Genomic DNA, 57,671 nt, shown 5'->3' on the forward strand with positions numbered 1-57,671 from the left:
CACATGGCTGCCGTTTGCGGCGGGCAAATGAAGATCAGGTCGCCAGCGGCGACCGGTCTGTCGAGCTTGACGATACGCCAGAGACCGAGAGGTTCGCTCGGCGTGAGATTGACCCGGTAGCCGCCGAACCAGGCGACCGAGATCGCTCCCAGCAACGCCATTGTGATGGTGGCGAAGCCGAGCAGAAGCGCTTTCTTGCGTCGCCTCCTCAGCGCCGTTCCAATGAGAGGAATAGTCATTTCAGCGACAGGCCCTGGCTCTTCGTCTGCCGCAGCGTCTCGGCTTGTTTCAGGGCCTCGGTCGTTCGCTCATGGGCACCGAGCTTCTGCACTGCGCCCATCAGGCTCCAGGCTGACTGCACCTCCGCTTTCTGACCTGGGCTCATGCCGGCGGTGATCGTCTTGAAGGTCTCTCCGTTCGTGTCCCTGGCGGCCAAGGGCAGGAAGGTCCGTTCGCCGAAACGCTCGGCGACAGCTTTGGCAAAGCCCTCCAGTTCCGCCTTCACCATTTTGTCGGCAAGCGCGAATTCGAGTGCTGAGGGAAGGTCATTGCGGTCGATGGCGTCGCGCAGGCGCTCGAGCGTCTGGCGCGCATTCGGAGACAGAGCCGGAATGTCGATCGACATCTTGCGGCGGACCGCCACTTCCTCCGCCTGATAGCGCTGTTCGGCCTGGCTGCGCTGGCGCATGTAGTCGCCGAGACTTTGAGCAAGAGCGGGAACGTTGCGTTCCGCCCGCTCGCGATCCCGCTTGTCGGCGCGACTTGCGAAGACGCCGGATTTCCCCTTGAGCTGACCAAAACTTTCCGGCTGGCTGGTGAGCTTCGCAAGCGTCGATTTGGCGACCGTCTCATCCTTCAGCATTGCGTCGACATTGACCGTCTTGAATGCCGCTTCCGGGTGCGCGTAGACGAGATGGAAGCGGGACGACACGTCCTCCCATTGCTTCTTCAAACCGGGGTCCGCTTCGATCTTATCGGCAACTGCTTGCTCGACAGTTCTCGGGAATGTCGCGATGCCGGCAACCATCGGGCTGGCCTCCTTGCTGCTTTGGGAATGGGTCGGTTTGGTGCCGGCACTGAGGCCGAGCTTGGCGCCAATGGCGAGGAGCCGGTGGGCAAGATCGGCCAATTTCTGTTTCTGGCGGATCGTCCATTCGAGCCGGTCGCGGGCAACTGTTCGGGCGACGTTGACGATATGCACGCCGCGGGCTTCCGCGAAGCGCAACGCTTGGCGATAGAAGGTCGCCTTCTCGTAATCGAGCGTGGTTTCCTTGGCGTTCGTTCGCGACAGGATCTTGATCAGGCCGCCAGCGAAAGCGAAGGATCGGGTGCCGTAATAGACGCGGAGATCCTCGCGATGACGGGTCATCGCCACATAAGTCAGATGTCGATCGAGGGAGAGGGACGCGAGCACCTTCACCCTATCGACGGTGGCGCCCTGGCTCTTATGGATCGTGGTGGCATAGCCATGGTCAACGTTGTTGTAGAACCGTTGCTCGACGGCGACCTGCCGGCGGTGCGCGCCTTCGCCGATCTCCGCAACGATGCGGTTTTGCGCGGCTTCGACGACCTTGCCGAGCATGCCGTTCTTCACGCCAAGCGAGCCTTCGTTCTTCAGGAAAACGATCTGATCGCCGGGCGCAAAAGTGCGATGTCCGTCTTCTGTCCGGAAAGCAAAACCTTCGCCAAGGATGCCACGCTCGACCAGCTCGGCGCGTGCCATGTCGTTGAGCATTCGCACGTCGCGCCGGAGATGGGCGAGGATCAATGTCGTCTTGGTCGGATCGTAATCACGGCTCCAATCGGCGATGAGGGTATCGACAGCCTCGTCCTTCAGACGCAAACCGATCATTCGACCCTGAGCGGTATAGGCATCGACCGCCTTGCCGACGTTGCCGCGAGCGAGATCGAGCGAAGCACCGCGCATCCATTGCTCGCGCTGGCGATAGATGGTTTCGAGCTCGGCATAGCCGATGCGATCGGCAATTGCGCGGAACGCGGCGCCGGCTTCGATCGGCTGGAGCTGTTCCGGATCTCCGACCAGGACGAGCTTGGCGCCGGCCTTGGTCACCGTCTCGACCAGGTGCGCCATCTGCCGTGACGACACCATGCCGGCCTCGTCGAGAACGAAGACAGTCTTCGCGTCGAGCTGGTTTCGGCCTTCGTGCCACCGAAGTTCCCATGACGAAAGCGTGCGCGAGGCGATCCCTGCTTCCTTCTCCAGACCTTCTGCGGCCTTGCCGGCCAGAGCACCACCGACAACGCGATAGCCGGCCGCTTCCCACGCCTCGCGCGCGGCTTTCATCATCGTCGTCTTGCCAGCGCCGGCGCGGCCGATGACGGCTGCGATCCGCTCGGGTCCAGCAACGTGCTCGATCGCGGTCTTCTGCTCCTCCGACAAGCGCGAGTGGCGCGCGAACGTCGCCTCGAGCACGGCTTCCCGAACGCCATGCGAAGATCGCCCCGAAAGCCAGATCGCGCGGTTGGCCATCTCGGCTTCCAGCCGGATCAGCTCGCGCGTCGTGTACTTGGCAGGCACCCGTGTGCCGGTCGCAAACGAGATCCGCTCGCGCTCGAGACGGAGCGCTTCGGGGCTCTGCAGAACGCGGACCATCAGGCTCTGGAACAGGGCGGCGTCATCGATATAGCGATGCAGGACCTTTGCCACATCGCGCTCATCGAAGACGCTCTTCTCGCGGGTGATCAGGTCGAGGACGATCTCCGGACGGCGCTCAATCCGACGTGCGTTCTCGCTTCGCCGTGCCTCCTGCAGCTCGATCCGTTCGAGCTTTGGTGACCCTGCCGATGACTGTTTTTCCGCATGCTCCGCCTTGCGGTCGATGGCCGTTGCACCGACACCAATATGGATGGTCGGCTCCACTTCGATGCCTTGCTTTTCGAAGGATCGGCCATCGATGCGAATGTCGAGTCCGGCCATTGCCAGGTGCCGGTTCTGGCAGGCAAACCAGCCGTCGCGAAAGGCGTTGAAGTCCTCGAGGCTCCCCGCCCAAAGCTCGTAGACGATCTTGCCGGCGTCGTTGCGGATAGGATTGCCGTCCGGTCCAAGAACCGCGACCTTCTTGGCGCCGAACCCGTCCTCGGTGAGCGGCCTCAGTGTCGTCATCAGATGCACGTGCGGATTACCCGGCGCATCGTGATAGACCCAATCGGCCACCATGCCCTTGGCGGTGATGTGCCGTGCGACGAAATCCCGGACGAGTGCGATATTCTGCTCGGCCGTCAATTCGATCGGCAACGCGATCGTCACGTCTTTGGCGAGTTGCGCATCGGAGCGCTTCTCGAAATCCTCGACCTTGTTCCAGAAGGTTTCGGAAGCACCGGAGACCGAGCGATCGGCAATCATCGCCCGCAACCACTCAGGCGCGTCTGCCGGGATGACGAACTCTTCATGCAGGAGGCCCCGCTTGCGGGTGTAGTCGATCGTCCGCGCTTCCCGCTCGTATTCCATCTTGGCGCAGTGGCGATAGGCCGCCGACAGCACAGCGCTGCGGCCGGAGCCGCGGGCGACGACACTGACGGAGAAATGAGGAACGGCCACGGCGGTCTGAGCTCCCGATCGCGAACAGATTCAACAGGTTCGTCGGGAGCGGCAGCCCAGCCGGGGTCAAAAGCAGAGCGTCGCGTCAGCGACGTATAATTGCGCCCTTGGAAGCCGCTCCTTCGGAACGGCCGGGATCATTCACCAAAGCATCGCCGTTGGCGATTGTAGGATTCACAGTAGTGCGTGCCGCACTCTGTTCGGAAAAACTGGCTTCGAAAGACAAGCTTTCTCAGCCAAGGAGCCGGACGGAATGAAAAAACCAACCTCGAAAATCCGCAACGAAATCGCCAAGCTGCAGGAACAGCTCAAGGCGGCGGAAACCCGCGACGCCGAGCGCATCGGCCGGATTGCCCTCAAGGCTGGCCTTGGAGACATCAAGATCGAGGAAGCCGAGCTTCAGGCCGCCTTCGAGAGCCTGGCGAAACGCTTTCGCGGGGATCAGGGAAATACGACCGGAGGAAAGAAGGGTGCCGGCGACGGCATCGGATCGACGTCGGCCTCGGTCCCATCTGGCGCGGCTCAGGGCAGCCGTGACGAGGCTTGAGCGAATGGCAAGGACGACGACATCTGACGCCCGCAAGAAAGATGCACGGGAGAAGATCGAACTCGGCGGCCTGATCGTCAAGGCGGGCTTGCGGTATGAGAAGCGCGCGCTGCTGCTCGGGGCGTTGGTCGAACTCAGTCAGCGGCTGAAGTCGGACGACGGCGAGCGGGCGCGGTTGATCGCAATCGGGGCGGAGGCCTTCGGCGATGTCGGTGAATAGGGTCACACTCGCCGTCGCCCCTGTCGTGCTGATGGTTTTGGTCGTTATCGGCATGACCGGGATCGAGCAATGGCTGTCGACCTTCGGCAAGACCGATGCTGCAAGGTTGACGCTGGGCCGGGTCGGGATCGCCTTGCCCTATGTCACCGCCGCGGCGATCGGCGTGATCTACCTGTTCGCGAACGCCGGCTCGACGAGCGTCAAAGTGGCCGGCTGGGGCACTCTGGCGGGAAGCGCGACAACGATGTTGGTCGCGACGGCGCGCGAGGCTGCTCGTCTCGCCGCATTCGCCGGGCAAGTGCCGGACGGCAAGTCCATTACCTCGTACCTTGATCATGCAACGATGGTCGGTGCGGCGGCGGCGTTGATGGCGGGGTGTTTTGCGCTACGCGTCGCACTGATCGGCAATGCCGCCTTCGCACGCGCCGAGCCGAAACGCATCCGCGGACAACGGGCGCTGCACGGCGAGGCCGACTGGATGAAGATGCAGGACGCGGCAAAGCTCTTTGCCGATACCGGCGGCATCGTCATTGGCGAGCGCTACCGGGTCGACAAGGACAGCACGGCGGCGCGCTCGTTTCGAACGGACGACCCGAAGACCTGGGGCGCCGGCGGCAAGTCGCCGCTGCTGTGCTTCGACGGTTCGTTCGGATCCTCGCACGGGATCGTGTTCGCCGGTTCCGGCGGCTTCAAGACGACGTCGGTGACAATCCCGACGGCCCTCAAATGGGGCGGCGGCCTTGTCGTCCTCGATCCGTCGAATGAGGTGGCGCCGATGGTGCTTGAACAGCGCAAGCATGCTGCGCACTTCATTCGTATTCTCGATCCGAAGGAGCCAGAGACAGGATTCAACGCGCTCGACTGGATCGGCCGGTTCGGCGGAACCAAGGAGGAAGATATCGCCTCGGTCGCATCTTGGATCATGAGCGACAGCGGCGGCGCGCGCGGCGTGCGCGACGACTTCTTTCGCGCATCGGCGCTGCAGCTGTTGACCGCGCTGATCGCCGATGTCTGCCTGTCCGGTCATACCGACCAGGAGCACCAGACCTTGCGTCAGGTGCGCTCCAATCTGGCCGAACCCGAGCCGAAACTGCGCGAGCGGCTGCAGGAGATTTACGACAATTCGAACTCGGACTTCGTGAAGGAAAACGTCGCCGCCTTCGTCAACATGACGCCGGAAACCTTCTCCGGCGTCTACGCCAATGCGGTCAAGGAAACCCACTGGCTGTCTTACACCAACTATGCCGCACTCGTATCCGGTTCGACCTTTTCGACCGACGCGCTTGCGGACGGCAAGACCGACGTGTTCATCAACATCGACCTGAAGACGCTGGAGACACATTCCGGCCTTGCGCGCGTGATTATCGGCTCGTTTCTCAACGCGATCTACAATCGTGACGGCGCGGTGAAAGGCAGGGCGCTCTTCCTCCTCGATGAGGTTGCCCGCCTCGGCTACATGCGCATCCTTGAGACCGCGCGCGACGCCGGCCGCAAGTACGGCATCACGCTCACGATGATCTATCAGTCAATCGGCCAGATGCGCGAGACCTATGGCGGCCGCGACGCGGCGAGCAAATGGTTCGAGAGCGCGAGCTGGATTTCGTTTGCAGCGATCAACGATCCGGAGACGGCCGACTACATCTCGAAGCGTTGCGGCATGACCACGGTCGAGATCGACCAGGTCAGCCGCAGTTCCCAATCCAGGGGATCGTCGCGAACGCGGTCGAAGCAATTGGCGGCGCGACCGCTGATCCAGCCACACGAAGTTCTGCGTATGCGCGCCGATGAGCAGATCGTGTTTACGGCCGGGAATGCGCCGCTCCGATGCGGCCGAGCGATCTGGTTCCGGCGCGAAGACATGAAGGCTTGCGTCGGCGCGAACCGATTTCACAAGATCGGAAAGATGTCTGAAGCCCGCCTGATCCAGCCGGCGCGCAGTGCAACGAGCAAGGCGGATCCAGGAGAATGAAGAGTATCGGAGAAATCAGCGTGAGCGACGCCCAACGGGCGGGATTTCGGGAATTCTCATCGTGCGAGAGCGGGAAACAGCGCAGCCGCAGGAGCCTCAACATAGTGGCCCGAAGGGGAGGCGGGACCGACTGCGCCCCGGACCTCGCACACTGCTCTATCGGCCATAGCAGGTTGTCGGTAAACCCGAACGAAACCATGGCCGTCGTACCGTTTGGCGAAATGCATGGAGACTAAATTGGCGCAAAACAACGTGACGCCATTCCGGAGACCCCGGAAGGCCGGCGGGGGCCGCCGGCAAGAAATACGTGCCAAGCGGAAGCGACCTCGTGTCGCTTATCCTCTTCGTCGCGGAAGACCAATCGCGATCGTGGGGCTCGCGATCATTGCCGTCGCTGGATTCCTCTCAGCTTACGGCACAAGCAACCTCACGAGCCTCCTGGCTTTCGCCAACCCCTCGACAGCGGATTCGCTGTCAGCTGCGTTTTCGATCTGCGGCGATAGCCGTCACATCAACTGTGTCGTCGATGGCGATACGTTCTGGTTCGAAGGCGAGAAAATCCGCATTGCCGATATCGACACACCTGAGTTGAGCCCGCCGCGATGCGAGGCAGAACGGCTGAAAGGGGAGGCGGCGAAGGCACGCCTCCTGGCCCTGCTCAACGCGGGGACGTTCTCGCTTTCTACCGGCGTCCGAGACGAGGACAAGTATGGGCGCAAGCTCCGTACGGTGACCCGCGCGGGACGCTCGCTCGGCAGCACACTCATCCATGAAGGCCTTGCACGGTCCTGGGACGGTGAGAGACACGGATGGTGTGATTGAGGTTCGCGAGAGGATCGTCATCCGACTGGGCGGAGACCGCGTGCGGGCTCCCGTGAGCAAGGCGAATAGAGCCGTGCGCCGAAGGCGTCTCGCCCAAGCCCTTCACGACTCCAGCATCATCAACGATATGAATCGATCCACGCCTATCGATTCATAAGTGTCGTTGGACGCAACCACCGGGATCAGCGATTCTGGTCTCATGATCTCTCAACCCTACCATCTCTATGTCGAACGCTCCGATGCCTCGAGAAACATGGCTCGCTACTATGCTATGTCGATCGAACCAAACCTCTTCGGGGATGTCTGCCTGCTTCGTAAGTGGGGCCGCATTGGAACCAGAGGACAGATGATGGTCCATCATTTCGGCCACGAAGAGGAAGCGGTCCGGCTGTTTCTCGATCTGCTGCGACAGAAAAGAAGACGCGGTTATCGTCCGCGTTCGTCCATGCCGAGATGAAAAGGCCCGCCGAAGCGGGCCTCGATAAACTTCATCGGCGCCGGTTCCAGTCGGTCTCGAAGAACACCTCGATTTCGACGAAAAACGGGACCTTGATGGCGAGCTTCAGGCCAAGCTTTCCCTTGCGGAAGAAGTGAGCGATCACTTTGCCAAGGACGAGGAGCCGGCGGCCGGTGGTGGCCAGGAATTGAGCGAGCTGTTGCATGATGGATCTCCTTTCGAATTGCGGTCATCGCGGGGATAGGCGGCTGACCGGAAAGGAAGGACGCACCGGAACGGCCGCAGCAGAGCGAAGGACCTGGCGACGCCTGAATTTTGTCCCGCGAGGAGCCGCAGCGCGGCGGGGAAAATTCCGGCGGAGGCAGGTTGCGTCGCGACGACCGGGCGGCAACATCCCCGATGCAAATGACGGCAGAGTCGAAAGGAGAGGCGCCATTGATCGCTATCGCTGCGCTCAGCGCCAGACGTCGTTATCGCACCTAAACGACCGCGGTCCGTCAGAACGGAGGCTCGGCGCTTACGCGGCCGTCTTGCTCGGCCCAGATCACCTCGCGTTCGGCCTGGGCGAGTACAAGTTCGCCCTCGATCTGCCGACGCTCGTCCATGTCGACGGCGCTCCGGAGCTCGGCACGCAGTTCTTCGATGTGCTGTTCTATGGTCATCGTCGTCATCTCCTGATGTTTGAGAAAGATGACGCCCGCGGACGTGAGGAGAGGGCAGGGTCAAGGTGCGCGGCACGCGACCGCACCGCGGCGGGTGGGGGAGCCGAAATGCGCGAGCATTTTGGGGGAACCGCTCGTCCTTGAGGCTGCCCTCTCACCACGGCAAGATGGCTCGATCTGAGCAGACCCCTACCTCTCGCTTGGCAGCAGAAAGCCGGAAACCGGCTCGATGCCTGTTTCCAGCTTCGAAGACGAGGAGTTGGCCCCGCCTTGGCGGGGCCGGTGGCTCCTCAGTCCCGGTTCGGGCGGGACCAGATGAGCTGGAAGCCGTCTTCGCCTTCGACTTCCGTCAGGGTCGCGTAGATCGGAGCCGGGAAGCTCGGATCGTCGAGCTTGACCGAGAGGTAGTCGCGGTCCGTCTGGTCGGAGCGCTTCTGCCAGGCGGCGCCCAGCTCGACGGCACCGGCGTAGATGCGAAAGTGCGGGCCCTTGTCGGAGGGATTTTCGATGCGGGCGATGCGAGCCTTGACGTTGAGGGCGAGGGTGCGGATCGAGCCGGTGAAGCCGTTTTCGGTAGCGGTGAAGGTGCCGATGGTAGCCATTGTCATGTTCCTTTCGTTGTTCGGGCCGCGCCCTTCGCGGCCTCGATGGCTGTCGCAAAGACCGGGGACGATCGGACCGCACCTCTCGAGGCCGGAATGAAATGGAGGGCGGCCGGGAGGAACTTTGTTGTTCCGCGAGGAATGGCGGCGGGAGCCGCCAGGGGAAGAAAGTTCCAGAGGGCCGTTGCGGGAAGACGATCGAGGCGAAGCTGCTCTCCGGTCAGACATGCCTCATCGAGCCCGCAGAGGGGAGCGCCGGCAACAATGAGGGGAAGGAGAATGGCGATGGATACCCGGACCCCATTCGATCGCAGTTCAAACGGCTCACAGGTGAGGCCGCTCCGGGTGCGGATTGATTGCCGCGGCCACCTCGATATCGAATTCCCCAGACGCCAGTTGCTTTGATCAATACGCGGAATATCGTTGCAGCGCGATTCGTTGCCCCAAGAGGATCCATGCGTAAACAGACAAAGCCGTTCACAATCGAAATCAAGCCGTCGCGCAAGCCGAAACCGGGTCCACAGAAAGTGTCGATCTGGGGCAAGTTGGACCTGAGAACGGATGAAGACCTGCAGGTGAAGACCGAAACGGTGGTGGAGCCGGCCACCGTTGGCGGCGGCCAGTCCTGATTATCTGTGCGCGGGAGCGGCACTCGATTTTTTTAAGCCGCCTGCCGGTCTTGGCTCTCCATCGGCTGAAGATCGTGAAGATAGGCGACGGCACGCTGGGCAAGCGCCGCGGCGTGGAAGATCGCTCGCTTGTCGCCGGATAGAACGGTGAGCCAGGATTGAAGGTAAGACGCGTGATCCGGCCTCGGCTCGAGCTCCGGGGCAATGCCGAGATCGGCGCAGAGGAAGCAGCTGCCAAGCTCGGCAATGAGTTCCTCGCGGGCACGTTCGCTTCTATCCTTGGAATAGCGGGAAAGATCGCGGCCGACACGGCTGGCCGGCGCCGTCCAGTGCGTTGCCTCATGACTGAGCGTCGCATAATAGCTCGCCGCGTCCTTAAAACTCTCGAACGGTGGCATCTGAATCAGGTCGGGACCTGGCGCGAAGAAGGCCTGGTTTCCGCCATGGCGGATTAGCGCGCCGGTGTTGCGGAAGAAGCGGTCGGCATGCTCGACCCGTTCGACCGGATCGAGAACGGGATCCGGGCGGCGGTGAAAATGGTCGGGAAGTCCGTCAATCTGCTCGACGTTGAACACGGTATACGCCTTGAGGAACGGGATTTCCCATTCGATCTCGCCGCCGTTGCCGTCCGTCTCGGCCTTGGTGAAGCGGCTTGCGAAGACGACTGTCGCGCCGGTTTCGCCCTTGCGTACCGCCGCCCCCAATTCGAGCGCCTGCTTGAATGTCATCCACATCGGTGAGGAATAGCCGCGGGCCATGCCCTCCGACCAAAGCAACAGAACATTCATGCCGGAATATGGCTGGCCGTTGTGGCGCAGTGGCCGGCTGATACGGCCGTTCGTGTTCGCCGCATTCCACGGCTTCATCCAGGGCCGAACGCCATTCGTCAGATCCTCGATGATCTTATCGGTAATCCTTGCGTAGATATCGGCGCGCTGGCCTTCGTCCTTCCTGCTCATGTTCAATCCTCCGGTTCCAGGAGGTCGCGCCAATCGCGACCCCGTCACCGCGGTCCAAAGGGCGGAGCGGAAAGGGGTGAGGGCACCGGTCGGCCGGAACGGACGTGGAGGACGGCGAAGCCGTTGCCCGAACACCATGCTCCGCCAGGACCAAAGCCGGACGGGGTGGCGGTGGCCGATCTTCCAAGGCCGTCGGCACGCTTGCCTCTCGTCATGGAATAAGGCGGGGCCGAAGCCCCGCCGCGAGAGCGCTCAGTCGAAGGCGGACATCTGGGCTTCGGCCGCCTTGCGATCGAGGGAGGGACCCGGGTTTTCGACGGGCCGATCGAAGGGTTTCCAGGTCTCGCCGACGATTTGCTTGTATGCTGCAACGGCACCCTCCGCGGCCATCCGAAGCGCATGAGCCTGCACGCCCATGTCGGCGGCGAACTCGCGCTTGCGCTGGGCAGCACTGTCGTAGCCGACAGGGCCGTCGAGGTCCTCGTCACGGCTGTCGTTGGCGGCTTTGGCGGTGGCGTCGCGCGCCTCGGTGACGGCGCGGCTGTAGAACTGGCCTGCACCGTGGGCGGAACCGACGAAGGCGCCGACGATCCGCTGAAGATGGATTTGCATAGCCTTTTCGCCGAGGCCGTCGCTCAGAGCATCGGCCGTCTCGGAGATGAGCCGCTCATGCAGGTCGCGAATGCCGTCGCTGTCGACAATCGCGGTTCCGAAGCTCTCGGCGATCTTCAGCGCCTGGGCGCTGTCCGGGCATGTGAGCCGGACCATTTCGAGGGTTGCGCCTTTGCGCAGGGCCACGACTCGGGCGGATTGACGAGAGGAGGTTGCGGGCTTTGCCATGTTTTCTTCCTTTCCAGCCTCGAAGCGGCTCCGGCCCCGTGCCGGCTTGCCCTTCGGTGCGGTCGCCCCGAACCGGCGGAAGACGGGCGGTTCAAGGTCCGAAGACGACAGGCAGAGCGGAGCCGGTTTGCGGGCAAGCAGGGCATTCTGCCCTTGCGAAGCCCCGCGAGCCTGCTCCGTGAATGGCGGCGGCTTCCGGCCGCCCCGCGGCGCGAAACGCGGCCTTGAAGCGAACGGCCGCTGGTTCAGACCGCAGCAAAACCGAAGGGCAAACCGGGACGGGTCCGGTCCAACCAGGTGTTGAAAGGAAGATGGCTGTCGGGGACGCTACGCGTCGTTACTTCCCGTACTCGCCTCAGGCTCAGCTGGCGCGGTTACCGTGTCGACTGAAGGTTTCGGCTTGCCCAGACGATATGAGTGCAGCCAGCTCGGACCGTGCGTGTTCCGAAGACCGCGGAGGATGCCGCCATCGTCATAGGGTGCGCCGCCCATCCAGGCATTATTCAGGATGCTCTTCCAGCGACGCCCGTGTCTGTCGGCATAGGCCTTGAGCGCGGCTTCCTGTTCAGCGGTCAAAGGAGGAACGCGTTCGCGTTTCGGAAAACAGCGGCGCTTGCTAAGGGAACCGTCAGCCAGCCCCCCGCTCGCTGCGATCATTCGTCTGAGTTCCGCCACGCCAGCATCGAGGCATGCCTGTCCATCAAGGTGATGGAACTGCCGCCAGAACGCGGTGCGCTCCTCAGGCGACGGCCCAATGCCGGCTTTCCGTTCAAGGTCTCCGATCGTTCCCACGGCGCTAGACCTCCGCTTGTGGCTTAGCTGCGTCGCGAACGGGTTGGAATCGTTTGCGAAAGGCAGCTATCGCCGCATCCAGCCGGGCCAACTTTCGTGTCAGTGCATCAACCTCGGGCTGACGCTCGGCCAGCAGGGCGGCGAGATTGTTGCGATAGCGTTCGAGGAAGGAACCGGTATCCGGCGCCTTCCCCCGCCGATATCGAGTTTGCCGTCGCGCGAGCTGCGGCAGGATCGATGTTATCCGGCGCGAGATCTGGCGATCGATCAGTTCCAACTGGCGCTGCGTCTGCCGCCGCGCTTCTTCCATACGCGATAGTTGCGCATGGTGGATTGTCCTGGCAGCCATCACGCAACCCTCCCTTGCCGACCCACAAAACTGGACGGGCCGTCATAGGGAATGTGACGGTCAGGATCGACAACGAAACCGAAACGGCCACGCGCGGCGCGGGGCACGAGAAAGCGCATTTCCTCGGCCCGCCCATCGCGCCGGCCGCCGCGTGTGGCTACCACCTCCGTCATTTCGGCATCGTAGCTCGAATGGATCGCGGAGATCACGATCCAGTCGCAGGCATGCTTGCGCTCGAAGGCTTCCCGGTCCTTTGTCCAGGATTGGCCGGGCGCGAGTTCGCGGCCATGGATCGCCTCCCAGGCTGATGGCCAGCTGTTGCGGATCGTCTCGTCGGCACATTTGCGCTCGCAGGCCGTGAACAGGTCCGGGAAGGTGAGGGCGACAATCGCCCATTCCGCGTCTTCCTCATACCACGGCGCGGACTTTCGCAGGGTTGGAGGGACGCAGGCATTCCGCTCGGCGGACAGATGAAACCGGCCGTGACCGGCCGTCATGTGGGAGATGATCCCGTCGGCATAGATGGTCGCGAGCTGCGACGGGCCCCACGGCGTACTCGCCGCCATACGGGTCTGGATCCGCCCGAGCGCGGATAGTTCACGCTTGTGTTGCGCAGTTTCGAACACACGCGCGCGAAACGCTGCCTCATCATCGAGGCGACCTTCGTGACCGTGGAAGTCGGTGCGCGTCAGCTCTGACAGCGGACGGGCGAGGCGCCAGGCGCTTGCGAGGAAGCTTGCTCCATCGCGCGCCGGCACCATAGCCAGAGGGGTATCCGCGATCCTGGCGACCGGAAAGCCATCAGCGCTGACGCCGAATTCGACCGTCGAGTCAATCGAAACCAGTTCGTGCTGAAGATCGGACGTCCTCATGCCGCGTCCCTCCCTTCGACGTGAGCAGCCGCAACCTCGTCGGCGGTCACCTCTTCGAGGACAGCGTTCGGATAGCCATGGTCTTGCAGCCAGGCCGCCGCCGCCTCGCGATTATCGGCGAGATGGACGAGTTCCGCGTTCGGACCGCCTCGATCGAAGACGCGGACCGTGCCAAGTGCTGGGCGATCGAGAACCTTGAAGCTCAAGTTGGAATCGAGACCGAAGGTTCGGTGAATGCGCATGACGACGGTATTCTTGCCGCCGAAATCCGCCTCATGCAGCTTGAAATATCCCGGCGAGGCGTGATTGCCGGATTGGCGCGGGCCTTCCTTGCGGATCAGGCGGCCGCTGCTGTTGCGGGTCTGCCAGGCCGCGAGCTTCTTCTTGAAACGCTCTGGCGGGCGGGGCGAGCCGTCGGACCAGGCGACGATAGCGCCGATCGGGGCGAGTTCGTAGATGAGGGACGCAGACATAAGACATCTCCTTGGATTCTGCGGTTCATGGAAACAAAGCCGCCGCCGGTGATGGCCGGCGGCGGTGTGTCGATCGGATGAGAAGGGAGGGCGGCTATTCGGCCGCAATGCCGTAGGCGGTTTCGTCCTCGCCGGGCGCGCCGTCATCGGCTTCCGGATCGTTGACGTCGAGATCGGCCGTATCGCCGGCAGCGCTGCCGTCGGCGAGCTCGCCTTCCAGGCCATCCGTGGATTTTCCGGAGGTGACAACGTTCTCCTCTTCGAGGATCTCGCTCTGCTTGATCAGTTCGGCAAGATCCTTCGGATCGGGCGCGAACAGGGCTGCCGGATAGACGAAATGCCCCTCCCTGAAGTGCTCGACCAGGGCGGCGCGGGTCTCGCGGACCTTGGGGCGCGGGAGAACCGAGGTGCCCTTGCACGATGCCTCAAGCGCCTGCCGCGACAGGCAAAGCAGGAAGTCTTCCGTGCCCATGTTCGGGAGGTATCCATCCGCTCCGATAGCATCGCCAGCGATGCGCGATACGATCCCGCTGTTCGACATGCCGCGGCGGCAAGAGAGTACCTCGACCAGCATCGAGCGGGCGGCCACCCGCAGCGTGTCGAGGCCGAAGGAGAGCTTGCCGTCGCCGTCGATCAGCCGAACCGCATGGCGAGCAAACCGCTTCGTCCCGAAAACGGTGTCGTTTGCCCCGGAGTCGACCCGGACGTTCATGCCGGCGAAGGCAAGAACGAGGAGTGCCAGCAGCGTGTCGTCCTCGATCGGCGCGCGGGCGAGCGCCTCGTGCAGAGCATCGGTCCGGAAGTCGCCGATCATGTCGTGGCCCTTTTGCGTGACGTCCGGGCGCGGCTTCGGCGCGTCGATCAAATCCTCGCCAGCGGGGGCACCACCTTCAACGACCGCTCCCTTGCCCCCGGTCTTCCTTTCCTCCGGCATGCGGTAGTGGACGGTCTGAACCTTGCCGTTCCGATCCAGATACATTGCGGTGTGGTCGCCCTTGCTTGGCTTGCCGTAGACGCGACTTGCCTTCTGCGGCAGCTTCACGTCGCCCCATTGTGTGACTTCCGCAATCATGCCCTTCTTGGGCAGATTGTTCGTCATCCACTCCTGCTGGGCGCCGAGATAAGCTTCGACGTTGGTGGTATAACGGCTGTCCTCGTCGGCAGGAGCGAACAGATCCTCGACCCATTCGATGCCGTAGGCTTCCCTGAGATCGTCGCCAAAGCTCGCATCCTTGGCATACATGCGGGTCTTGCTCAGCGCGTTGGCGATCTGCCACCACGCGGCCGGCTGGCCTTTCTTCGGCTTCTGCGCCTTCCAGACTTCCTTCTGCTCATCGAGGTGGGCCGCCGCGATCGTTCGAAGTTGCTGCTCGTTCGGCATGTCGCCGAGCGCCATCTGATCGAGCATTGCCGGAAGAACGTTGGCGAGCAGCCGCAACTTGCGAATCTGCCGGACGGGCAGGGCAAGCGCCACGGCAGTCGCTTCCTCGGTCCAGTCGAGTGCGATCAGGCGCTCGATGCCGCGCCATTGGTCGACGGGGTTGAGCGGCTCCCTGGCGATATTCTCGACCATGGACCGCATGGCGCCATTGTCGTTGGCGGCTTCGACTACGAGAACCTCGATTTCCTCAAGGCCCGCGGCGATTGCCATGCGGGCGCGCCGATGCCCGGCTTCGATGACGTAGCCGTTCCCGCCATCGGTTTGGGGAAAGATGACGGGCGGCTGGATGATGCCAACCGCTTTGATCGTGGCGAGCAACAAGGCATCAGCCTGCGGGGTGGATTTCGTCTGGCGGGTATTGTCCGGATTGTCCTTCAACGAGCGCGGATCGACCTTCATGATATGCATGGGATTTTCCTCTTCCGGGATGCGGGACGCGGCGCTGTTGCCGGTCCTTCCTGTCTTCATTTTTCCGAAGACACCTCCCGGACGGCAGGGCGGGCGGACCGGCGCAACTGCGGCCGAGCGTCCCTGCTGCGAAGGGCAAGCGGAGCTGACAGCCCTGCGCAGGACGAGTGGCCGGGATGCGGAGGCGGCGGTTGAGCGCAAGCGGCGAGGGGACGAACCGATCTGCGACCGGTTTCCTTTCCCTCTGCTTCTTCTTGTGCTCCCTCCTTCCCGAACCGGCAGCTCCCACTTTTGACAGTTCACAGCAGCCGGAACGGAGGCATAGACAGGGCCGCGGCATGAGGAGGTTCAGATGCATGATACGAAAGTGATATTTGCCTACCAGGTCATTCCAGGAACAGACGAAATCCTGGCGTTCACGGAGTCCTTGGCAAGCGCACAGCAAGAAGCATCCCAACATTTCGTTGGCCTGAAGGCCGAGGACGAAAAAGTGGACCCCGGAATTGCGATCTACAAAGTCACCCTGAAGAATCCGGACCTTTCCGACTACGTGAATGTCCTGAACCATCCGGAGGATGCGAGGGAGCGGCTGGTCGGAACCATCGAGCGGGTCGAGCTGATTTCCTGAACGCGGGAAAACCGCGGCGAGAATGCCCGACGTAGACGTCGTTTCGACGAACGCAAATCAGGTCAAAAAAAGAGGGCCACGAGAAAGCTCGGGCCCATAGGTATGAAGGTCATTTAACCTCCAGAGGGGAACAGCTGCTGCAGCGGCACTGGGAGGAAAACCGCCATGTGCATCAGCTGCGTGCGTTATGATCGTTTTTTGATCAGGAGCAAATGATTTTTTGTGCAATGCAGCTATGCGATTGCTGCGCCGCATCTAAAGGGTCGCCGTGATCAAGCAGCCTCGGCATGAGCTTCGGCGCCCTCAACCGCGGCAGCAGCGAGAGCATCGTCGACCTCGCGAAGCTGGCGGCGCTTTTCCGCAAGTTCGTCGGCGAAGGCGAAAGTGCCGCCTTCGCGCGAGCGATAGGAGGCAAGCCGCCGGTGCGCTTCATCCCGGCGATGGCGATAGCGCTCCCGTTCCTCCTCGAACCCATTGAGCGCATGCTCGAGGCGAGAAATGGCGCCGAGCGGGGTGACGGTGACCGCAAGATCGACCTCGTAGTCGGCGCCGGTGCGCTGGAGCGTGGTGGCGTACCGATACCCATCGCCCGTTCCGAAGCGCTCGCCCTCATAGACGAGATCGAAGCCGCCGACGCTTGCGAGGTGAACCTCACCCTCCTGCTGGAGCTGGAGGAGCGTGAGAATTTCCTTCATCAGCGCGCGACCAGCCTCCTTCCGCTCACGGTGGACCTTGCCCAGCACGGTCATCGCGAAGGCTTCGCCGGCGGTCGGAACGAGGCGTTCGATGTCGTGGCCGATCTCACTGATGCGACGGGTCGAGAGGTCGATGTCACGCTCCGCATCGCGCATCTGCCGACGCACCGCATACTGATCATCGTCATGGGCGGCGCGCAGTCTTTCCAACCGGGCGATATCGGCTTCGAGACCCGCTTTCTGCATCAGCCGTTCGTCGCCCGAGGCGATCGCCTTGGCCATGGCGAACTGGTTGGCCTGTCCTTCACCGAGGTCCTCGAGCCGACGGATGGATGTATCTCCGCTGAGCGCTGCCGCGATGAAGCGGGCCTTGCGCTCGTTGTTCTGCCACATGGAAGCGTCGAGGCTGCCCTCCGTCGCATAGGCGAAAATATCGACGACATCATGCTGATTGCCCTGTCGGACGATGCGGCCCTCGCGCTGTTCGATCTGGGACGGCAGCCACGGCACATCGAGGTGATGTAGCGCCTTGAGCCGGAGCTGAGCGTTGACGCCCGTCCCCATCGTCTCCGACGATCCGATCAGGAACCGCACCCGGCCGGCGCGGACATCACCAAACAGCCGCTGCTTGGCCTCGGTCTTCTTGTAATCCTGCATGAACGCGATTTCAGAAGCCGGCACGCCGAGCCGGACGAGTTCGTCGCGGATCCAGCGATAGGCGGAAAAACCGCGGGTTTTCTCGACATTGATCGTGCCTAGATCTGAGAAGATCATCTGCGCGGCGCCGGGCAGGTCATAGGGTTTGCCGTCCGGCCGGAGATAGGCGGCATCACCCGTTTCTTCCCAAATCCGAAAGGCATTGCGGACGAGGAGGTTAAGCTTGTTGTCCTCCTCGTTGTCGTTGGCCGGCATCACCAGGCGCAGATCGATCGCTGCATGACGACCATCGGTGATGACGGAAAGCAGGATATCGTCACCGGGCTGCGCCGGTCCCTCGCGCATCTCGATCGCCTTGATGCGGGCCTCGAGGATCTGCTGATAGGCCTTGAAGGCCGGGGTCGGCTTGGCCGTGAGGATCTGCCGCCGCCCGGTGGAGATTTCGGGCACCCTGACGTATTCGCGAAGATCCTCCGGCATGACGACGTCCGCAAAAGCGCGGAACATCGCAATCAGTTCCGGGACATTGACGAAACTCGCGAAGCGGCTGACCGGCTTGTATTTGCCGGACGGCTGGATCTCCAGCTCGGTCGTCGTGTCACCGAAGCAGGACGCCCACGCATCGAACTCGTGCAGGCCGCGCTCGGCGAGAGCCTCATGGCCGAGTAGCCGCTGGATCGAGAACATCTCGCCGAGCGTGTTGGTGATCGGCGTACCGGAGGCAAGCACCAGGGCGCGTCCCGGGTTCTTCGTTTCGAGGAAGCGGGACTTCACGTACAGGTCCCATGCCCGCTGCGACCCATTCGGATCGATGCCCTTCAGCGTCGACATGTTGGTAGCGAAGGAGAGCTTGCGGAACTCCTGGGCTTCATCGACGATGATCTGGTCGACACCGATCTCGGCGATAGTGAGCAGATCGTCCTTTCTGGTCGCAAGGCCTTCCAGCCGTTCCTTCAACCCTTCCTTCAGCCGCTCGAGGCGCTTCCGCGAGACGCGATCCTCGCTGTCGACCTTGGTCAACAAATCCTCGTAGAGCTGCAGCTCATCGTGAATCATCTGCTGTTCGAAGGCCGAGGGCACGGCGATGAACCTGAAGGCCGAGTGCGTGATAATGATCGCATCCCAGGTCGCGGTCGCTGCCCGGCTCAAGAAGCGCCCCCGCTTGTCCTTGGTGAAATTGGTCTCGTCCGCCACGAGGATGCGGGCATTGGGGTAGAGGGCCAGGAACTCACGGGCCGCCTGAGCCAGGCAATGGCCAGGGACGACCAGCATCGCCTTGGCGATCAGGCCCAGCCGGCGCTGTTCCATGATCGCAGCCGCCATCGTCATTGTCTTGCCCGCGCCGACCGCGTGGGCGAGGTAGGTCGAGCCGGAGGAGATGATCCGCCAGATGCCGCGTTTCTGGTGCCCATAAAGAGAAAAGGCGCCCGAGGCGCCAGGAAGTTTGAGATGGGAACCGTCGAACCGCCTGGGCGCGATGTTGTTGAACCGGTCGTTATAGACACGCGCCAGGCGATCTGTGCGATCGGGATCCGTCCAGACCCAGTTCTGGAAAGCTTGCCTGATCTTCTGCAGCTTGTCGCGCGCGGCTTCGGTATCGACGACGTTCAGCACGCGTCGCTCACCGCCAGCGTCCTTGAACACATCGAAGATCTGCGGAACGCGGCTGTTCAGCGCATCGGCCAGCAATTCGCCGGCATCGCGGCGGCTCGTGCCCCATTCGGATGTGCCGGCTGCACTATAGGAAAGCTGCCGCGCATGGACCGTCCAGCACCCGAGTTCGGGCATGTGGTGGATCCTGATCTCAGCACCCATCATTTCCTTCACGAAGGCGACGACGTCGCTTGCCGGAATCCACGGCGCGCCGAGGCGCGCGGTGATGTCGGAGGGGCGTAGATCGGCGGGCTGCACCGCCTGAAGCGCGCGAACGTTGCGCTCGTAAGCTGGATCGAGGGTCGCGGCTGCTTCGGCGACAGCAAGCTTCGCGCGGACCGCTCCAGACAGATAGGCATCCGAGGTATGCCAGGAACCATCGGCAGGATCCTGGAAGATCGCATCGCCGAGTTCGTCAACGACCGCATCGACCTCTCCGTGCAGCAGCTCGGCGATATGCTCGACGTCGACGCGACCGCGCTCGTTGAGGACAACGGCCAATGCATCTGCCGCACTGGTGATCACCGGCGGGGCAGGGGGAGAAATCACGCGCTCGGAAAAGATCGGACCCGGCTTCGCCGTGTCGGTGTCGAGGTCGTAGTCTTCGATCGAAGCGACCAGCCAGCAATCGGGATCATCGAGAAAGGGCTGCAGGTTCGGACGTCGGTGCGTTTCGCGCACCTCGCCGGATTGTTCGTCCTCGCTGATCGAGACCGTCGTGTGATTGATCGGGCCGAAATCGCGAACGAAGCTCGACCAGGCGATGCGCAAGCGAACCTGCGGATCGCGCCACGGACGATCCTGTTCCTGTGCCCTCAGCACCTCGCGCACGGCGTCGCGGATCGGGATCAGCTTCTTGATAATGCCGACGTGCTTTTCCGGGATGCCGTCACCGGTGCGGCCCTTGCGGACCTGGACTTCGACTGGTGTGCCGTCGAGCATCTGCATGAGACGGCGCCGACCGTCGACGAAGAAACTTCCTTCCCGGACCTGCCGGTTATCGGGGCGAAGATCGACGATCTCACAGAGCTCATCCTCGAGGTCGACGTCGATTTCGGTCGGTTCGCCATCATAGCGGCCTTCGGGAAGGAGACGGATGGCCGCCTGCAGCGCCGCCTCGAGGGACTCGCCGGCGCGTGGCCGGCAAGTGTAGACCTCGCCAAATGGTCCTGACGTCAGGGCATGATCGCCGAGGACGAAAGCGGGATGCCTCGCGAACCAGCGGTTTACGCGAATTGCACCCTCGTCCTGCGTTGCGGGCCGCACTTCCTCGAGATCGAGCCACGACAGATCGTTCTCGGCTTCCCCGACCTTGCGCTTGCGGAAGAAGAGGAGGTCGACGACGACATCCGTGCCGGCGTCGCGGCGGAAACTGCCCTCCGGCAATCGGATCGCGGCGATCAGGTCGGCGGTTTTGGCGATGTGCTCGCGCGCTGTCGCGTCTGCTTTGTCCAACGTCCCCGGACTGGTGACGAAGGCGGCGAGTGCACCGGGTTTCAGGAGATCGATCGATCGGGCGATGAAGTAGTCGTGCAGCCGGAGACCGAGCGAGCGATAGGCTCGGTCAGACCGGACGGTGCGATCGGAGAAAGGTGGGTTGCCGATCGCAAGATCGTAGATCGGTGCCAGATCGATGCGCGCAAAATCGCCGTTGATGATGCGGGCCTTCGGCTGCAGCAGCCGGACGATCCGGGCGGTGACGGGATCGAGCTCGACACCGGTGACGAAGCTCCTGTCGCGGAACGCCGTCGGCATCAAGGCTGGAAACAGGCCCGTACCGATGCCGGGCTCGAGTACGCGGCCGCCACGCCAACCCATGCGCTTAAACCCTGCCCAGATCGCCCGAATGATGAACTCCGGCGTGAAATGGGCGTATTGCGTGCAGCGGGCCAGCGACGCGTAGTCGCCCTCCGAAACAGCGCTTTCGAGCGAACCGCCGAGTTCGCTCCAGCCAGCGCGGAAATCTATCTCGCCAGGGCGGCGGAACATGGTGTTCGCCAGCTCCGAGGCGCCGAAGCCGGTGAAGCGGATCAGCCTCTCCTGTTCCGCGCGGGTCGCCGGCCGGTCCTGTTTCTCGATTTCGCCGGCGAGCAGGATCGCGGCGACATTGATGCGCGCCCGCTCCTTCCAGCTCGCCGCGAGACCCCGATCCGCATCGTCGAGGTAGAAGTTGGTCCGGTCCCCCTGTCGACGTCGCGTTGGACGCTTTGCCGTCGCGACCGACTGGGCCGGGGAAGGAGAGGGCGGCGTTGGTTCGGGGTCGTCGTCGTTGTCGCCGACGGGCTCGAAGGCACTGAACGCGGTGACACCCAGGCCAAGGCCGGATGACAAAGCGCTGCTGCCGAACATGTCGAGAGTGAAGGGATCGTTGCTCATCGAATTTTCCTCGGGGAACGGCGAGCGTCTTCGCCCCGCGCGTGGCACCGACGGGTTTGAGGGACGCTCAGGTTTTTGGGATTGGTGACCTAACGCCGGCCGGTCACGCAGTGCCTAGGACATCGCGATCAGGGGACGGATGCGAGCGGGAGGAAACCATCGTCTAGTCTCCTTCACGCGGCGATCGGCGAGGGTAGGTGGCGCAGTTGCACCGGCAGCTTGGCTGCGATTTCGTGGTCGGTCAGATCGTCCAGGATTTTCAGCGTGCTGCTCGTCTTGCCGTCGTAGAGCATAATCGTGCGCCTGCCGCGAACGGCTTCGGGCCAGCGATCGCCGGCATAGCCACGATAGTCGTCTGCCGTAATGCTCCAGATATGCTCCAGGCGTTCCTCGCGTGTCATTGCGCGTACGGGCCGGCTTTCACGCTCGTTGATCGCAAGCCGCATCTGTTCGACCGAGGCATTGTCGGAGAGGTCACAATAGCCGTGGAAATGCCGGATCGTCGTGTCGATCCTCAGAGCGAAGAACACCGATGTAACCGAGCCGGTCAAGAATTCGCGCATCGCGAACATGGAACCGCGGATCCAGAGCGGCGGGAGGATTTCGAACATGTAGTCATGCTCGGTCTCGCCGATCTCGAACCATTCGCCGGCATAGAGCGGCGCGGCGTCGCTCTCCCAACGGTTCGGACGCTGGGCATGCCGGTCGAACATCCGGAACATTTGCTGGCGCGAGGCGACGCCCTGGAAGACTTTGCGGATTGCGGGAGAGGGATTCATCTGCGGCTCCTTCGATGGTTCCGGACCGAAGCGCGGCTTGTCCTCTCGACCTCGCCGTCCTCTTCAGTCCTTCATGACACCTTCCGGGCCGCCGGCATCGCGGCCGGCCGGGTCAGGGGCCGGCTCCGCCGGGCGAAGCTTCCCTTGACGCGGGCGGCGCGAATGCGGCACGCCGCCTTCCTTTCTTCGCCTCTTTTCTTTCTCCCTGATCTTTAGGGTCTCGTTCCAGTCCTCCTCGGGCGGGCGGAGCCGCGACCAGTCGCAGCCTGCGACATCCGCGAGCCTCCGCAGGCGCTCGGCAAACATCTCCCCTTGTGGATTAGCGTCTGTGGCGGCGACCAGGCGGGCATCAGGTCGTGAGGCCATCTCCTGCAGCGCTGCCTCCGTGGAGGGTGACCATCCGCCACCGGTGCTGAGATAGAGCGTTCCGTCTCGCAGCCCCTCGATGGCGGCAAGGCTCATCGCATCGATCGCAGCTTCAGTGACCGCCAGTCGCAAAGCGTTGTCCTGACCCAGACGGAAGAGGATCTTCGTTCCTCCGGAGGCGAAACCCCGGTACTCTGAACCCCGCGCCTCCCAGCCGGTCAGCGTTCCGTCATTGTCCGTATGCGCCGCCCACATGCTGCCGTATGGGCCCTCTCGGAGACGGCCTTGCCGGATCGCCGCGCGGAGCAAAGTGGCCGGCAGGAAGCGCTCGCCGTAGAGATAATCCCATGTCGACGAGCCGGGCCAGGGACGGCGGCGTGCCTGCCAACGCTCAGGCAAGGAAAGATCGTATTCCTGATCAGGCCTTTGACGCTGCCATTCCGGCTCGATGATCGCGAAACCGACCAGACCGGCGACCCTTCCCGCGCATTCGAGAAATCCGACATGATCGAGGTGCTCGACCAGCCCGAACACATCGCCTTTCGCATCGCTGAGCGGATCGAACCATCCTCGCCCCTCATGAGTGACGATGATGATCTCAGTTGCTCGGCGGAACTTCACCGCCCGCCGGGTGCTTTCCTTCACATCGATAGTGAAACCCGCTTGCTCAAGAACGGCCGCGCAGCTCACCCGTTCGCGTAAGGCCTCAATTTCTCTCCTGTTCATGCTCTTCTCCTTGGCCTTCTCACCCGTTGTTTCGCGGGCGCGCTTCTGCCCGCCGCGAAGAGCAAAGGCCGCAAGGGCGCGGCCGGCAATTGTCGGATCATGCAATGGGTCCGATCGACCGCGGCGAAGCCTCCCTTGCCGCCGCCGGCTCGCAAGCGGCACGCCGGAACGGCCCAATGACCGAAGGAGGGGCGGCTCAATGAGCCGCCCAGGGGAAAAACTCGTGGACGATCTCAAGATCGTCATCGGCGTCGATCTCGTCAGAAGGGAGGACGCCGTATTCGCCGTTGACCGAGAAAAGAGTGACCGGGACCATCAGGTCGCGGGAGAGCTGGAAGGCATGGGATTGGGCGAGAGAAAGGTTGTGCGACATGTAAGAGGCTCCATCTGGAGCGGGTCAATTCCCGCTTCGATGGCTCCTCAAAAGGCCCGGCGACGGGCGCGATCACCGCGAGGCGAAGCCGAAGCGGCCGCAGCTTGCTAGCGGACCCTTTACGGGTTGATCGTGGAAGATCCGGCGCAGGGCCAGGACGCCATCAAAAGAGAGCGGGATTGGCCTGCTTCAGCTGGGACGCAGTTTCGGGCACGGCTTTCGAATTGGCGCCAGTTACTTCCCCTGGCTCTTAGCACCAAGATCCTTCCGTTTTCGAGTCAGGCGCGGACGCAAGGGAGTGATCTGTCGAATCAATCAGGCGCAGTGAGTTTCGCTTTCTGAAGCGCCTCCGCGATCGATTTTGCCTTCAGTGCGAGTAGCGCGCGTTTCAGATCGCGCTCGGTTGCACCATGGTTGGCGGCGGGTGTGGAGCCGAGCTCCACCACTGAAATATCGGCGGAAAGCGAGTTGGCGATGCCCCGAGAAAAAGGGCTGCCGCCGGGATCTGGTCGACGGCAGCCAAGTTGCCTCGGGAGGAGGCCGGAAATTCGAAATCTCTTCCACGGCATTCGGCATGTTATGTTATAACAGATCGCATAATACTATTTATGGAACTGATTGACCTAGTATTGCAACGAACAAGCTCATCGCCCGGATAAGTCAAATTTTCCGGCGTTTACCTCCACCCGCCCGAAATCTAGGCGCGTGTTAAGCGCGCATCACCTAGGAAGACCACCTCAGCGCTTGAAACGTGGTCGGAGGTCGGAGGATCGTCGTCCTCGGCCACCGTTGAATGGATTTTGAACTGCTGTAGGAGTTCGGTCAGTGCTTCCGCCTGGGACGCTAGCATGCTGCCGGCAGCCGCGGACTGCTCCGCCATCGCCGCGTTTTTCTGTGTTTCCTGGTCGATTGACGCGACGGTGGCATTGATGTTTCCCAAGATCATAGCTTGCTCTTGTGCCGACCCGGCAATTGCCGCAACGTGCCGATCAATCTCGGCGACCTCAGCTATAATCTGGTCTAAACTCCTTCCGGTCTCATCTACGAGGGTGACCCCTTTCTCTACCTGCGCGCTTGAACTTGAAATCAGTTGCTTGATTTCCCTGGCAGCTGTCGCGGATCTCTGCGCCAGTTCTCTGACCTCTTGAGCTACGACTGCGAAGCCTCGACCCGCCTCGCCGGCGCGGGAGGCTTCAACTCCCGCGTTCAGGGCAAGGAGGTTCGTCTGGAAGGCAATTTCATCAATGACCCCGATGATAGTCGTGATCTGGGCCGAAGATTTCTCGATGTTGCGCATTGCCTCGACCGCGGAGCGAACGACGACACCAGACGCTTCCGCACCCGCTTTCGCTTGTGCAACAAGGACTTTCGCGTCAGCAGCGCGAACGGCGCTGTCGCGAATGGCGGATGTGACCTGTCCGACCGCCGCTGCAGTTTCCTGGAGTGATGCCGCTTGCCGCTCCGTTCTGCTGGACAGGTCGTGGGACGCCGACCGGATTTCTTCACAGCTGCTATCGATCAGACGCGCGTTTTGATTCACTGACATCAGCGCTGCAAGGAGCTTCTCGACCGAAGCATTGTAGTCGAAGCGAAGACCATCGAGGTCCGTTCTGAAAGGTGTCTCGATCCTGTGGATCAAGTCCCCGTCCGAAAGCCGCTGAAGAGCAGAGCCGAGTGTGCTTACAGCAAGCTTCGCCGCACCGGCATCTGCCGCGTCACGCTCCTCGCGTGTTTGCCGGTCTCTTTCTGCTGCGTCACGCACTGCCTCGCTCTCGTGTTCCAGCTGTGCTCGCTCAATGGCGTTCTTGCGGAAGACGGACACCGCTCGGGCCATGCTTCCCAATTCGTCCCGCCGCTCCTCGTCCGACACCGCCTCGTCCGTATTGCCATCCGCCAGGGACATCATCCGGTCCCTGAGGCGAACCATCGGCAACGTCACGTAACGGGAAGCGATGAAGATGGACGCCGCCAACAACAAAGCGAACAGGGCTGTGATGATGACCAGCGAATACAGGCTAGTCTTGTCGGCGCCGTCGGCCAATTGCTGGCTCTTGAGAGCGATCGCGCTGGTGAATCCATCAGTCCAGTCACGCACAGCAAGGACCTGATCCGCTATCATCGGGTCTGCTTGGCGCAGCAGGGCATTGGCTTTTGCGGTATCTCCCTTAAGCGCCAGCTGAACCGCCGTGTTGGTCAGCTCGAGAATACCGTTGGCGGCAGAGATGAAACCATCGATACTCTCCTTCTGATCGGGAGCCAGCCGCTTGACGACGCGAAGTTCGGAAAGCAATTTCGCCTTGTTGTTCTCATAATAGAGAGCGAATTTTTTGATGTTCGGGTCCTTGGTGTCATAGGACATGACCTGGTAAGCGTTGTAGCTCAGCGCAGTAAGCCGCTGGCTCGCCCGCGCCATCTGGATAGCCGCTGCCTGATCCTCAGCGATGAAGCTGACATAGCTCTGGGAAGCGCTTCGATATTTGAGCGACACAAATGTCAGTCCGATTATTCCGATTGCGCAAATCGGCGCCACTAGCAGAAGCATTTTGAGTTTTATACTGACATTTGCTAGAAACGACATAGTAAAGCCCCCATGTATGCCGTTGATCCCATGCCGATCGATGAGTACCGCGCTGCTTGCTGCCGCGCTCAGACTTCGTCTTTGAGTGTCTCTTTCTGCGTGATGAGGCGCGCCGAGTGATGTCCCGTCGTGAAGACCCAGAGCCAGCTGAGCGCGACGGCCATTCGGCTGCGCGTGCCGATCAGGAAGTAAATGTGGGCCAGACCCCATATCCACCAGGCGAGCGAACCCTTCAGTCGAAATTTCCCGAAGTCGATGACAGCCGAGCTCTGGCCAATGGTCGCCAGATTACCGAGGTGTCTGTAGCGGAAAGGTGCGGGCGCGGGCTTCTGTAAGCGCCGTGCCTTGATGACCGCGGCGACATATTTCCCCTGTTGCTTCGCCGCGGGCGCGATGCCGGGTACCGGATTGCCGTCTTCCGTTCTTACGGAAGCGGTGTCGCCCACGATGAAGATGTTAGGGTGCCCCGCGACCGCCAGGTCTGGTCCGACGAGCGCCCTTCCCGCGCGATCCTTCTCCGCGCCAACCCATTCGGCGGCCTTGGACGCCTGAACGCCTGCCGCCCAAATGACCGTGCGGCTCGGAACGAACTCGTCTCCGATTGTTACGCCGTCTTCATCGCACGCGGTGACCGGGCGGCCGGTGCAGACTTCAACACCCATCTTGGTCAACGATCTGGCGGCGTACTCCGACAGGGCGGGCGGAAAGACGGGAAGAACTCGTGGTCCAGCCTCGATCAACAGAATGCGCGCTGACGATGTGTCAATGTTTCGGAACTCCTCTACCAGAATCCTGCGAGCGAGCTGGGCAATGATACCGGCCATCTCTACGCCCGTCGGCCCGGCCCCGATAATGCTGAAGGTCAGGAGGGCCTTCCTGCGTTCGCTGTCGGCCTCCAATTCGGCTTTCTCAAATGCGAGAAGAAGGCGTCTCCTTATCGTCGTCGCATCCTCCAGGGCCTTCAGACCGGGCGCAAACGGCTCCCACTCGTCACGTCCGAAATATGCGTGGCGCGCCCCGGTGGCTAGAACCAAAGTGTCGTATGGCACCGAATGCCCCCCCTTCAGCAATACAGAGCGTTGCTCTGTGTCAATGCCGACGACTTCGCCAAGCAGCGTAGAGATGTCCTTCCGTTCCCGGAACAGCGTCCTTATCGGCCAAGCTATTTCCGACGTCGCGAGCACTGTTGTCGCGACTTGGTATAACAGCGGCTGAAACAGGTGATGATTGCGCCGATCAATGATCGTGATGGAAGTTTCGGGACATTTGAGGTCCCTGGCGAGCTGAAGACCCGCAAAGCCTCCGCCTACGACCACTACGCGATGTTGCGCCATTTTGACTCCAAGATAGGGACTGGGTGCCTCACCCAAGCGCTTTCAGCCAAGCCACGGACGCCGGTCCCTCATTCGCTCACGCGGCTATTCACAATAATGGACGGGGGACTGACGAGCAGTGGCAGAAGCGGTTCCAGCACGCGAACTACGTTCGGGTGCTTGCCGTGCCCGGCCACCGCTTCCTCGTTCGCCCAGCCATCGAGAATGTAGAACGTATTGGGCTCGTCTGAGCGCTGGTACAGGTCGTAGTACAGGCATCCCGTCTCTTCACGGGCCGGCCCGATAAACTCCAGAAGGAGTTCCTTCACGCGGCCCCTGTTCTGAGTGGTGGTTTTGAATTCGACGATAAGGTGCTGTTCCGCGGATTTCGTTTGCGACATTGACTGGCTCCTAGTTGAAAACGATGACGGGCTTGATGACGCGGCCCGCTTCTGCGTCCGCGATAGCCTCGTTGATCCTCTCGAACGGATACTTCGTGATCAGCTTCTGAAACGGGAAAAGGCCTGCCTGGTTGAGCTGAACCATCTGCGGGATAAATAACTGCGGGATCTGGTCGCCAAGGATTGCGCCCTGAATCTTGCGGTTGAAGACTATGAGATCGAGCGGGATCGGGATGTCCTTTCCGAGCGCATCAAGGCCGAGCAAAACGACATGGCCGCCGGGCCGCGTGCATTTGATGGAGTTGAGGATAACCGGGATGATACCGACTGCCTCAACGGCGAAGTCAGCACCACCGCCGGTCAGGGCGTGAATCTGTTCGACGACATCGGCGTCCTTGCCGTTAATGGCGTGCGTCGCGCCCAATTCCTTAGCCATCTCCAGACGCTGCAGGTTCAGATCGACGATGATGATCTTGCTGCATCGACGGACTTTGGCGGCCATGATTGCCGCAATACCCACGGCTCCCGCACCGAAGATGACAATCGTCGAACCAATTTCCGGCTTCATGGCATTTATGACGGTTCCGGCCCCCGTCGCCATGCCGCAACCCAGTGGAGCTGCATCTGTCAGGTCGAAGCCTTCCGACGGGAGTAGAGCGGCGTTGTTCTCTGTCGCCAGAATGTGCGTCGCGAACGAAGACTGACCGACGAAGTTGCTGCCCACCTCGTCACATACGATGGCTCTCTTTCCGTTTGGCCGCAGACCAGTCAGATTGTACTGCGTGTAGTTCTGGCAGTTCATCGGGTGCGAGCGCCGGCAATCGGGGCAGAAGCCGCATGAACTCTGGCTGAGGGCGACAGCGTCGCCTATCTTCAATCCTTGGACGTCCGGCCCCACCGCCTCGACAATCCCGACGCCTTCGTGCCCTGGAATGACGGGAGCCGGTGGGCCGAAGATGCCGTCTCTAAGCAGCAGGTCGGTGTGGCAGATGCCCGTTGCGACCGTGCGGACAAGGATCTCGTCTCCCTCGGGATCAGCCAGCTCGAGGTCCCGGAACTCCAGTGGAGCTTTCGGCTTCACGGCAACGGCCGCAGTTATCTTGACCATTTCTTCTCTCCTGCTTTCACTTGCTGGGGCGCGGGAATGACACCAATCGAGCGGCGCTCGCCTCAGATGCGGCCTGCGCGAGTTCCGTAGATGATCGCTGCCAGCGCGATAATTAGGCCTTGGACGATGAGCTTTCCTGGTTCCTGAATGCCGAAGACAGTCAGCATTGCGAACAGGAAGCTGAAGGCGACGACCGCAACAAACGGACCCGCAACGCCGCCTCGATCGACGCCGAACGTGACGCCGCCGAGAATCGTTGCAGCCAATGCGTTCATGAAGGTATCGAAACCTGGTTTGATTGTGCCGACCGCCAAGGCGGATACCTGGACAAGCGCGGCGATCCCGGTCAGGACTCCTGCCGTCACATGCGAGACGAATATCGTGCGGGCAAGCGGGATCCCGGTTGTCTCGGCGGCGCGTGGGTTATCACCGACTGCACGGAAATAGCGACCGACAATCAAGAAGCGGAAAGCGGCGGCTACGAGAACCGAGGTCGCGATCCAGATGATGACGGAATACGAAAGTCCGTGAATGTTGCCGCTCGTCAGGACGCGTAGCCAGGTTGGCGTGGAGCCGGGAGCCCTGCCCGCGCTCATATACTGAACGACGCCAATCAGGATCGCCGAGACGCTTAGCGTTGAAATAACGGCGGACGCGCGGACATAGGCAACAAGGACACCATTAATAACCCCGACGAGCAACCCGACTACGATAGGCATCGCCACTGTCAGTAAAGGCGGATAGCTGTTCAACAAGCCCGAACTCGCGACGTAGATCGCGAAAGCGAATACGCCGCTGACCGAGAGGTCAATTGACCGAACTCGCATCACCAGAGACTGGGCCAGCACCGCTATCCCAAGCGGGGCCGATTGCTTGAGGATGACAAACCAATAATTCGGGTTGATGAGGGTCGCGCTTACGGCGGGCGCTACGGCGATCAGGATCGCAAGCACGTAATATGCCGGAGGCAAGCCGATGATCCAGAAAACAGCGCGCTTGACGTTGAATGAGCTAGATGGCGCACTTGGCTTGGAATTAGCGGTAGTCATAGAGGCGTCCATCTTCTTTCAAAGTCCGATTGTCTTGCGTCGCTGGGATACGACGAGCACGAGGAGCAGCGCGCCTTTGGCTACTGATTGCAGGAAGGCGGACACATTCGCGAGGTTCATGACGTTGTTGACGAGGCCCAAAATCGCCGCGCCTACGACCGTACCGAAGATGCTTCCGATGCCGCCGGCGAGGTGAACGCCGCCAAGGGCTGCCGCCGTAACCGACTCTATTCCGAAAGCCGCTCCACCCTTTGGATCGCCGGACGCGAGCCGCCCGGCGAGGAACATCCCTGCGGCGCAGGCAAAAAGGGCTGACAGAACATAGGCGTTCATGATTGTGCGCTCCACCGGCACGCCGTTCATACGGGCGTTGAATTCATTGCCACCGGCGGCAAAAAGATAGAGGCCAAACGGTCTGCGATAGAGGATCCACGCCGCGACAAGCGAGGCGACGACGAGCCAGACCAAAGCGTTCGGTAGCGGGCCAATCGAGCCCGCTACGGACATCGAAAGCCAATCCGGCACCCTACCCCCAGGAATCGGGAGTATGATCAAGGCGAGACCTTGGCCGATACCCATTGTAGCGAGAGTCATGATGATCGGGTGAACGTTCAGGCGTGCGACACCGTAGCCGTTGACCAGACCGAAAGTGGTTGCAACCGCAATGCAGAGGAGGACTCGCACGAAGGGCGGCATGTCCAGGGTCATTATCGCAGTCGTCACGCTGATGATTGACCCTACTGAAACGTCAAGGCCGCCGGTCAGAATCACGAACGTCTGGCCAAGCGCCGAGATGACAAGTGTGGTCGACTGCGCAAGCAGATTTGAGAGGTTTTCGCCCGCAAGAAAGCCGGGCAGGAAGATGATTGATGCGAGGACCATCAGGACCAGCGTCCCGATCGAGAGCCGGATCGCTCCCGCTCGATACGGAACCCTGAGGTAAGTTGCGACGGTGTTCATACACTCCTCCTCAATGAACGGCAGCGCGCTGATCATGCGTGGAGTGAGAACCCAACGCTGTTCCAAGAATACTCTCTTCGGTGGCTCCAACAGCCGGCGTCTGGCCCACGACCTTCCGGTCGTGGACGATCAGAATGTTGTCACAGAGCCCGATGAGTTCGGCGAGTTCGCGGGAGGAAACGATCACAGCTCCGCCGCGCTCGCTGAAGTCACGAAGCAGGCGGTAGATCTCAGCCTTCGCGCCGACGTCCACGCCGCGTGTCGGCTCCTCGATCACCAGGATGTCCACACCTGAGAGAAGCCAGCGCCCGAGCAGGACCTTTTGTTGGTTGCCGCCGGAGAGCTTTCCAACGGGTGCGCCCGGGTCGGCTGCCGCCACCCGCAGCGACTTGATGATGTCGCGGACGCGCGAAACGGATCTCCATGCGACACTGGCCATGCTACGGTTAAGCTGCTTGCCGAGCGCGATGTTGTCGTAAATTGGCAGACGGAGAAACAGACCTTCCTGTTTACGGTCTTCAGGTATGAAACCGATGCCTGCGGAAATGGCGTTGGAAAAGCCCGAAGAGACGTTCACGGCGCGCATGGATGAGTCGGCACCGCGCCGTCGGACCGTGACGGATTTCGCCGACTCCACACCGACTAACGCTCTCATAATTTCGCGTTGGCCTTGCCCTTCAAGGCCCGCAAGCCCGAGGATTTCTCCTCTTTTCACGGAGAACTGAACCGTCGGCCCTTCGACATCGAGGCGAAGGTCGGAAACCTCGAGCATATGGTCGCCCGTTTCACCCGCCCGCGACGGAAAAAAGTTCTGCAGCTCGCGACCAACCATCGTCGCGACAAGAGAATGGAGGTTGAACTCTTCCGCCTTCGCGGTCTTCACCCACGCTCCGTCCTTCATGACCGTGATCTTGTCACAGAGTTCGAAGACTTCGTTCATCCGATGTGAGATGTAGACAACGGCTTTGCCCGCGCCCTTCAGATCCCGGATCACTTTGAACAGATGTTCGACGTCGGCCGAATTCAACGCTGCCGTTGGCTCGTCGAAGATGAAGACGTCCGCATTCGATGTGAGACCTTTCGCGATTTCGACGGCCTGTTGCTGGGCGACCGTGAGCGTGTCGACGATCGCCATTGGATCGAGTTGGGGAAACACGTCCGCCAGCAGACGGCGTGACCTGTCGATTACCTCCGCCCTGTCGATCGAACCGTCGGCGCGCCGTGGCTCGTGACCGAGGAACATATTCTCCGCAACGGTTAGATTAGGTATGAGGGTGAATTCTTGGAATACCGTCGATACGCCGGCGAGGCGCGCCTCCTTTGGGGTGCGAAAGTTGACCACCTCACCGCGCAGCCGCACGATTCCAGAGGTGGGCTGATAAACGCCGGACAGAATCCGCATCAGCGTGGATTTGCCCGCACCATTCTCGCCCATCAGGGCGTGCACCGAGCCGGGCTCCAGCGAAAAGCCTACGTCCGATAGGACCTTCGTGGCGCCAAACGACTTATTGATGCCGACCATTTCGACAAGCATGCTCATGAAAGCTTCCATATTTGTTTGAGGTGCGGGCGCGGAAAATCCGCGCCCGGCTTGCTTCAGGCCTTGAAGTATTCGAGCAGCTTCTCGTTCGGCATTTCGGTCGGAGCCCAATACGCGTCAGTGAGATCTGCCCGGTAAAACTGGGAGAGCGTCTCGTCGGTGATCGGCTTGGGACCGTTCGTCCAGTTGCGATTTATCGGCTTTCCTTCGAGAAGCGCGAACGCGGCGCGTAGCGCGGCGGTGGAGAGCGCCGGCGGGCAAATCGGCCCGATCGACGACAGCTTTTCGTCGTTCCAACGGCGCATCCACCCATTCAGCGCTTCGCCGGTGATCGGCGGGATCGTTGAGGCACCGGCTTCTTGTAGGGCATCCAGAACGCCGAGCGACATGTTCGCGCCATCGGTCCAAACGCCGGCAACGTCAGGGTCGGACAGATAGAGATTTTCGGCGATCTTCTTGGAATCTTCGTATGACCAACTGCCGTGCTGCGTCGAAGTGATCTCAAGACCGGACTTGCTGAAGACTTCCATGGCGCCGCTGTAGCGGTCGGCGTCGATCGGATGGCCCGCGACGCCGCGCAGGATCCAAACTTTGCCCTTGTTCCCGAGCTTGTCGACGAGGAACTGGGCCATGACGCGCCCGAAGTAGAAGTCGTCGCCCTGCACTTGAACAGTGAAATCCTCGGTATCGACCCGGCCGAGATAGACCACAGTCGGTATGCCCGCTGCCTTCGCCTTCTTGATACCTTCCACGGCCGACCCCGTAGTCAGCGGAGCGATGATGATCGCGTCCACCTTCTGCGCGATGAGGTCTTCGATGTCGGCGACCTGCTTGGACGGATTCAAGTCCGCGCTGCGGAACTGATAGTCGGTGACGCGGTCCTTGTTGCGAGTGATCTCGTATTCCGCTTCAAAGGCGGTCTGGTAGGTGTGGGTCGACCCTGCGAGACCGTAATGGCTGTGGCCAATCTTCCAGGGACCGGCCTTCGCGAACTTGCCCGCCTCAACAATCGGGTTATCGCCCTCGGACGGCCAGGTGTCGGGAAGAATATTGATATCGTTGGCCGCCCGAAGAATGTTCGGCACGCCGAACGTGCCGGCGGCGAGCAAAGCGCTACCCGCCTGCAGGAATGTACGTCTCTTCATAAGTTCCTCCTCTACCGCCCCCGGCGGCCAGTTTGTCTGATAGTGCGAGAGCCACGTGGTCTCCAGCCGTTGCCGGACTCTCCTCAGAACGGCGATGAGCATCATTATAAATCTGCAGACAATCTGTCAATCTGTTCAGGCACTAAGATTCACAGACGTGCCGAGCATGCGCGTAACATTATGTTAATTCGCAGTTTTCTGCCCATGCATTAGACAATAGGACAATTATCTAGGTTGGAAAGCACCCGGAAAGGCAGCCAAATTGTCTACGTTGGTCATCGTCCGTCATGGGCAAAGCGAGGGGAATGAGCGGAACGAATTCACTGGTTTGAAAGACGCCCCACTTACCCGAAAGGGTGGGAGGAAAGCCGTCAAGCTGGCGAACGGATTGCGGCGATGGGAGTCTCGTTCGACGTAGCCTTCTGTTCCGGGCTGGTCAGATCCATCGATACCTGCAGGGCCATCTTACATGCTACGCAAGCCGACCGCTGGGAGCCGTGTCAGACCGAGGCGTTGAACGAGCGCGACTACGGCGAACTGACAGGGATGAACAAGGACGAGGCGCGGGAACGATGGGGCTCCGATCTCGTGCAGGAATGGCGACGCTCCTATCGTACCCGGCCACCTGGTGGCGAGAGCATCCGCGATACCGGCGCGCGGGTCTTGCCGTTTTTAATCTGCGAAGTCATACCGTTGCTGCTGAGAGGGCAGACGGTATTACTCGTGGCGCACGGGAATTCACTGAGGGTGGTTCGCCAAGGCATCGAGCGGCTGACGACCGAGCAGATGATGTCGATAGAAACACCCACAGCCGTGCCGACCATATATCGCATTGGCAATGGCCTAACCGTAATCGACAAGTCGGTTCTGACCGGAGACCACGCATGACGCCCCGGCCAGACCTACCCGTAGTCAACTTCAATCGAAGTCCGTGATTACCACGTAGCCGCTCGTTTTAAAGCTGTCCATGTCATGCAGAACCGATTCGACGTCACCGAGCGAAACCGTTCGACTGACCAGGGCAGTCGGTTTGAGCTTCTTCGAAGCGACGAGACTGAGGAGGCGGACGGCCCTGACATTGGAACCGACGGCTTCGATAATGCCGCCGATTTCATGCCCGAGAACGGCTCCGGGCTGAAGTTTCATTCCGACCCATTCCCAGTCCCCGTTCCACAAATGCCAGTCACTTCGGCAATACCGGAGGCGACGACCCTGACAAGAGCGTCATCTGGCTCGAGCTCCGGGATCTCGACCTCCGCGACCGAGATTCGTCCCCTTACTCCCTCGATCTGCGCTGCTTTCATTGATCGACTGGACCACGCTTTCGGCGCTTCGAACACTCCGGCCTCCTCCCGATGTGCAGTTGCTTTTCAAGGCGATTTTTCGTCTGTCAATCTGTCAACGCTTGCATCCACGAAGTGCCGCTAACGCCTCACAATGCGTTGGCCGAGTGCGCGGAACTGCTGCACTCACGGTAGTTCTATGCCTCAAGGCGGGTGGAATGCCCCGAGGAGACGCGGCCTGACGCGACGGAATTCGAAATCTATTGACTGATTGTCTGATGATACGTAGGTTCGGCGCATCTGCGCTGATGCGCATCTGGAGGAGCCTATCTTTATGAAGCAAGCGTATGCTGCAATCTCACGCGAGAAGGCGAAGCCTCTCGTCTTAGAGTGCATCGGAATTGATGAACCGCGGGCGGACGAGATCCTAGTTCGGATAGTCGCGTCCGGCGTCTGTCATACGGACATGGTCGTCCGGGATCAGGGATACGACGTGCCTCAACCGGTCGTCCTTGGACATGAAGGGAGCGGCGTTGTCGAGGCGGTTGGGAGCGAAGTCAGAGGACTCGTTCCCGGTGATCACGTCGCCCTTAGCTACGCCTACTGCGGCAAATGCGAAAAGTGCCTCACCGGCACGCCCTATTATTGCGAGGATTTCTTCGGCAGAAACTTCCGCGGCACCCGCCCCGACGGCACCTGCCCCATCCACGATTCCCATGGCAAGCAGATTAGCGGTTGCTTTTTCGAGCAGTCCTCGTTCGCGACATACGCCATCGCCAGCGAGCGGAACGCGGTTAAGATTTCCAAGGACGTGCCCCTCGAGCTCATCGGCCCGCTCGGTTGCGGTCTCCAGACAGGCGCGGGCGCGGTTTTAAACTGCCTCAAGCCCAAGCCCGGGTCCTCTATTGCGATCTTTGGCGCCGGCGCGGTTGGGATGGCGGCAGTCATGGCGTCAAAGATCGCAGGATGCACGACCATTATTGTCGTCGATCTCAACGATGAGCGTCTCGAGCTTGCAGTCGAAGTCGGCGCGACGCACACGATCAACGCCCGCCGGGAAGACAGTGTCAAGGCCATCAAGGAAATCGCTCAAGCCGGCGTGGACTTCAGCCTGGAATGCACGAGCTCTCCAAAGGTTTTCCGCCAAGCTGTCGATTGCCTTGGAACGCCCGGAACTTGCGGACTTGTCGGCTCTTCTGCGCTCGGCACCGAAGGCACGATCGACATCGGCAACTTCCTGTTTGGCCGCACCCTTGTCGGCGTCGTCGAAGGGCAAAGCATTCCGTCTGAATTCGTTCCTCAGCTGATTGAATATTGGCGGCAAGGTCGCTTCCCATTCGACAAGCTCGTCCAGTTTTACGATCTCGACGACATCAACCAGGCGATGACCGACTCAGAAAGTGGGAAGGTCATCAAGCCAATCCTACGCATGAACCATTAGGCTCCCCGACGTCGCGGCTGAAATATACGGGGGCCGCGAAGACGCTTGCGGCGCCATGGGAAAGTTATGCATTTGGGGGACAAATGGCTAACGCACCGCTTGGAGGAGAGACCTTCGATTACATCGTCGTCGGAGGCGGAACGTCTGGGTGTGTCGTCACCAATCTATTGAGCGAGGCGGGCCTCAAAGTCTGCCTTCTCGAAGCGGGTCCAAAGGACATCAATCCGATGATCCATATTCCCGCCGGCTATATCAGGAACATCTACAGCAAGAGACTCACCTGGAACTTCATGTCCGAGCCGAACCCGGGCACGAATAACAGGACCTTCTCCCTGCCACAAGGACGAGTGCTTGGAGGGTCGAGTTCAATCAACGGTCTTAATTATGTCCGCGGTCAGGCCGTGGACTACGACAACTGGGCCGCCGAAGGAAATCCTGGGTGGAGCTACAATGAAATCCTGCCCTACTTCAAAAGATCGGAGCGTCGTATCGGCAATGCTGATGAACGTATCGAGGACGTGACGGCGAGCTACCGATCACCGATCTGGATTGGCACCATCCCGTCAGCAATGCCCTAATCGATGCCGCTGTCGAATTGGGGATTCCTCGCAATCCCGACTATAATGGCCCTAGCCAAGACGGCGCGGGATATTTTCAGCGGACGATCTACAAAGGCTTCAGGCACAGCTCCGCCCGGGCCTTCCTTCGTAAGGCAATGAAGCGCGGCAATGTGGACGTCCGCACGAATAGCCAGGCCACGTCCATAATCTTCGAAGGCACAAAGGCCGTCGGCGTCGCATATATCACGGGAGGACCAGGCGGAGCTCGAGGCGAACTGCGTGCGACTCGAGAGGTCATCCTCACCGCAGGCGCGCTCAATACTCCCAAGCTTCTCCAACTGTCGGGGATCGGACCAGCGGACGTTCTGCGGCGCGCGGGCGTCAAGGTTTTCCATGAGCTCTGGGGCGTAGGCAACAACCTTCGCGACCACTACGCCGTTCGCATGGTTGCCCGTGTAAAAGGGTCAACGACCATCAACGATTTGGCCCAAGGCCCTGCCCTGCTTGGCCAGGTCGCCCGCTGGGTTTTTGGGAAACCGAGCATACTTGCAGTCAGCCCTTCACTGGTTCACATTTTCTGAAATCCGATCCTTCGTTGCCGAGGCCTGACCTTGAGTTCGCGTGCGCGCCGGCAAGTTTCCGAGAGGGCGTGGTCGGGTTGCTCGACACGCATCCCGGCCTGACACTCGGCGTCTGGCAGGAGCGTCCGGAGAGTCTCGGCTTCGCCCATATCAAATCGTCGAACGTCTTCGAGCCTCCTGCGATTCAGCCCAACTATCTCACGCACGAGACGGATCAAAAGGCACTGGTGGGCGGTATGCGGCTGGCGCGGCAGTTGTTTCGGACCAACGCTCTCAGCAGATACATGGATGCCGAGACGTCTCCCACGCCAAATCTCCAGAGCGACGATGAGCTCCTCGACTTCGCGCGCCAGAAGGGGACGACGGTCTACCACATGATCGGCACCACCCGGATGGGGCCGCGCTCCGCCACGGGGACCGTGGTCGACTCACAGCTGCGGGTACATGGGCTTTCCGCCCTTCGCGTTGCAGATGCGTCGATCATGCCTTCAATGCCGTCCGCCAACACCAACGCCTCGACGCTTATGATTGCGGCGAAGGCGGCTGACCTCATCCTGGGACGGGACGCCGCGCCTCTCGAAACCCGGGAGGAACATGCTGCATGAGGAACGTCCTAGGATCATCAACGAAGTCGATGCGCGTCGTTGAGGTGCTGGACGACGCAACGTCCGCCTACGCGATTTCAGCCCAGACGTGCTTCGAAAACTTCCATGGTACGGCCAATCGACTGGCGGGGCTCCTGGTCGTTTTTGCCATCGCGAAGTCCCGTCATGTGCTCGACGTCGAGGTCCACGCCGCGGCAGCCGGCCTCATAAAGGCGGGAAATGAGGAGTTCCGCGCACTCCGGTCCACGCCTCGCAGCCAGCATTTTCACGGCCATCTCGCAAACGCAGGCAAGCTCCTGCGGGTCGCAATAGAGGAACTAAACCGGACGCTGGCGGGCTCCGCATCCGCGCGCGATCCGCTCGCGCCTCTACAGGCGGCGTGGTCGGAACTAAGAAGCGCGTCGAAATGCCTGCCGGGGTTTGAGGTGGTGGACTTCCAGCACTCGTGTTGCGCGCTTCATAACACCGTTATCAGTTGAATAGGGATCGGGAGGAGACCTTGTCTGACTACTCAATATGGATGCTTGAGTTCGCGTGGGTGCCGGACGCGCCTACCAGCTCTCTCGTCTACGGTCGACACAACGTGGGGAACGAAAAGCTTCCGTACTGCTACACCCTTCTGAAGGGTCACGGGAAGACGATTCTGTTGGACTGCGGCGTGAACTACGCCTCCCACGGGCGCGAATTCATGGAGCGCTTCAACGTTCAGAACTGGTTCTCGCCCAAGGAAGTCCTCGCCGAGGTCGGCTGTACTCCCGAGGAGATCGACCACGTGATCCTGACGCATGCGCATTTCGACCACATGGGTGGTTTGGAACTTTTCCCCAACGCGACCTTCCACATCCAGCAGGAAGAGCTCGCGGCATGGGTTTCGATGATGGCGCTCGACATGATCTACGCAGTTCAACTCACCCGAGAGGGACGAATGCGCGGCATTGACGGTAATGTCGACAACATTTTCCCCGGGATCGACGTCAGGATCGCTCGTGACACCCATACCGCCGGGTCGCAATATGTCGTCATCCGTAACGACGGCAAATCTACCAGCGACGACGTCTTCGTCTACACAGGCGACTTACTCTATCGTCATGACAATATGCACGGTGGCATCGCCGGTGACCCGATGTATCTCCCGGTCGGCCTCGCCTTTGGCAGTCAAACGAAGCTCATCTTTGCGACCCATGAGATCATGAAGTGCGCCGACTTCGACATGCGTCGAGTTCTCACGCCACATGAGCCCGCGATGACCAACGTGTATCCAAGCCGCACGACCAAGAACGGACACTACTTGATCGAGGTGACCCTTGCCGAGGGGCAGCAATCATACGTCTAACGCTCCCAAGGCGTGGTCGGGCGGGATGGCATTCGTGTGTAGCCGTCCCGCCCGACTAATTCCTAGCCGCGCTGCCGGCCTGGAGCCGAGTCACCGCAGTGGGGGAATCCCGAAAACTGTTGGGACAGTTGTTTTGTTGGCGTCCTGAACGGGCGCGGCTTCCAGTAGAAATCGTCGCTTTAGATGTCGTCAACCTGCTTCACGCGTGATGCGTTTACCCGACCGAACCCATTGGCGCCCTCGACGCTTGTGCGAGCGGTGAGATCGACGCCATCGGCTCTTTCCTCGACGAAGTCGTCGTGGTTGTAGAAAGCCGAGAAATCATGGTCGCGCCGGGCGATCTTATTGAGGTGTTCGGCAGATGCTTGATCTGTCATGTGGCAACCCCTTGCGATTGAGGAGCGGTTGAGCTCCAGTCCCAGTCTGAGATTGAATAAGTTGGAGTCCCCGCGCGGTAGTTTGGGGGAGCGGCTAGTCACTTACCGACAGCGCCTCACAAGGAGGCACGCCTTTGGCGCACCTCCTTGACTTGCATCACGCGGGGATGCCGCCGAGGCAGACGTATTTCATGGACAGGAAATCGTCCATGCCGTACTTCGAGCCCTCGCGGCCGAAGCCCGACTGCTTCACTCCTCCAAACGGAGCCACTTCGGTGGAGATGAGGCCCGTGTTCACGCCGACCATGCCGTATTCAAGTGCCTCGGTGACCTTCCAGACGTTGCGAAGGTCGTTCGCATAGAAATATGCGGCAAGGCCAAACTCCGTATCATTGGCGAGCTCGATGACTTCATCGACGCTCTCGAAATTGAAGACCGGCGCAAGCGGCGCGAAGGTTTCCTCGCGAGCGACCTTCATGTCCTTTGTCGCTCCAGACAGAAGCGTCGGCTGGACAAAGGTCCCGCCGTTCTCATGTCTTTTGCCGCCGACGACGACGGATGCTCCGCGGTTAACCGCGTCCTCGATATGGTTGTAGAGCTTCGTCACTGCCTCGTCATTGATCAACGGACCGATCGTCGCTCCATCTTCAAAACCGTCTGAGACTTTAAGAGCTGCTACGCGGCTGGCCAGCTTCTTCACGAACTTGTCGTAGATGCCGCTCTGGACATACAGGCGATTAGCGCAGACGCATGTCTGCCCGGCGTTCCGGAACTTGGACAGCATCGCTCCCTCCACCGCTTCGTCGAGGTCCGCGTCGTCGAAGACGATGAAGGGAGCGTTACCGCCGAGTTCGAGACTCAGCTTCATGATCTTCTGTGCGCCCTGTGCTATCAGGATCCGCCCGACTTCCGTGGAACCGGTGAACGTCAGCTTTTTGACGATAGGGTTCGAGCACACTTCCTCCCCGAACATCCGGGCGTTTCTTGTAGGGATGACGCTGAATAGACCGGATGGAACTCCAGCGCGTTCGGCGAGGATTGCGAGCGCGAGAGCCGAAAGCGGGGTCTCTGCGGCAGGCTTGAAGACGATCGCGCATCCGGAGGCGAGAGCCGGCGCGACCTTGCGGGCGACCATCGCGGATGGGAAGTTCCACGGCGCAATAGCGGCGACGACACCGACGGGCTGCTTGACGACGAGAAGACGCTTGTCGGCATGGTGGCCCGGAATTGTGTCACCGTAGACACGCTTCGCCTCTTCACCGAACCATTCGATGTAAGATGCGCCGTAAGCCACCTCACCGCGAGCTTCGGCAAGCGGTTTGCCCATTTCGGACGTCAGGATTACGGCGAGGTCTTCAGCGTTCTCCACGACGAGATCATAAAATTTCCGCATGATCGCGGCCCGCTCCTTCCCGGAGCGGGCTGCCCACTTTTTCTGTGCCCCCTTCGCGACGTCAATGGCAACGCGCACATCGTCCAGACCGGCGCTAGGAAGCGATGCAAGGATGTCGAGAGTGGAGGGATTCTGCACCTCGATCCGTTCGCCGCCTGCTCCCTCCCGCTGCCAGACGCCTCCCGCGAGCATTTCTTCACGTACGAGAGAAGGATCCTTTAGACGGTTGAGAAGAGTGTTGGAGACAGCCATCAGTGTTCCTTTCGAATGCCTACCTGTAGTTTCAGATCTGATTTCGTATGTGGGGCGATCGGGCGTAGATCGCGACCATCGGCACGATCAGCAGGCCGACGACCGCCTGCTGCGCAGGGAAACTGAGGCCGAGGCCCACAAGAAGCGACGTCAACACGGTAAGCACGAGGACGCCGAGAACGGTGGCGCCGTAACCGCCTGCCCCACCAAGCAGCGACGTTCCACCAATTACGACCGCAGCCACGGTCGTGAACAGGTACGGATCCCCGACCCCGACGAACCCGCCGCCCGAAAAGCCGAGAAGCAGCATGCCTGTGATCGCCGACATCGCGCCGCTGACGCTATGGATCACCGTCCAAACCTTGAACTCGGAGATTCCGAGGCGCGCGGCAGCAGTCCGACTTCCCCCGATGGCGTAGATGCTACGCCCGAACCAGGTATTGTGCATGAGCCAGCCCAGCGCGATGGCGACGACAGCCCAGATGATGATGACCGGGGGGATCGGCAGGCCGAAAAATTTCCCGTTGAACGCTGAGATGTTGCGCAGCCATTCGGGGACGGGGGCGAATACTGTCCCACCGAATTGCGAACCCAGCGACGTGTAGATCTGTACCGCCCCGACCGCGGCGAAGCCCACCCCGAGCGACATGATCAGTGCCTGGCCCTGGAGTTTGAAACTCAGGGCGCCATTGGTGGCGCCGACAAGGGCGCCCAGCAACAGCACCAGAACCATGGCTACGGGAGCCGGGAGCCCTGCCACCATTAGGCTTGGCAAAAGAATGTTGGCCCCCCCGATGATGTACGGGATGGAAAGATCCAGTGCTCCCACCAGAGCGCATAGCGTTTGTCCGATCGACGCGAGCCCGAGGAAGGCGGCAAGTAGAAGGATCGAACGCGCGTTCTGCGACGATACGAAGCCCGGAACTAGGAGTGCACCTAGCACGAGCAGGCATGCGAGCAATCCGAAACCGATCGAGATGCCTTTGTAGGTACGCAGCGGGTTCGACCGCATCGTCACGCCGGTATCAGTCTTCATGACCGTGGAAACCATTTTCGTTGTCCTCTCAAGCGGCGGCTCGCCGGCTGATCACGAAGACGTTGACGAGCAACGATCCGACCAGGATTAGGCCGAATGCCATCTGCGTGACGAAGCCCGACACGGTGCCGAAGTTGAAGGTGGAAAGCAGATAGGAAATCAGGAACATGTTGATGGCACCGAGCGTTGAACCCAATGCTCCACCACGCCCACCGGACAGGCTCGCGCCACCAAGTACCAGCGCCGTAACGGCCTGAAGCGTATAGGTACTCCCCTGAGTCGGATCGCCCGAAGAAATCAGCGCTGTGTAGCTCAGAGCGGCAAGCCCGGTGAAGGCGCCCCCGACGACATGAGCGATGATGCGGACCGTGTCGACGGGCACCCCGCTCGTGTACGCCATCCGTTCATCCGAACCGGTCATGCGAAGATTGCGATAGAACATCGTGCGCCGGAGACCAGCCCAAATGACGTATGCCGTCAGGAGCAGAAAGAGGACGGGGGAGAAAACACTCGTGCCGGCACCCCAACTCAACATCCAGTCCGGAGCGACACCCCCCGGCCGTGACATTACCATCAGGTTGATGCCGGAGAGCACGAGGAAGCCGGAGAGCGTAACGATGATTGGCACGACCCGGACGTAGATGATCACCAGAGCCTGTATAAGCTGGAAAGCTGCTCCAAGTCCGATCGCCCACCCGATGACCGCAACGGGATTGGTGACGCCGTTGCCGACGAGCCAAGTGATCAGGGTAACATTGATGAAACCCATCAGGGGTCCGACCGAGAGGTCGACGGCTCCCCTGCCCGCCATCACGATAGGCGTTATGGCAAGCGCCGTGAGGATGAGTGGCGTGGCGACGAGGATCGCGCCGGCGATGCCGTTCATTGTGAAGAGGCCATGGCCGCGTGTCGCGACCGCGGCCAGGAGCACGATGAACAGACCGGCCGGTACGAAAAGTGAGCGGTCTCGCGCGAGCTGTCGAATTGCGTTGCTGGGCATCATGCGGTCCTTTCCAGGTCGAACTCGACGGACGTGTTTCGGGACTGTCCGAACATTGCTGCGAGAATGGGCTCTTCGGCGATGTCACCACCAGAGAGCGACCGGAAGAGCCTTCCGGCAAAGAAGACGTCAACGCGATCGGCGAAGCCGATAAACTCCTCGATCTCACTCGACAGATAAATCACGCTGCCGCCCTTATCGGCAAAGATGCGAAGTTCACGGTAGAGGTCCCGCTTGGTCCCGAGATCAACCCCGCGCGCGGGATCGTTGAGGACGATGACCTGCGGATCGTTTGCGAAGGCTCGGCCGATCAGCACTTTCTGCTGGTTTCCTCCGGATAGCGACGTGATCTTGTTCGACGGGCTGCCAATCTTGATGCGCAATCGGTCGACCTCTCGCTTGAACATCGGCTTGAGCGAGGGCTTCCGGATCACCCCGAGCGGCCCCAGATTCTTGCGGTAGACCCCAATCGCTAGGTTTTCGAAGATGCTCTGCTGCGGAAAGATGCCTTCCCGCTTCCGGTCTCCGGAAACATAGGAGATCCCAGCCCTCGCCGCTTCGTCGAGTGTGCCCACCGAAGTCATTTTTCCCGTGTCGGCGGAGCGGACCTGAACGTCGCCTCCGAACGGCTGGGCAATCCCTGCGACGGCGCGAACAAAGGCATCCTGACCTTGTCCGTCGAGACCCGCCACGCCAACGATGGCTCCCTGAGGGAGATCGAAATCGAAAGCTGCCGCTGTCCTGTGGGTTGCGAGGTTCCGCGCTGTCAGGATCGCACCCGCGCCGTCGCGGCCCTTCGAGGCGTAGTCCTTTGCCTCGCTCGCACGACGGTCAGAAGGGGTCATCATCGCCAGCAGGTTTGCTTCCGTAATCTCGTGCTTCTCGAGCACACCGACGGTCACGCCGTCACGGAGGATTGTGGCTCGGTCGGCGATGCGCACGAGCTCCGCGATCCGATGCGTGACAATCAGGATTGTCGCGCCGCTGGCCCGCATACGGTCGATTTCCTCGTGAAGACGGATCGTAGAGTCGAGGTCCAGTGCCGCGGAGGACTCATCAAGGATGAGAACCTTCGGGCTGCGCAGGATTGCACGAGCGATGACGATCCACTGCTTGATACTGAGAGGCAGGCACCCGACGACTTCATTGAGATCAACCGGCTTGCCGACGAGACGCGCGAGGATTGTCTCAGCTTCACGCCAGCGATCGCCGGTGTTGCCCTCGGAGCGAAAAATGCCGTCCCGCCCGACGAACAGGTTGTCGAAAACGCTGGCTTCCTCCGCGACCAGCACTTCCTGGAAGATGGTGGCCAGCCCGACGCGTTTTGCGTCAACTGGGGAAGTGATCTGCTCGCCAAGGATGGTTACCTTGCCGGCGTCGGGGTGCAGCACGCCTGACATGATCTTTGCCATCGTGCTCTTGCCGCTACCGTTTTCGCCGACAATCGCGTGCACTTCTCCGGCATGGGCTTCGAAGTCACATTTCCTGAGCGCCTTTGTCTCGCCAAACGACTTGGCGACGTCGACCATCCTGATAGTGATTTCATTTTCCATTGCAGAACCTCCGGCCGCCCTGTCCGCCAGAGCAGCTTATCCGCATCGTCAGGAGTTCCGCCTGGCGACTGACATCGCCAGGCGGAATAAGGCTTACTTGACGGGCTTCCAGGGGTCGGCTGGACGCTCGAAGTATTGATCGGCGACAGCAGCCGGGAACCAGTCATCGGCCTTCGGCTCTACGAAATCCGTCGAATTGAGATCGCAGTCCTCGGGGATCGCCGCACGCACGTCTTCGATCGTGTACGGCAGAACCGGACGAAGGAAGGTCTGGACCTTGGGCCCCTGCCCTTCGAGCGTGCGGAGCATGATCTCCCACATCTGCTGCATCTCGCGACGAGGCGGCCAGATATGGAAGCTGGCGTCCACCCAGTCAGGGTTCTTCCGCCAGTAGCACGCCGCGGACGCCTCGCCACCGAGTGTAATCGGAACCATCGGACGGCCTGACTGAAGCATCGCGTTCAGCACGCCGTTTTCCTGAGCGCCCTGCGTAAGGATCCCGTCGATCTGGGCAGGGTTGGTCGCTAGGAACTTCTGGACTTCCACTTGTGCGACCTGGTCGGTCCACTTGCCAGCCACTTCGCCGACAACCGTGATATCCGGATACTTGGCAAGTGCTTCCTTCGCTCCCTTGTCGAAGCTGTCGGAAGACGCGAAGCCAGGGATACCCGAAACGAGAAGGACATTGCCCTTCCCATTTATCTTCTTAGCCAGCCATTCGGCCATTTGTGCGCCGCCCTGAGCGTGATTTGCGGCTCCGTTGATCGCATACGGCGACGTCACGTAACCTGAGAACGAGAAGACTGGAACGCCATGATTGTAAGCATACTCAATCGTCTGATTCAGCGCCGTGACGTTGGAGCAGCAGATGATGATGGCGTCGACGCCGTCGTCCACCATTTGACGCATCTGCTGAATCTGGACTGCATCCTTGAGGTCGGACTGCGTGACCACGACATCCGAAACCAGGCCCGCTTCCTTGGAACGGGGAAGGAGGTCATTCATGACCGCGTCAAGGGCGGCAGCGCGCCAGGTGTTCCCGGCATAGCTGCTAGCATAGCCGATTTTCCACGGCGGTCCCTTTTTAGGCTTGAAATCCTTGTAGACGCTGGCCCCGAGTGGAATCTGCGGATCGACGATCTTGTAGATTTCCTGCTCGGAAGCCGGCAGTTGGTCGACGCCATCGGCGTGGGCGACCGTGGTGAGGACGCCGATCGCAGTCAGCGTCCTCAAGGTGCATTTTAACATTTCCATCATATCGAACCTCCTCCCAGGGGTGTGTTTGTCAGGCAACTTTGGTGCGCGTTTCGGATGTCTGCTGAATTTCCTCCAGGATCGGCAGCAGGTACTTGCGAAACTCGGTGTAATCTTCGGTCACCGGAAAATGTCCGAGTTTTTCCATCGTCCAGAACTTGCTGCCCTTGACGAGGTCGGCGGCGATCTTGGTATCGGCCGGCGAAGTGTTCGGGTCGTACTCACCCGTGAGGAAGTACAGCATGCACTTCGACGTATCGATCTTGCTTGCCTCTTCAGGCGTAACGTTGTGATCGTAGTAGTAGTAATAGAGGTCGCCGGCGAAGATGCCCGGACCGCCGCAGCTGTATTCCCACTGAATTTCGCGAACGTTCGCTTCTGGCGAGTAGGGCGAGATGTTCAGCATCATAGCCGCGCCGATCGAAGTACGGTTGACGTTGGGATTGTCGAACTCTCGGCGGATGCCGGCCATGCCGACCTCAACATATTCGGCTGCGGAACGCAGCGCGCCTTCGACCGAAATGGTCGCCCGGAAATTGTCCGGATAGTTCGATGCCAGGTCGATAGCCAAGTGGCCGCCCATGGAGCTTCCCATATAGACGGGACGGTCGAGGCCGAGAGCCTTCGAAAGCACAAGCTGGAAGTCCATCATGAACTTCTTCGTCATATTGTATTCCGTCTCCCACCAGCGGACGCCGTAGGGTGGAAGCGACTTGCCGTGGTACGGCAGATCGAAGGCGATGACGCGGAAGTTCTTCGTAACTTCCTCGTCGCAGAGCAGGTGACGATATTGGCGGCCGTCGGAGCCTGCCGTGTGGCCGACAAGCAGCGGAATGCCCTGACCGGCTTCCTCGTAGTAGACGCGATATTCAATGCCGTCGATCGTCAGGTAGATGTATCGGCCGGTGATCGGATCGTGCTTGATCATGCTGCTGCTCCTTCCGTGCGTGCGTTGCGCATCAGCGTCGTCATGCGGTTGAGAGCTGGCAGATACGCGAAGGTCTCGTTGGTGTTGCTGAGGTGGAGGCCGTGCTTGACGCTTGACGATTGCAGGCACTGATAGAACGGAAGCGGTTTGTGCTGCAGCAGTGCCTCCCACTGTTCGCCCGTTCCGCGAATGACGATCTTGCACTTGTCGTCGTCGTAACTGGCCTCTTCAACGTTCGCCAATTTGCCGTCTTCGAAGTGCAGAGCGACAGAACGTTCGGGAAAATCCAGTTTAATGATGCCGGTGAGATACCGGGTTTCGCGCTTGAATTCGAAGTCCTCACGCGCGAGCTGGGTGAACTTCTCGAGATTGATAGCCAATTTCGGCTCCTCCCTTGTTGATCAGCGCGGGCAATTCCGCGCTTCGGTTGCTGCCGCCACTCCCCGTGACGACGGGTTAGATGCCCATTTCGTTGAAGACTTCTTGGGCGTGGCGGAAACTGTCGATGCCAGCAGGAACGCCCACATAGACCGCCACTTGCAGTAAGATTTCCTGGATCTCCTCTTTTGTGACGCCGTTGTTGATCGCGCCGCGCACGTGCCCCCTGAGTTCGTGGGGACGATTGAGGACCGAAATCATCCCGAGGTTAAGAATAGACCGAGAGCGCCTATCGAGGCCTGGTCGGTTCCAGATCTTGTCCCAGCAATACTCCGTCACGAGTTGCTGCATCGGCCAGGTGAAGTCGGTCGCCTTCCCAAGAGCGGCGTCGACATATTCATCACCCATGACTTCACGACGCGTTGTGAGCCCATTGGCGAATTGCTCGGACGGCACAGGCTGATCCCTACCGTTGATCTTGACTGTCGCTGCTTCCAATACGGTCATGCAACAAAACTCCCTACATTTTTCATTCGGGTATTATTGACAGATTAGCAGACAATCTGTCAATCTATTTCTGTAGGTTCAGGGCTTGGATCCCGTGAACCGCAACGGCGCTTACGCGTGGTCCGTCACGTACTGGATTATGCGGGTGTGATCCTCCGCAGGACCGAGCTCCCTCTGCGCCGCGTCCCAGGCATCGGCGGTGCTTGCGAGAGCCTCTAAGCGCAGGCCGAGCGTCTTAGCGAGATCGGCAGCAATTCGGATGTCCTTCGCCATGAGTCCCAGCGCGAAACCGGAGCCGAATGTTTCGGACAGGATGAACTGCTTCATCTTTACCTCCGTCGCATTGTTCTTGCCCGAGGAGGAGTTCAGAATGTCCACAATGGTGTCAGGCTCTAAGCCGAATGAACGGCCGAGAACCACGGCCTCAATTGCGGCGAGTACGCCAGCGCCAGAAACGAAGTTGTTAATTGCCTTCATCGCATGGCCCGATCCGACTGGACCAGTTTTAAAAACCTGCGAGCCTATCGCCTTGAGCAGAGGCTCCGCATCTTCGATGTCGGTTTCGGCACCGCCCGCCATGATAGTCAGGGTCCCCGACACGGCACGCTTGACGCCGCCGGACACCGGAGCGTCCACTAGCCTGAGTCCCCGTGCGACGAGCTCGACCCAGAGCTCACGAGTGTCGTTCGGAGCAGAAGAACTCATGTCAATGACGAGAGCGTTTCGCTTCAGGCCGCCGCAGGCGTTGCCGGTCAGGAGTGCATCGCGGACGATGTTGCCGTTGGGCAACATCGTAATGACGTAATCGGCGCCTTTCATAGCGTCCGGCATCGTCTCGGCGGCGTGACCGCCCGCTTCTGCAAGGATCTGTCGCGCGTCTTTCGAGAGATCAAATCCGAATACTTGGAAACCTGCCGAGATTAAGTGTTGGGCCATGGGCTGACCCATCGCGCCGAGGCCGATGAAAGCCACGCGCGTTGTGTTGACTGTCGCTGACAATTCTTCCTCCAAGTTCATGCAGGCATCAAAACGCCTGCTCGTCTTTCAGATGGAGTAAACGGATTATCAGACAATCTGTCAATCGGAAAATTCAAGATTCGTTGACGGCGTTCTTCCTCAGATACTCAAGCGCCACCTTGGCGGCTTGGTCGATGTGGTGTTTGCAGGCAGCCGCAGCCAGGGGGCCATTGCGATTCTTGATGGCCTCTGCGATTTCCTTGATTTCAGCGATACTGTGAGTAAGGCGACCCGGCTGTGTCATCGAGGTCATGCGCAACAGGTTGATTCGATTGTGGAGAGAGGTTAGCAACTGCCTGACGAAAACGTTTTTGCTGCCGTCCATCAGACAATTATAAAAAGCATTCTTGGCGTCAATCAACCGGCTTCCAACTCCGCTTTCAGCGGCGGCCTCGAACTCGACTACCGCCGCCTGAAGCGTCGCGATGTCCTGAGCCGTACCGTTTTCTGCAAATTGCTGCCCGGCGAATCCTTCGAGAAGAGCGCGCACCGTATACAATTGCGCAGCTTCCTCATACGTGATCGTGCTCACGACCGGCCCCTTGTGAGGAAAACTAGTAATGATCCCTTCGGCCTCTAACTGACGCAGGGCCTCGCGAACTGAGGTCCTTCCGACGCCGAGCATTTCGCAGAGCTCGCGCTCCACAAGCCGCTGCCCGGGTTTAAACCGGCCTTTAGCGATGGCCTGCCGCAGGGTCTCTTCGACTTTTACGCGCAAGGTCGCACTCTGTTTCGCAATCTGTAGATCTGACTCCATCACCATCACCAAAAAGGGACCGCACCCCGCACCACCACTTGCATACCACACATACATATGGCGGTTTTTGTTGAAGATATCAATGTGGATTGTCTGATAGCTGATAATCGGCCAACACGCTTGCGCTGATATTGTCCTCGCCGAGCAGGCTCTCATTGCTCCTGATCGTGAAATTGGTTGCCGGACCCCAGCCGTCCCGGCCGGCGCCACTAGTGAAAATTTCGGCTCTTGATCTTTAGCGTATCGATATGAAGATCCGATGTGAACAGATCCGTTGCCCGAACACCGCTCAATCGCCAGTGGGTGATTCTCCGCCAGGCTGATTGGGGCGGCGGCTGTCTGCATAGCAAGCCGCTGAGGGCTTCGCGGGCGCTCCATTCACCGGGCGTTGAGCACCGTGATTGACTGATCATGCCAGCTCGGGTTAAGAACTTCACCGAAAAAGGTATTACCTCATACCTCAAATCCAGGAGGAGTTCATGACTTCGGTTGCGCTGTTCGGGGCTGGTGGAAAAATGGGATGCCGCCTGACGAAGAATCTCAAGGGCTCTCGGTTCGATGTTCGCCACGTCGAAGTGAGCGCTGACGGCAAGGCTCGCCTTGAGAGAGAGCTTGGCATCGGCACCGTTGATGTCGATCAGGCACTTGACCGCGTCGACGTGGTGATATTGGCCGTCCCGGACACGGCAATAGGCAAAGTGGCCTCGAGCATTGAGGCGAAACTCCGGCCGGGCACGATGGTGATCGCGCTCGACGCCGCGGCTCCGGCGGCCGGACACCTGCCGGATCGTCCGGACCTCACGTACTTCGTCACCCATCCATGCCATCCTCCGATTTTCAACGACGAGACGGACCCGCACGCGAAGCGCGATTTCTTCGGAGGGGTGGCGGCCAAGCAGCACATAGTCTCCGCGCTGATGCAAGGCCCCGAAGAGCACTATGCTCTTGGGGAAGAGGTGGCCAAAGTGATCTGGGCACCTGTCATGCGATCGCACCGGGTCACGGTTGAACAAATCGCCTTGCTCGAACCCGGCCTGTCCGAAACGGTCTGCGCCTCGCTCCTTGTCGTCATGCGCCAGGCCATGGACGAATGCGTCGCGCGGGGAGTCCCGAAGGAAGCGGCTCGGGATTTCCTGCTCGGCCACCTGAACGTGCTAGGCGCGGTGATTTTCGAGGAAACGCCTGGCGTCTTCTCAGACGCGTGCAACAAGGCGATCGAATTTGGCATCCCTGCTCTGATGAAGGACGACTGGAAGAAAGTATTCGAGCCCAAGCAAATCGCGGACAGCATCCGGCGCATCACCTGACGACTCCTTTTTGTTCGAAATTGGCGCCGCAGGATCTATGGACGGACCATGGACAGTAAGCGCCAGCCCAAGATTCCAGTCGCCGCAGATGAAATCGTCTCGGAGGCAATTGCGTTCAGCAAGGCTGGCAGACGTTTTCGCGTTGGGAGGACACGTCCGAGCGGGTCAGATTTCGAACGCGGCTCGGAAACGGGAAACCTCGCCTTGGTGGAGGCGGCGACGAAGGCGATCGAAGCTGCCGGAGGAAGAGTGGCTTCATCAGCGGAGGCGCGAAGGATCATCGCCTAGTCCAGTTCTCAAAGCATTTTATCTTCCTTGGGAGGAGATAGTGAACGCATCGCACATGGCTATCCGCCTCCAGAAAAAGTTTCTCTGCCTTGTTCTGTGGTAATGACCTGATGGCGATTTCAGCCCAGGCCTACCTCAGGCAGTTGGGCCAGCACCCGGAAGTCGTAGGATATGACAACACTCCCCTGCTTGATTTCGCCGGCCTAAAGATCAGTTCAGTGACGATTCCGATCAGCGAGATGGTCCGCAATGGTGTTCTCTCGTTATTGAACCGGTGTTACGGGGAGTCGCACGAGCTGATACATGATTTCAGCACTCAGATCGTTGAACGGCACTAGTCCATTCTGGAGGAAATTCTCAGTGGCAGGTCACGCCGTGAACTTGGAAATCCTGCTTTGCAAGATCGACGCCGACGATGCTACGGCCACAGAGCACGCTGGCTCTTCTACGCGCTTGGTGTTTGCTGGCCCGTCGTCCATCTGGAACTTGGATAACATCTCGAAAAGCGAGGCTGCCTCTTTCGCGAGATTGTGGACGGCAGCGGTCGACTCTTCCACCATCGCTGCGTTTTGTTGTGTCGCTGATTCAATTTTTTCTACTGAGAAATTGATGTCCTTGAGCCCGTCGGCTTGAACGCGAGAAACTTGAGCAATGGCGTCGACGTTTTGATTAACACTCTGCACCTGAACAACGACTTGTCCCAACGCATTGCCGGCTTGGTGCACGCGCTGGACCCCATCATTTATATGTAGTTTAGATACCTCAACCAAGGACTTGATTTCTTTCGCGGCCGCCGCAGACCTTTGCGCCAGGTCTCTGACCTCCTGCGCAACCACCGCAAACCCACGGCCAGTCTCACCAGCACGTGCCGCCTCAATGCCTGCGTTCAACGCCAAGAGGTTTGTCTGAGACGCGATTTCATCGATAACGCCGATGATATTGCCTATTTCAACCGAAGAGGCCCGAATTTTCGTCATAGCCTCAACAGCATCGCGCATTATAGTGCCTGACCTCTCGACATTATCTTTGGTTTCACCGACCAGGACCCCTGCTTCGCGTGCTCTATGACTTGCGTCCACCACCTGCCTTGTCATATCTGCGAGGACCGACGCCGTTTGCTCAACAACTAAAGCTTGCTGCTCCGTCCTGGTCGCGAGTTCGCTCGAGGAAATACGGATTTCCTCAGCACCTGCAGCAATCGCCTGCGCATTATAGTTCACCTCGGACATCGCATCGCGAAGCTGGCTGATCGCTGAATTGAAGTCCAATCTGAGCGGCTCAAGAGCTTCCGTGAAAGGCCGATCGAGCTGGATGTGAAGATAGCCCTTCGACAATTGTTTCAACGCTTCGGCAACTTGCTCAACGGCTGAACTAGTCTGTTCGGCAGCCCGCTGGCGCTCTTCCCCTTCCTTCTCCAAACGCTCCCGCTCAGCATCCTGTCTGTGATGTTCGGCAATCGCATCGCGCTCAGCTTTTTCTGAGAGATGGGTCTTAAGGCTGGATATCTGCCTAGCTAGCTGGCCGATTTCATCCATTCGTCGCTCAATTACTCGGTCAATCTGCATATCGCCCGCTATCATTTGACGGACTGACTGCTGCAGCTTCGCCAGAGGCGCTATGATTGAGCGGGTAGTGAGCGCTGCCGCAAATATCCCGAACAAAGCAGCCACACTTAGCGCAGTGAGGGTCAGGGATTTAAACTCGTCAGAAGCCGCTTTGACTTTGCCGCCTACGCCCTGGTTTAATGCTTGCTCGTAATCGATTAATTTGTTCAAAGCACCAATCCATGCCGTCAACTTGGGTCGAAGTTGATTTAAGAGGAGTGGCTTTGCCTGGTCTTTTTTTCCATCCAGTGTCAGCTTGATAACTTCGGCGATTAGTGGTTCCGCTTCATTCTGAAATGCCTTCAGACCATCAACAATGCGATGCTCAGCGGCAGTGCTGAAGACATCAGCATTCACGGCCTTCTGCAATTCCGCAGCGTTGGAGGCATAGGCCGCCTGCAGCTTTTTCATCATTGCGATTGTCGTTGCTTTATCCGTATCTGAGTCGGTCAAAACGATGTCGCGCAATGCCATTGCTCGATCACGGACCGTTCCGAGCATATCAATGCCGTTCCGGTATTTTTGGCTGTTACTGCCATTTATGAGGCTGAGCTTAGCGTTTATCTCATTCACCTGCCTGATTGACGAAAGGGACAGAACTCCCATTGCGAACAACAGCAACCCGAAAGCGATCGACAAACGCAGCGCCACGCCAAATTCCCGAATATCGCGCATAATTCCTCCGCCGCTGGAAGCAAATTTATTGAACGAGGTGAGTTAGCGTCTAGTCCATCTTTCCCGGCTGTCGACGCTTATGAGGCAAACCGTGCTGCGTCATGCAGCGGTATCGAAGTTCCACTTCGAGGGGTGGTATAACCTTATACCTAATACCTTTAATTCGAGTTAAAGTGGTCCTACTCAGATACCGACAACGAACGCCTCACAATTCATATTGGACAGCAGTGTTCGGAGATGCGGGGCACGGCGATGCTGCAATATCGTGCTCTAGCGTAGAAATCGGATGGTTGGCCTTCCCTGCAAACGTTACAGCGGAGAACGGTGGCGGGCGCCGATGGGCAGAAATTGGAGTTCGAGTCGGGGTCGCCGTTCCTCGTAGCGAACGGGCAGCGCCATCAATCACTGATGCTGGTGCCCCGGCGCAGCATCGCCACCAGCGCGCGTAGCGCTTCGGGTTGCTGCCGCCGGCTCGAATAGTAAATATAGAACGGTTCGCCTTCCGATGACCAGTCGGGCAGTACCTCGCGCAAACTGCCGTCATCCAGCAGCGGCTGAACCCGGTCGGCGATGCAGTAGACGATCCCGCCCCCACTGCGCGCGATGGAGAGCGCGACGTCGGTCTCGCTGACGACGATCGACCATTGGAGGTCCATGGCGAGCACTTCGCTTCCGCGTTCGAGCTCCCAGCGGTAGATCGCGCCGGTGCCCATGCGAAAGCCGATGCAGCGATGGTCGCGCAACGCTTCCGGGTTGGCCGGCATGCCTTTTTCTTCGAGATAGCTCGCGGACGCCACCATGACCCAACGGAGGGGAGGCCCGATCGGCATCGCGATCATATCTTCGGGCACACGTCCACCGAACCGGATGCCCGCGTCATAGCCACCGGCCACGATGTCGACCATTTCGTCCTGGACGATGATCTCGACATGAACGTCGGGATGGATGCGCGTGTATTCCGCCAGGACAGGCCCCAGGACGAGCCTAGCGGCATCGCTCAATACGTTAATCCGCAGCCGCCCGGCTGGGCTTTCACGGAACCGGTTCAGCGCTTCAAGCCCTTCGCTGATCTCGCCGAACCCTGCTTCCAGTCGCGCCAGCAGCTCCTCGCCCGCCTCAGTCAGCGTGACGCTGCGGGCGTTCCGGTTGATGAGGCGAACCCCAAGTCGAGCTTCCAATCCCCGCATGGCGTGGCTCAGAGCCGATGCGGAGACGTCCAGATCGAGCGCAGCCTTGCGGAACCCACCATGCCGGGCGAGTGCGACGAAGACGGTAAGGTCGCCGAGCGTAGTGCGCGAAAGTTGCATAGCCGCATCTTTCACTCAACGTCGCTGTTTATGCAACATAGTTTGAACAATATCCGTGCCGTCGTTCATGACGAGCAACTTAACTGGACCTCCGTCCGAAGAAATCGATGAGCAGCGCGGCGAGTTTCTCCGGCTCCTCGAGCGCCAGGCTGTGTCCGCAGCGCTCGAACACTTCATGACGCGATATGGTGACGCCAGCGCGCTCGAGGCTCTGCTGCACGAGATCGCCGAAGAAGTGGGAGGCGCCGATCGCCAGCACCGGGATGGACAACGGCTGCGCTGATAGCTCGCGATTGACCTTCGCGTTCACCAAGGTTGCCTTATAGGTGTCGAGCGTACCGCGCAGCCCGTGTGGTGTCGACAGCAGCGAGATCCATTCCTCGATCAAGTCCGTTGGCTGTGCAGTGGGATCGTAGCACTGGAGGTTGAGCCAATAGGTCCAGAACTCCCGCTCTTTCCCTGCGATCAGCATCTCGGACACGTCCGCCTTGAAGAAGAAGGGCACGTGCCATTCCCAGACGCCGCGACGCTCAGCGGCGTCGGTGACATTCTCCTCGGTCAGGAATGAGCGCTCCTCGAGGCCGAACCCCGATAACATCATCTCGGCGAAGGACAGTACGCGAACCCTTTCGGGGTGCCGGCCGGCTAAGACATAGGCGTATTCCGCGCCTCGGTCCTCGCCATGTACGAACGCCGTCTCGACCTCCAGCGCGTTGAGGACACCGACGAGATCATCCGTCATCAGGGGTGAGGTATAACCCTTCTCCGCGTAGGGATGGCCGCTGACTCCCGCGCCGCGTAGATCAGGCGCTATGACGCGAAAGTGGGGGGTCAGGAGGGGCAGTAGCGATCGCCAGTAGATATGCGTCTTGGGCGTGCCATGGATCAGCAACAGCGCTGGCCCGGCGCCGGCCTCAACGACATGCAGTTCGACGCCGTTGGCACGGATGCGGTGCTGACGGGCGGGCGCGCCGTGATGGTCGAGGAGCCGGATCACGAGCTGGGTTCCTTTACGAGAAGGGCGTACGGGATAAGACCAGGTTCCGGCCAGGCGGTCCGCATCACCCGGCCGGTGGTCGACAAGGTGACATAGGCAGTGCCGGGATCGCTGGGATCGAAGCAGAGGTTGGTGGGGAACTCCTCGGGCGTGGCGATGGTCGCGACCAGTTCGCCGGCCGGCGAGACGACCGAGAATACGCCCTTGTGCTGCGTCGCGATCACGACGTTGCCCGCGGCGGTCACCTTAAGGCTGTCGAGGAGCTGCGCGTCGGGCGCCTGCCACAAGAGCCGGCCACCGTGCCCGTGACCGGGCTCATGGACGAGGCGACCTGGCGCCTCGATCGTCCACGCCCACAAGCGACCAGCGCCGTATTCCGTCGCGTAGAGCGTCGTACCGTCGGGCGAGAGGCCGATACCGTTCGCGCCAGTGATCAGCGGATAGGCGACGGCGCGGGCTACTGATCCGTCGCCGGCGGACCAATAAACGCCGCCATAGCTGCGCGACCGCTCGCCTTCACGGCCAAGGTCGGTGAACCAGAAGCTGCCATCGGGGGCGAAGACGAGATCGTCGATCGCCTCGAGGGGGCGGCCATCCACCTTATCCAGCACGCGCGTAGTGGCGCCGTTGGCCGGATCGATGCGTTCGATCCGCGCGTCGTACCCGGTCGTCCCGAAGCCGGCGGAAATGGTACGCTCGCCATCGCGCGACCACTTCATGGCGCCGCCATTATTGGCGATGTAGATGCTGCCGTCCGGCGCTTTGGCGAGGCCATTGGGCGCCCCACCGGTATTGGCGAACACCGATACGTCGCCGCCGCTGATGCGGCGCACCACACCGCCTTTCATATCTCCAAGGAGAATGGTGCCGTCGGCAAGGACGAGCGGGCCTTCGGGGAACCCCACATCTGCCGCGACGGGCTCGAAGTGAAGATGGATTTGGGTCATGAGCCTTTATCGGGACGTTGCTGTCGCTAATCAAATCGACAACGTCGCGCTGCGGTTTCGTGAGGCAGATCGAACGGTGCGTTGAGCACAATTCTCGCATCCGATGCCCACCTAACGAGTTGTAGACTCTGGAACGACCTTCCGGTCCTAAGCAAACCCGGAGCTAAACATGGCTAACCGCAAGCGTATCGCCGTCACCGGCGCACTCGGCAAGATCGGCACGGTCCTCGTCCCTTATCTAAGGGACAAGGCCTATGACGTTTTCCTTGTGGACGAGATCGCGCCATCCGATCCAAAAGAATCGGCGATTGTCGCCGACCTCACCGACTTCGGCCAAGCGCTC

Annotated in this window: 51 protein-coding genes and 3 pseudogenes (2 of these 54 cut by a window edge); 14 read left to right on the plus strand and 40 right to left on the minus strand. The window is 60.4% G+C overall.

Features of this window, described 5'->3' with window-relative positions; genetic code table 11:
* Positions 1-239 carry the 5' end (the start) of a conjugative transfer signal peptidase TraF gene (traF, locus tag CO676_RS18015; RefSeq protein WP_097522118.1) on the minus strand. Its footprint begins 328 nt before the window's first position, so the window shows 239 of its 567 coding nt (coding positions 1-239); the start codon lies at positions 237-239; its stop codon lies beyond the left edge, outside the window.
* The gene (gene traA, locus CO676_RS18020) at positions 236-3,559 is read right to left on the minus strand and encodes a Ti-type conjugative transfer relaxase TraA (protein WP_097522119.1); all 3,324 of its coding nucleotides are present in this window, start codon (positions 3,557-3,559) and stop codon (positions 236-238) included. The genes traF and traA overlap by 4 nt, the downstream gene beginning before the upstream one ends.
* 253 nt (positions 3,560-3,812) lie before the next feature.
* Here traA and traC point away from each other — a divergent pair, with 253 nt between their 5' ends.
* The 5 genes from traC to CO676_RS18050 all read left to right on the plus strand — a co-directional run bounded on the left by traC (position 3,813) and on the right by CO676_RS18050 (position 7,574).
* Complete coding sequence (traC, locus tag CO676_RS18025; RefSeq protein WP_097522120.1) at positions 3,813-4,106, plus strand: conjugal transfer protein TraC; 294 nt, start codon at positions 3,813-3,815, stop codon at positions 4,104-4,106.
* Between the two features lie 4 nt (positions 4,107-4,110).
* The gene (locus tag CO676_RS18030; RefSeq protein WP_046120323.1) at positions 4,111-4,326 is read left to right on the plus strand and encodes a type IV conjugative transfer system coupling protein TraD; all 216 of its coding nucleotides are present in this window, start codon (positions 4,111-4,113) and stop codon (positions 4,324-4,326) included.
* Positions 4,313-6,295 carry a Ti-type conjugative transfer system protein TraG gene (gene traG, locus CO676_RS18035; RefSeq protein ID WP_144340153.1) on the plus strand — a complete coding sequence of 661 codons (1,983 nt, stop codon included), beginning with the start codon at positions 4,313-4,315 and terminating at the stop codon, positions 6,293-6,295. The genes CO676_RS18030 and traG overlap by 14 nt, the downstream gene beginning before the upstream one ends.
* 438 nt (positions 6,296-6,733) lie before the next feature.
* Complete coding sequence (locus CO676_RS18045) at positions 6,734-7,117, plus strand: thermonuclease family protein (protein ID WP_234706832.1); 384 nt, start codon at positions 6,734-6,736, stop codon at positions 7,115-7,117.
* Between the two features lie 199 nt (positions 7,118-7,316).
* Positions 7,317-7,574: a WGR domain-containing protein gene (locus tag CO676_RS18050; RefSeq protein WP_046120320.1), complete on the plus strand. Its 258-nt coding sequence runs from the start codon at positions 7,317-7,319 to the stop codon at positions 7,572-7,574.
* A 31-nt stretch (positions 7,575-7,605) separates the two neighbouring features.
* On the opposite strand, the gene CO676_RS35290 is transcribed toward CO676_RS18050, so the two are convergent.
* From CO676_RS35290 to CO676_RS18055, 3 genes are all read right to left on the minus strand, one after another.
* Entirely contained in the window at positions 7,606-7,779 is a 174-nt protein-coding gene (locus CO676_RS35290; protein ID WP_179875534.1) for a hypothetical protein, read from the minus strand.
* Positions 7,780-8,071: 292 nt separating this feature from the next.
* On the minus strand, positions 8,072-8,236 hold the full coding sequence (locus CO676_RS35295) for a hypothetical protein (RefSeq protein WP_179875535.1): 165 nt from the start codon (positions 8,234-8,236) through the stop codon (positions 8,072-8,074).
* Between the two features lie 290 nt (positions 8,237-8,526).
* The gene (locus tag CO676_RS18055) at positions 8,527-8,838 is read right to left on the minus strand and encodes a DUF736 domain-containing protein (protein ID WP_046120319.1); all 312 of its coding nucleotides are present in this window, start codon (positions 8,836-8,838) and stop codon (positions 8,527-8,529) included.
* Between the two features lie 455 nt (positions 8,839-9,293).
* On the opposite strand from CO676_RS18055, the gene CO676_RS35300 reads away from it, so the two are divergent.
* On the plus strand, positions 9,294-9,467 hold the full coding sequence (locus CO676_RS35300; protein ID WP_179875536.1) for a hypothetical protein: 174 nt from the start codon (positions 9,294-9,296) through the stop codon (positions 9,465-9,467).
* Positions 9,468-9,499: 32 nt separating this feature from the next.
* Here CO676_RS35300 and CO676_RS18065 read toward each other — a convergent pair whose 3' ends face one another.
* The 7 genes from CO676_RS18065 to CO676_RS18095 form a co-directional block, all read right to left on the minus strand.
* The gene (locus CO676_RS18065) at positions 9,500-10,426 is read right to left on the minus strand and encodes a zincin-like metallopeptidase domain-containing protein (RefSeq protein ID WP_179875537.1); all 927 of its coding nucleotides are present in this window, start codon (positions 10,424-10,426) and stop codon (positions 9,500-9,502) included.
* A 252-nt stretch (positions 10,427-10,678) separates the two neighbouring features.
* Positions 10,679-11,266 (minus strand): hypothetical protein, encoded by a 588-nt coding sequence (locus CO676_RS18070; RefSeq protein ID WP_046120316.1) that lies wholly within the window; start codon positions 11,264-11,266, stop codon positions 10,679-10,681.
* Between the two features lie 327 nt (positions 11,267-11,593).
* Positions 11,594-12,058 carry a hypothetical protein gene (locus CO676_RS18075; protein ID WP_052728651.1) on the minus strand — a complete coding sequence of 155 codons (465 nt, stop codon included), beginning with the start codon at positions 12,056-12,058 and terminating at the stop codon, positions 11,594-11,596.
* A gap of 4 nt (positions 12,059-12,062) precedes the next feature.
* The gene (locus CO676_RS18080; RefSeq protein ID WP_046120315.1) at positions 12,063-12,407 is read right to left on the minus strand and encodes a hypothetical protein; all 345 of its coding nucleotides are present in this window, start codon (positions 12,405-12,407) and stop codon (positions 12,063-12,065) included.
* The gene (locus CO676_RS18085) at positions 12,407-13,279 is read right to left on the minus strand and encodes a hypothetical protein (protein ID WP_097522123.1); all 873 of its coding nucleotides are present in this window, start codon (positions 13,277-13,279) and stop codon (positions 12,407-12,409) included. The genes CO676_RS18080 and CO676_RS18085 overlap by 1 nt, the downstream gene beginning before the upstream one ends.
* Positions 13,276-13,752 (minus strand): hypothetical protein, encoded by a 477-nt coding sequence (locus tag CO676_RS18090; RefSeq protein ID WP_046120313.1) that lies wholly within the window; start codon positions 13,750-13,752, stop codon positions 13,276-13,278. The genes CO676_RS18085 and CO676_RS18090 overlap by 4 nt, the downstream gene beginning before the upstream one ends.
* A 94-nt stretch (positions 13,753-13,846) precedes the next feature.
* Positions 13,847-15,601: a ParB N-terminal domain-containing protein gene (locus CO676_RS18095; RefSeq protein ID WP_097522168.1), complete on the minus strand. Its 1,755-nt coding sequence runs from the start codon at positions 15,599-15,601 to the stop codon at positions 13,847-13,849.
* Between the two features lie 352 nt (positions 15,602-15,953).
* Here CO676_RS18095 and CO676_RS18100 point away from each other — a divergent pair, with 352 nt between their 5' ends.
* A complete protein-coding gene (locus CO676_RS18100; RefSeq protein ID WP_046120312.1) occupies positions 15,954-16,229 on the plus strand; it encodes a hypothetical protein in 276 nt (91 codons plus the stop codon).
* 272 nt (positions 16,230-16,501) lie between these two features.
* On the opposite strand, the gene CO676_RS18105 is transcribed toward CO676_RS18100, so the two are convergent.
* From CO676_RS18105 to CO676_RS18155, 12 genes are all read right to left on the minus strand, one after another.
* On the minus strand, positions 16,502-21,610 hold the full coding sequence (locus CO676_RS18105) for a DEAD/DEAH box helicase family protein (RefSeq protein ID WP_097522124.1): 5,109 nt from the start codon (positions 21,608-21,610) through the stop codon (positions 16,502-16,504).
* Positions 21,611-21,783: 173 nt separating this feature from the next.
* Positions 21,784-22,389, minus strand: coding sequence for a DUF1419 domain-containing protein (locus tag CO676_RS18110; protein ID WP_046120386.1), 606 nt, complete (start codon positions 22,387-22,389; stop codon positions 21,784-21,786).
* A gap of 63 nt (positions 22,390-22,452) precedes the next feature.
* Positions 22,453-23,481 (minus strand): DUF3991 and toprim domain-containing protein, encoded by a 1,029-nt coding sequence (locus CO676_RS18115; protein WP_046120400.1) that lies wholly within the window; start codon positions 23,479-23,481, stop codon positions 22,453-22,455.
* Positions 23,482-23,677: 196 nt separating this feature from the next.
* Complete coding sequence (locus CO676_RS35305) at positions 23,678-23,854, minus strand: hypothetical protein (protein WP_014989419.1); 177 nt, start codon at positions 23,852-23,854, stop codon at positions 23,678-23,680.
* Between the two features lie 697 nt (positions 23,855-24,551).
* Positions 24,552-26,432 carry a methyl-accepting chemotaxis protein gene (locus CO676_RS18120; protein WP_084726919.1) on the minus strand — a complete coding sequence of 627 codons (1,881 nt, stop codon included), beginning with the start codon at positions 26,430-26,432 and terminating at the stop codon, positions 24,552-24,554.
* 68 nt (positions 26,433-26,500) lie between these two features.
* Positions 26,501-27,766: an NAD(P)/FAD-dependent oxidoreductase gene (locus tag CO676_RS18125; RefSeq protein WP_046120385.1), complete on the minus strand. Its 1,266-nt coding sequence runs from the start codon at positions 27,764-27,766 to the stop codon at positions 26,501-26,503.
* A 68-nt stretch (positions 27,767-27,834) separates the two neighbouring features.
* Positions 27,835-28,146 carry an antibiotic biosynthesis monooxygenase gene (locus CO676_RS18130; RefSeq protein WP_097522125.1) on the minus strand — a complete coding sequence of 104 codons (312 nt, stop codon included), beginning with the start codon at positions 28,144-28,146 and terminating at the stop codon, positions 27,835-27,837.
* Between the two features lie 10 nt (positions 28,147-28,156).
* Positions 28,157-29,254 (minus strand): NAD(P)-dependent alcohol dehydrogenase, encoded by a 1,098-nt coding sequence (locus CO676_RS18135; RefSeq protein ID WP_046120383.1) that lies wholly within the window; start codon positions 29,252-29,254, stop codon positions 28,157-28,159.
* Positions 29,255-29,316: 62 nt separating this feature from the next.
* Positions 29,317-30,315: an ABC transporter permease gene (locus CO676_RS18140; protein WP_046120382.1), complete on the minus strand. Its 999-nt coding sequence runs from the start codon at positions 30,313-30,315 to the stop codon at positions 29,317-29,319.
* Between the two features lie 6 nt (positions 30,316-30,321).
* Positions 30,322-31,263 (minus strand): ABC transporter permease, encoded by a 942-nt coding sequence (locus CO676_RS18145; RefSeq protein ID WP_097522126.1) that lies wholly within the window; start codon positions 31,261-31,263, stop codon positions 30,322-30,324.
* Between the two features lie 10 nt (positions 31,264-31,273).
* Positions 31,274-32,803, minus strand: a complete 1,530-nt coding sequence (locus tag CO676_RS18150; protein ID WP_179875538.1) for a sugar ABC transporter ATP-binding protein — start codon at positions 32,801-32,803, stop codon at positions 31,274-31,276.
* 56 nt (positions 32,804-32,859) lie between these two features.
* The gene (locus tag CO676_RS18155) at positions 32,860-33,948 is read right to left on the minus strand and encodes a substrate-binding domain-containing protein (RefSeq protein WP_097522127.1); all 1,089 of its coding nucleotides are present in this window, start codon (positions 33,946-33,948) and stop codon (positions 32,860-32,862) included.
* A gap of 262 nt (positions 33,949-34,210) precedes the next feature.
* Between CO676_RS18155 and CO676_RS18160 the strand changes: the two are divergent.
* A pseudogene (locus tag CO676_RS18160) lies at positions 34,211-34,836 on the plus strand (2,3-bisphosphoglycerate-dependent phosphoglycerate mutase).
* 30 nt (positions 34,837-34,866) lie between these two features.
* Here the strand turns inward: CO676_RS18160 and CO676_RS18165 are convergent.
* Positions 34,867-35,130: pseudogene (locus CO676_RS18165) on the minus strand (alcohol dehydrogenase catalytic domain-containing protein); the annotation flags it as partial.
* 435 nt (positions 35,131-35,565) lie between these two features.
* On the opposite strand from CO676_RS18165, the gene CO676_RS18170 reads away from it, so the two are divergent.
* The 4 genes and pseudogenes from CO676_RS18170 to CO676_RS18185 all read left to right on the plus strand — a co-directional run bounded on the left by CO676_RS18170 (position 35,566) and on the right by CO676_RS18185 (position 39,751).
* Positions 35,566-36,672 carry an NAD(P)-dependent alcohol dehydrogenase gene (locus tag CO676_RS18170; RefSeq protein ID WP_046120378.1) on the plus strand — a complete coding sequence of 369 codons (1,107 nt, stop codon included), beginning with the start codon at positions 35,566-35,568 and terminating at the stop codon, positions 36,670-36,672.
* An 83-nt stretch (positions 36,673-36,755) separates the two neighbouring features.
* Positions 36,756-38,418 (plus strand): annotated as a pseudogene (locus tag CO676_RS18175) (GMC family oxidoreductase N-terminal domain-containing protein).
* On the plus strand, positions 38,415-38,897 hold the full coding sequence (locus tag CO676_RS18180) for a hypothetical protein (protein ID WP_046120377.1): 483 nt from the start codon (positions 38,415-38,417) through the stop codon (positions 38,895-38,897). The pseudogene CO676_RS18175 and the gene CO676_RS18180 overlap by 4 nt, the downstream one beginning before the upstream one ends.
* Before the next feature lie 20 nt (positions 38,898-38,917).
* Positions 38,918-39,751: an N-acyl homoserine lactonase family protein gene (locus CO676_RS18185; RefSeq protein WP_234706830.1), complete on the plus strand. Its 834-nt coding sequence runs from the start codon at positions 38,918-38,920 to the stop codon at positions 39,749-39,751.
* Between the two features lie 179 nt (positions 39,752-39,930).
* Here CO676_RS18185 and CO676_RS18190 read toward each other — a convergent pair whose 3' ends face one another.
* The 11 genes from CO676_RS18190 to CO676_RS18240 form a co-directional block, all read right to left on the minus strand.
* Positions 39,931-40,128: a hypothetical protein gene (locus tag CO676_RS18190; RefSeq protein WP_046120375.1), complete on the minus strand. Its 198-nt coding sequence runs from the start codon at positions 40,126-40,128 to the stop codon at positions 39,931-39,933.
* 157 nt (positions 40,129-40,285) lie between these two features.
* Positions 40,286-41,773 carry an NAD-dependent succinate-semialdehyde dehydrogenase gene (locus tag CO676_RS18195; RefSeq protein ID WP_097522128.1) on the minus strand — a complete coding sequence of 496 codons (1,488 nt, stop codon included), beginning with the start codon at positions 41,771-41,773 and terminating at the stop codon, positions 40,286-40,288.
* Positions 41,774-41,804: 31 nt separating this feature from the next.
* Positions 41,805-42,824, minus strand: a complete 1,020-nt coding sequence (locus tag CO676_RS18200) for a sugar ABC transporter permease (RefSeq protein WP_046120373.1) — start codon at positions 42,822-42,824, stop codon at positions 41,805-41,807.
* A 13-nt stretch (positions 42,825-42,837) separates the two neighbouring features.
* On the minus strand, positions 42,838-43,812 hold the full coding sequence (locus tag CO676_RS18205) for an ABC transporter permease (protein WP_046120372.1): 975 nt from the start codon (positions 43,810-43,812) through the stop codon (positions 42,838-42,840).
* Positions 43,809-45,362 carry a sugar ABC transporter ATP-binding protein gene (locus CO676_RS18210; protein WP_097522129.1) on the minus strand — a complete coding sequence of 518 codons (1,554 nt, stop codon included), beginning with the start codon at positions 45,360-45,362 and terminating at the stop codon, positions 43,809-43,811. The genes CO676_RS18205 and CO676_RS18210 overlap by 4 nt, the downstream gene beginning before the upstream one ends.
* A 93-nt stretch (positions 45,363-45,455) precedes the next feature.
* Complete coding sequence (locus CO676_RS18215; protein WP_234706833.1) at positions 45,456-46,616, minus strand: ABC transporter substrate-binding protein; 1,161 nt, start codon at positions 46,614-46,616, stop codon at positions 45,456-45,458.
* Positions 46,617-46,647: 31 nt separating this feature from the next.
* Complete coding sequence (locus CO676_RS18220) at positions 46,648-47,544, minus strand: alpha/beta hydrolase (RefSeq protein ID WP_046120369.1); 897 nt, start codon at positions 47,542-47,544, stop codon at positions 46,648-46,650.
* Entirely contained in the window at positions 47,541-47,924 is a 384-nt protein-coding gene (locus CO676_RS18225; protein WP_046120368.1) for a hypothetical protein, read from the minus strand. Before CO676_RS18225 ends, CO676_RS18220 begins: the two co-directional genes overlap by 4 nt.
* Positions 47,925-48,000: 76 nt before the next feature.
* On the minus strand, positions 48,001-48,429 hold the full coding sequence (locus CO676_RS18230) for a carboxymuconolactone decarboxylase family protein (RefSeq protein WP_179875539.1): 429 nt from the start codon (positions 48,427-48,429) through the stop codon (positions 48,001-48,003).
* 111 nt (positions 48,430-48,540) lie between these two features.
* On the minus strand, positions 48,541-49,446 hold the full coding sequence (locus CO676_RS18235; protein WP_179875540.1) for an NAD(P)-dependent oxidoreductase: 906 nt from the start codon (positions 49,444-49,446) through the stop codon (positions 48,541-48,543).
* A 73-nt stretch (positions 49,447-49,519) separates the two neighbouring features.
* Positions 49,520-50,206: a GntR family transcriptional regulator gene (locus CO676_RS18240; protein ID WP_046120394.1), complete on the minus strand. Its 687-nt coding sequence runs from the start codon at positions 50,204-50,206 to the stop codon at positions 49,520-49,522.
* A gap of 476 nt (positions 50,207-50,682) precedes the next feature.
* Between CO676_RS18240 and CO676_RS18245 the strand changes: the two genes are divergently transcribed.
* The gene (locus tag CO676_RS18245; protein ID WP_046120367.1) at positions 50,683-51,510 is read left to right on the plus strand and encodes a phosphogluconate dehydrogenase C-terminal domain-containing protein; all 828 of its coding nucleotides are present in this window, start codon (positions 50,683-50,685) and stop codon (positions 51,508-51,510) included.
* A 656-nt stretch (positions 51,511-52,166) separates the two neighbouring features.
* On the opposite strand, the gene CO676_RS18260 is transcribed toward CO676_RS18245, so the two are convergent.
* The 4 genes from CO676_RS18260 to CO676_RS18275 form a co-directional block, all read right to left on the minus strand.
* Positions 52,167-54,077 carry a methyl-accepting chemotaxis protein gene (locus CO676_RS18260; RefSeq protein WP_097522130.1) on the minus strand — a complete coding sequence of 637 codons (1,911 nt, stop codon included), beginning with the start codon at positions 54,075-54,077 and terminating at the stop codon, positions 52,167-52,169.
* 398 nt (positions 54,078-54,475) lie between these two features.
* Positions 54,476-55,384 carry a LysR family transcriptional regulator gene (locus CO676_RS18265; protein ID WP_046120363.1) on the minus strand — a complete coding sequence of 303 codons (909 nt, stop codon included), beginning with the start codon at positions 55,382-55,384 and terminating at the stop codon, positions 54,476-54,478.
* Between the two features lie 79 nt (positions 55,385-55,463).
* The gene (locus CO676_RS18270) at positions 55,464-56,381 is read right to left on the minus strand and encodes an alpha/beta hydrolase (RefSeq protein WP_046120362.1); all 918 of its coding nucleotides are present in this window, start codon (positions 56,379-56,381) and stop codon (positions 55,464-55,466) included.
* Positions 56,378-57,328 (minus strand): SMP-30/gluconolactonase/LRE family protein, encoded by a 951-nt coding sequence (locus CO676_RS18275; RefSeq protein WP_097522131.1) that lies wholly within the window; start codon positions 57,326-57,328, stop codon positions 56,378-56,380. Before CO676_RS18275 ends, CO676_RS18270 begins: the two co-directional genes overlap by 4 nt.
* A gap of 169 nt (positions 57,329-57,497) precedes the next feature.
* On the opposite strand from CO676_RS18275, the gene CO676_RS18280 reads away from it, so the two are divergent.
* A protein-coding gene (locus CO676_RS18280) for an NAD(P)-dependent oxidoreductase (protein ID WP_046120360.1) crosses the window boundary here: on the plus strand, positions 57,498-57,671 show its start. The gene runs 711 nt beyond the window's last position; only the first 174 of its 885 coding nucleotides appear in the window; its start codon is at positions 57,498-57,500; the stop codon falls past the right edge of the window.

It is taken from the genome of Sinorhizobium sp. BJ1 (genome assembly GCF_002531555.1).
GTDB lineage: Bacteria > Pseudomonadota > Alphaproteobacteria > Rhizobiales > Rhizobiaceae > Sinorhizobium > Sinorhizobium fredii_B.

Bases quoted from the DNA above. Each gene is read 5' to 3' on its own strand.
- CO676_RS18265 (WP_046120363.1), bottom strand. From the start codon at position 55,384: ATGCAACTTTCGCGCACTACGCTCGGCGACCTTACCGTCTTCGTCGCA.
- CO676_RS18275 (WP_097522131.1), bottom strand. From the start codon at position 57,328: ATGACCCAAATCCATCTTCACTTCGAGCCCGTCGCGGCAGATGTGGGG.
- traG (WP_144340153.1), top strand. From the start codon at position 4,313: ATGTCGGTGAATAGGGTCACACTCGCCGTCGCCCCTGTCGTGCTGATG.
- CO676_RS35300 (WP_179875536.1), top strand. From the start codon at position 9,294: ATGCGTAAACAGACAAAGCCGTTCACAATCGAAATCAAGCCGTCGCGC.
- CO676_RS18230 (WP_179875539.1), bottom strand. From the start codon at position 48,429: ATGACCGTATTGGAAGCAGCGACAGTCAAGATCAACGGTAGGGATCAG.
- CO676_RS18135 (WP_046120383.1), bottom strand. From the start codon at position 29,254: ATGGTCAAGATAACTGCGGCCGTTGCCGTGAAGCCGAAAGCTCCACTG.
- CO676_RS18050 (WP_046120320.1), top strand. From the start codon at position 7,317: ATGATCTCTCAACCCTACCATCTCTATGTCGAACGCTCCGATGCCTCG.
- CO676_RS18150 (WP_179875538.1), bottom strand. From the start codon at position 32,803: ATGAGCATGCTTGTCGAAATGGTCGGCATCAATAAGTCGTTTGGCGCC.
- CO676_RS18180 (WP_046120377.1), top strand. From the start codon at position 38,415: ATGAGGAACGTCCTAGGATCATCAACGAAGTCGATGCGCGTCGTTGAG.
- CO676_RS18205 (WP_046120372.1), bottom strand. From the start codon at position 43,812: ATGATGCCCAGCAACGCAATTCGACAGCTCGCGCGAGACCGCTCACTT.
- CO676_RS18080 (WP_046120315.1), bottom strand. From the start codon at position 12,407: ATGGCTGCCAGGACAATCCACCATGCGCAACTATCGCGTATGGAAGAA.
- CO676_RS35305 (WP_014989419.1), bottom strand. From the start codon at position 23,854: ATGTCGCACAACCTTTCTCTCGCCCAATCCCATGCCTTCCAGCTCTCC.
- CO676_RS18245 (WP_046120367.1), top strand. From the start codon at position 50,683: ATGACTTCGGTTGCGCTGTTCGGGGCTGGTGGAAAAATGGGATGCCGC.
- CO676_RS18195 (WP_097522128.1), bottom strand. From the start codon at position 41,773: ATGGCTGTCTCCAACACTCTTCTCAACCGTCTAAAGGATCCTTCTCTC.
- CO676_RS18065 (WP_179875537.1), bottom strand. From the start codon at position 10,426: ATGAGCAGGAAGGACGAAGGCCAGCGCGCCGATATCTACGCAAGGATT.
- CO676_RS18090 (WP_046120313.1), bottom strand. From the start codon at position 13,752: ATGTCTGCGTCCCTCATCTACGAACTCGCCCCGATCGGCGCTATCGTC.
- CO676_RS18260 (WP_097522130.1), bottom strand. From the start codon at position 54,077: ATGCGCGATATTCGGGAATTTGGCGTGGCGCTGCGTTTGTCGATCGCT.
- CO676_RS18120 (WP_084726919.1), bottom strand. From the start codon at position 26,432: ATGTCGTTTCTAGCAAATGTCAGTATAAAACTCAAAATGCTTCTGCTA.
- CO676_RS18115 (WP_046120400.1), bottom strand. From the start codon at position 23,481: ATGAACAGGAGAGAAATTGAGGCCTTACGCGAACGGGTGAGCTGCGCG.
- CO676_RS18210 (WP_097522129.1), bottom strand. From the start codon at position 45,362: ATGGAAAATGAAATCACTATCAGGATGGTCGACGTCGCCAAGTCGTTT.
- CO676_RS18190 (WP_046120375.1), bottom strand. From the start codon at position 40,128: ATGACAGATCAAGCATCTGCCGAACACCTCAATAAGATCGCCCGGCGC.
- CO676_RS18100 (WP_046120312.1), top strand. From the start codon at position 15,954: ATGCATGATACGAAAGTGATATTTGCCTACCAGGTCATTCCAGGAACA.
- CO676_RS18070 (WP_046120316.1), bottom strand. From the start codon at position 11,266: ATGGCAAAGCCCGCAACCTCCTCTCGTCAATCCGCCCGAGTCGTGGCC.
- CO676_RS18130 (WP_097522125.1), bottom strand. From the start codon at position 28,146: ATGTCGCAAACGAAATCCGCGGAACAGCACCTTATCGTCGAATTCAAA.
- CO676_RS35295 (WP_179875535.1), bottom strand. From the start codon at position 8,236: ATGACCATAGAACAGCACATCGAAGAACTGCGTGCCGAGCTCCGGAGC.
- CO676_RS18125 (WP_046120385.1), bottom strand. From the start codon at position 27,766: ATGGCGCAACATCGCGTAGTGGTCGTAGGCGGAGGCTTTGCGGGTCTT.
- CO676_RS18145 (WP_097522126.1), bottom strand. From the start codon at position 31,263: ATGAACACCGTCGCAACTTACCTCAGGGTTCCGTATCGAGCGGGAGCG.
- CO676_RS18155 (WP_097522127.1), bottom strand. From the start codon at position 33,948: ATGAAGAGACGTACATTCCTGCAGGCGGGTAGCGCTTTGCTCGCCGCC.
- CO676_RS18095 (WP_097522168.1), bottom strand. From the start codon at position 15,601: ATGCATATCATGAAGGTCGATCCGCGCTCGTTGAAGGACAATCCGGAC.
- CO676_RS18215 (WP_234706833.1), bottom strand. From the start codon at position 46,616: ATGGAAATGTTAAAATGCACCTTGAGGACGCTGACTGCGATCGGCGTC.
- CO676_RS18110 (WP_046120386.1), bottom strand. From the start codon at position 22,389: ATGAATCCCTCTCCCGCAATCCGCAAAGTCTTCCAGGGCGTCGCCTCG.
- CO676_RS18220 (WP_046120369.1), bottom strand. From the start codon at position 47,544: ATGATCAAGCACGATCCGATCACCGGCCGATACATCTACCTGACGATC.
- CO676_RS18140 (WP_046120382.1), bottom strand. From the start codon at position 30,315: ATGGACGCCTCTATGACTACCGCTAATTCCAAGCCAAGTGCGCCATCT.
- CO676_RS18105 (WP_097522124.1), bottom strand. From the start codon at position 21,610: ATGAGCAACGATCCCTTCACTCTCGACATGTTCGGCAGCAGCGCTTTG.
- CO676_RS18170 (WP_046120378.1), top strand. From the start codon at position 35,566: ATGAAGCAAGCGTATGCTGCAATCTCACGCGAGAAGGCGAAGCCTCTC.
- CO676_RS35290 (WP_179875534.1), bottom strand. From the start codon at position 7,779: ATGCAACAGCTCGCTCAATTCCTGGCCACCACCGGCCGCCGGCTCCTC.
- CO676_RS18235 (WP_179875540.1), bottom strand. From the start codon at position 49,446: ATGAACTTGGAGGAAGAATTGTCAGCGACAGTCAACACAACGCGCGTG.
- CO676_RS18200 (WP_046120373.1), bottom strand. From the start codon at position 42,824: ATGGTTTCCACGGTCATGAAGACTGATACCGGCGTGACGATGCGGTCG.
- CO676_RS18085 (WP_097522123.1), bottom strand. From the start codon at position 13,279: ATGAGGACGTCCGATCTTCAGCACGAACTGGTTTCGATTGACTCGACG.
- CO676_RS18030 (WP_046120323.1), top strand. From the start codon at position 4,111: ATGGCAAGGACGACGACATCTGACGCCCGCAAGAAAGATGCACGGGAG.
- CO676_RS18055 (WP_046120319.1), bottom strand. From the start codon at position 8,838: ATGGCTACCATCGGCACCTTCACCGCTACCGAAAACGGCTTCACCGGC.
- traC (WP_097522120.1), top strand. From the start codon at position 3,813: ATGAAAAAACCAACCTCGAAAATCCGCAACGAAATCGCCAAGCTGCAG.